Annotated in this window: 49 protein-coding genes and 1 pseudogene (2 of these 50 only partly in view); 35 read left to right on the top strand and 15 right to left on the bottom strand. The window is 60.9% G+C overall.

Annotated features, from left to right (window positions below; translation table 11 throughout):
* Positions 1-713, top strand: the 3' portion of a protein-coding gene (gene dnaB / locus sake_RS13015) for a replicative DNA helicase (RefSeq protein ID WP_129358255.1). 643 nt of this gene lie to the left of the window's left edge; the window shows 713 of its 1,356 coding nt (coding positions 644-1,356); its start codon lies off the left edge, out of view; the stop codon is at positions 711-713.
* A 356-nt stretch (positions 714-1,069) separates the two neighbouring features.
* Positions 1,070-2,188 (top strand): PLP-dependent cysteine synthase family protein, encoded by a 1,119-nt coding sequence (locus tag sake_RS13010; RefSeq protein ID WP_178946229.1) that lies wholly within the window; start codon positions 1,070-1,072, stop codon positions 2,186-2,188.
* Between the two features lie 141 nt (positions 2,189-2,329).
* On the opposite strand, the gene sake_RS13005 is transcribed toward sake_RS13010, so the two are convergent.
* The 3 genes from sake_RS13005 to sake_RS13560 form a co-directional block, all read right to left on the bottom strand.
* The gene (locus sake_RS13005) at positions 2,330-3,292 is read right to left on the bottom strand and encodes an aldo/keto reductase (RefSeq protein WP_178946228.1); all 963 of its coding nucleotides are present in this window, start codon (positions 3,290-3,292) and stop codon (positions 2,330-2,332) included.
* A gap of 83 nt (positions 3,293-3,375) precedes the next feature.
* Complete coding sequence (locus sake_RS13000; RefSeq protein WP_129358252.1) at positions 3,376-4,497, bottom strand: alcohol dehydrogenase catalytic domain-containing protein; 1,122 nt, start codon at positions 4,495-4,497, stop codon at positions 3,376-3,378.
* A gap of 175 nt (positions 4,498-4,672) precedes the next feature.
* Entirely contained in the window at positions 4,673-4,798 is a 126-nt protein-coding gene (locus tag sake_RS13560) for a hypothetical protein (RefSeq protein ID WP_256394872.1), read from the bottom strand.
* Here sake_RS13560 and sake_RS12995 point away from each other — a divergent pair.
* Positions 4,751-5,145 (top strand): annotated as a pseudogene (locus sake_RS12995) (N-acetyltransferase family protein). The gene sake_RS13560 and the pseudogene sake_RS12995 sit on opposite strands and share 48 nt — an antisense overlap.
* 21 nt (positions 5,146-5,166) lie before the next feature.
* Here the strand turns inward: sake_RS12995 and sake_RS12990 are convergent.
* On the bottom strand, positions 5,167-6,525 hold the full coding sequence (locus sake_RS12990) for an aromatic acid/H+ symport family MFS transporter (protein WP_129358250.1): 1,359 nt from the start codon (positions 6,523-6,525) through the stop codon (positions 5,167-5,169).
* Between the two features lie 155 nt (positions 6,526-6,680).
* Positions 6,681-7,355, bottom strand: coding sequence for a GntR family transcriptional regulator (locus sake_RS12985; RefSeq protein WP_243155702.1), 675 nt, complete (start codon positions 7,353-7,355; stop codon positions 6,681-6,683).
* Positions 7,356-7,538: 183 nt separating this feature from the next.
* Between sake_RS12985 and sake_RS12980 the strand changes: the two genes are divergently transcribed.
* The 8 genes from sake_RS12980 to sake_RS12945 all read left to right on the top strand — a co-directional run bounded on the left by sake_RS12980 (position 7,539) and on the right by sake_RS12945 (position 16,534).
* On the top strand, positions 7,539-8,471 hold the full coding sequence (locus sake_RS12980; RefSeq protein ID WP_178946226.1) for an amidohydrolase family protein: 933 nt from the start codon (positions 7,539-7,541) through the stop codon (positions 8,469-8,471).
* The gene (locus sake_RS12975) at positions 8,471-9,832 is read left to right on the top strand and encodes an MFS transporter (protein ID WP_129358247.1); all 1,362 of its coding nucleotides are present in this window, start codon (positions 8,471-8,473) and stop codon (positions 9,830-9,832) included. The genes sake_RS12980 and sake_RS12975 overlap by 1 nt, the downstream gene beginning before the upstream one ends.
* Entirely contained in the window at positions 9,829-11,016 is a 1,188-nt protein-coding gene (locus sake_RS12970; protein ID WP_238147490.1) for a 4-oxalomesaconate tautomerase, read from the top strand. The genes sake_RS12975 and sake_RS12970 overlap by 4 nt, the downstream gene beginning before the upstream one ends.
* A complete protein-coding gene (locus sake_RS12965; protein ID WP_178946225.1) occupies positions 11,013-12,065 on the top strand; it encodes an amidohydrolase family protein in 1,053 nt (350 codons plus the stop codon). Before sake_RS12970 ends, sake_RS12965 begins: the two co-directional genes overlap by 4 nt.
* Positions 12,058-12,741: a 4-carboxy-4-hydroxy-2-oxoadipate aldolase/oxaloacetate decarboxylase gene (gene ligK / locus sake_RS12960; protein ID WP_129358245.1), complete on the top strand. Its 684-nt coding sequence runs from the start codon at positions 12,058-12,060 to the stop codon at positions 12,739-12,741. Before sake_RS12965 ends, ligK begins: the two co-directional genes overlap by 8 nt.
* Before the next feature lie 25 nt (positions 12,742-12,766).
* Positions 12,767-13,792 carry a VOC family protein gene (locus sake_RS12955; protein WP_178946224.1) on the top strand — a complete coding sequence of 342 codons (1,026 nt, stop codon included), beginning with the start codon at positions 12,767-12,769 and terminating at the stop codon, positions 13,790-13,792.
* Positions 13,793-13,973: 181 nt separating this feature from the next.
* A complete protein-coding gene (locus tag sake_RS12950) occupies positions 13,974-15,194 on the top strand; it encodes a M20 family metallopeptidase (RefSeq protein ID WP_129358243.1) in 1,221 nt (406 codons plus the stop codon).
* 41 nt (positions 15,195-15,235) lie between these two features.
* Complete coding sequence (locus sake_RS12945; RefSeq protein ID WP_129358242.1) at positions 15,236-16,534, top strand: MFS transporter; 1,299 nt, start codon at positions 15,236-15,238, stop codon at positions 16,532-16,534.
* A gap of 70 nt (positions 16,535-16,604) precedes the next feature.
* On the opposite strand, the gene sake_RS12940 is transcribed toward sake_RS12945, so the two are convergent.
* Positions 16,605-17,663, bottom strand: a complete 1,059-nt coding sequence (locus tag sake_RS12940; protein WP_178946223.1) for a GTP-binding protein — start codon at positions 17,661-17,663, stop codon at positions 16,605-16,607.
* 102 nt (positions 17,664-17,765) lie between these two features.
* Between sake_RS12940 and ykgO the strand changes: the two genes are divergently transcribed.
* The 5 genes from ykgO to sake_RS12920 all read left to right on the top strand — a co-directional run bounded on the left by ykgO (position 17,766) and on the right by sake_RS12920 (position 21,076).
* Positions 17,766-17,888: a type B 50S ribosomal protein L36 gene (gene ykgO / locus sake_RS12935; RefSeq protein WP_129316372.1), complete on the top strand. Its 123-nt coding sequence runs from the start codon at positions 17,766-17,768 to the stop codon at positions 17,886-17,888.
* 184 nt (positions 17,889-18,072) lie between these two features.
* The gene (locus tag sake_RS12930; RefSeq protein WP_178946222.1) at positions 18,073-18,825 is read left to right on the top strand and encodes an SDR family oxidoreductase; all 753 of its coding nucleotides are present in this window, start codon (positions 18,073-18,075) and stop codon (positions 18,823-18,825) included.
* A gap of 18 nt (positions 18,826-18,843) precedes the next feature.
* Positions 18,844-18,978 (top strand): hypothetical protein, encoded by a 135-nt coding sequence (locus sake_RS13555; RefSeq protein WP_256394843.1) that lies wholly within the window; start codon positions 18,844-18,846, stop codon positions 18,976-18,978.
* Positions 18,975-20,072 carry an amidohydrolase family protein gene (locus sake_RS12925; protein WP_178946221.1) on the top strand — a complete coding sequence of 366 codons (1,098 nt, stop codon included), beginning with the start codon at positions 18,975-18,977 and terminating at the stop codon, positions 20,070-20,072. The genes sake_RS13555 and sake_RS12925 overlap by 4 nt, the downstream gene beginning before the upstream one ends.
* Before the next feature lie 2 nt (positions 20,073-20,074).
* The gene (locus sake_RS12920) at positions 20,075-21,076 is read left to right on the top strand and encodes an amidohydrolase family protein (RefSeq protein WP_178946220.1); all 1,002 of its coding nucleotides are present in this window, start codon (positions 20,075-20,077) and stop codon (positions 21,074-21,076) included.
* Between the two features lie 94 nt (positions 21,077-21,170).
* Here the strand turns inward: sake_RS12920 and sake_RS12915 are convergent, their stop codons facing one another.
* Positions 21,171-23,456, bottom strand: coding sequence for an ABC transporter permease (locus sake_RS12915; protein WP_238147489.1), 2,286 nt, complete (start codon positions 23,454-23,456; stop codon positions 21,171-21,173).
* A gap of 150 nt (positions 23,457-23,606) precedes the next feature.
* On the opposite strand from sake_RS12915, the gene sake_RS12910 reads away from it, so the two are divergent.
* Both sake_RS12910 and sake_RS12905 read left to right on the top strand, forming a co-directional pair.
* Entirely contained in the window at positions 23,607-24,263 is a 657-nt protein-coding gene (locus sake_RS12910; protein WP_129358237.1) for a TetR/AcrR family transcriptional regulator, read from the top strand.
* Positions 24,264-24,401: 138 nt separating this feature from the next.
* Positions 24,402-25,880, top strand: coding sequence for an amino acid permease (locus sake_RS12905; protein ID WP_129358236.1), 1,479 nt, complete (start codon positions 24,402-24,404; stop codon positions 25,878-25,880).
* Positions 25,881-25,923: 43 nt separating this feature from the next.
* Here the strand turns inward: sake_RS12905 and sake_RS12900 are convergent, their stop codons facing one another.
* Entirely contained in the window at positions 25,924-26,562 is a 639-nt protein-coding gene (locus sake_RS12900) for a DinB family protein (RefSeq protein WP_243155701.1), read from the bottom strand.
* A 146-nt stretch (positions 26,563-26,708) separates the two neighbouring features.
* On the opposite strand from sake_RS12900, the gene folP reads away from it, so the two are divergent.
* Positions 26,709-27,587: a dihydropteroate synthase gene (gene folP / locus sake_RS12895; protein ID WP_129358235.1), complete on the top strand. Its 879-nt coding sequence runs from the start codon at positions 26,709-26,711 to the stop codon at positions 27,585-27,587.
* On the top strand, positions 27,584-28,366 hold the full coding sequence (locus sake_RS12890; protein ID WP_129358234.1) for a pyrimidine reductase family protein: 783 nt from the start codon (positions 27,584-27,586) through the stop codon (positions 28,364-28,366). Before folP ends, sake_RS12890 begins: the two co-directional genes overlap by 4 nt.
* A gap of 1 nt (position 28,367) precedes the next feature.
* Here sake_RS12890 and sake_RS12885 read toward each other — a convergent pair whose 3' ends face one another.
* Positions 28,368-30,875, bottom strand: coding sequence for an excinuclease ABC subunit UvrA (locus sake_RS12885; RefSeq protein ID WP_178946219.1), 2,508 nt, complete (start codon positions 30,873-30,875; stop codon positions 28,368-28,370).
* A gap of 181 nt (positions 30,876-31,056) precedes the next feature.
* Between sake_RS12885 and sake_RS12880 the strand changes: the two genes are divergently transcribed.
* On the top strand, positions 31,057-32,088 hold the full coding sequence (locus sake_RS12880; protein ID WP_178946218.1) for a GIY-YIG nuclease family protein: 1,032 nt from the start codon (positions 31,057-31,059) through the stop codon (positions 32,086-32,088).
* Here the strand turns inward: sake_RS12880 and sake_RS12875 are convergent.
* Positions 32,085-33,338, bottom strand: coding sequence for an MFS transporter (locus sake_RS12875; protein WP_178946217.1), 1,254 nt, complete (start codon positions 33,336-33,338; stop codon positions 32,085-32,087). The two genes, sake_RS12880 and sake_RS12875, sit on opposite strands and share 4 nt — an antisense overlap.
* Positions 33,339-33,568: 230 nt before the next feature.
* Here sake_RS12875 and sake_RS12870 point away from each other — a divergent pair, with 230 nt between their 5' ends.
* On the top strand, positions 33,569-34,834 hold the full coding sequence (locus sake_RS12870; protein ID WP_129358230.1) for an MFS transporter: 1,266 nt from the start codon (positions 33,569-33,571) through the stop codon (positions 34,832-34,834).
* Positions 34,835-34,926: 92 nt separating this feature from the next.
* The gene (locus tag sake_RS13660; protein WP_129358229.1) at positions 34,927-36,432 is read left to right on the top strand and encodes a YeeE/YedE thiosulfate transporter family protein; all 1,506 of its coding nucleotides are present in this window, start codon (positions 34,927-34,929) and stop codon (positions 36,430-36,432) included.
* Between the two features lie 273 nt (positions 36,433-36,705).
* Here the strand turns inward: sake_RS13660 and sake_RS12860 are convergent, their stop codons facing one another.
* Positions 36,706-37,125, bottom strand: coding sequence for a hypothetical protein (locus tag sake_RS12860; protein ID WP_129358228.1), 420 nt, complete (start codon positions 37,123-37,125; stop codon positions 36,706-36,708).
* A gap of 414 nt (positions 37,126-37,539) precedes the next feature.
* Here sake_RS12860 and sake_RS12855 point away from each other — a divergent pair, with 414 nt between their 5' ends.
* From sake_RS12855 to sake_RS12840, 4 genes are all read left to right on the top strand, one after another.
* Entirely contained in the window at positions 37,540-38,466 is a 927-nt protein-coding gene (locus sake_RS12855; RefSeq protein WP_129358227.1) for an alpha/beta hydrolase, read from the top strand.
* A gap of 158 nt (positions 38,467-38,624) precedes the next feature.
* On the top strand, positions 38,625-40,187 hold the full coding sequence (locus sake_RS12850) for an alkaline phosphatase (protein WP_129358226.1): 1,563 nt from the start codon (positions 38,625-38,627) through the stop codon (positions 40,185-40,187).
* A 35-nt stretch (positions 40,188-40,222) separates the two neighbouring features.
* The gene (locus sake_RS12845; RefSeq protein WP_129358225.1) at positions 40,223-41,155 is read left to right on the top strand and encodes a LysR family transcriptional regulator; all 933 of its coding nucleotides are present in this window, start codon (positions 40,223-40,225) and stop codon (positions 41,153-41,155) included.
* A gap of 130 nt (positions 41,156-41,285) precedes the next feature.
* Positions 41,286-42,476, top strand: a complete 1,191-nt coding sequence (locus sake_RS12840) for an NAD-dependent formate dehydrogenase (protein WP_178946216.1) — start codon at positions 41,286-41,288, stop codon at positions 42,474-42,476.
* A gap of 15 nt (positions 42,477-42,491) precedes the next feature.
* Here sake_RS12840 and sake_RS12835 read toward each other — a convergent pair whose 3' ends face one another.
* The 4 genes from sake_RS12835 to sake_RS12820 all read right to left on the bottom strand — a co-directional run bounded on the left by sake_RS12835 (position 42,492) and on the right by sake_RS12820 (position 48,492).
* Complete coding sequence (locus sake_RS12835) at positions 42,492-44,840, bottom strand: GNAT family N-acetyltransferase (protein ID WP_178946215.1); 2,349 nt, start codon at positions 44,838-44,840, stop codon at positions 42,492-42,494.
* Entirely contained in the window at positions 44,837-46,156 is a 1,320-nt protein-coding gene (locus tag sake_RS12830; protein ID WP_178946214.1) for a lysine N(6)-hydroxylase/L-ornithine N(5)-oxygenase family protein, read from the bottom strand. Before sake_RS12830 ends, sake_RS12835 begins: the two co-directional genes overlap by 4 nt.
* Positions 46,157-47,653 (bottom strand): pyridoxal-dependent decarboxylase, encoded by a 1,497-nt coding sequence (locus tag sake_RS12825; RefSeq protein WP_243155700.1) that lies wholly within the window; start codon positions 47,651-47,653, stop codon positions 46,157-46,159. It abuts the gene before it with no gap.
* 278 nt (positions 47,654-47,931) lie between these two features.
* Positions 47,932-48,492 carry a cysteine hydrolase family protein gene (locus sake_RS12820; protein ID WP_129358222.1) on the bottom strand — a complete coding sequence of 187 codons (561 nt, stop codon included), beginning with the start codon at positions 48,490-48,492 and terminating at the stop codon, positions 47,932-47,934.
* 155 nt (positions 48,493-48,647) lie between these two features.
* On the opposite strand from sake_RS12820, the gene sake_RS12815 reads away from it, so the two are divergent.
* The 8 genes from sake_RS12815 to sake_RS12780 all read left to right on the top strand — a co-directional run.
* On the top strand, positions 48,648-49,961 hold the full coding sequence (locus tag sake_RS12815; RefSeq protein WP_178946213.1) for an MFS transporter: 1,314 nt from the start codon (positions 48,648-48,650) through the stop codon (positions 49,959-49,961).
* A gap of 261 nt (positions 49,962-50,222) precedes the next feature.
* Positions 50,223-50,723: an FBP domain-containing protein gene (locus sake_RS12810; RefSeq protein ID WP_129358220.1), complete on the top strand. Its 501-nt coding sequence runs from the start codon at positions 50,223-50,225 to the stop codon at positions 50,721-50,723.
* Between the two features lie 52 nt (positions 50,724-50,775).
* Positions 50,776-51,738 carry a beta-ketoacyl-ACP synthase III gene (locus sake_RS12805; protein ID WP_129358219.1) on the top strand — a complete coding sequence of 321 codons (963 nt, stop codon included), beginning with the start codon at positions 50,776-50,778 and terminating at the stop codon, positions 51,736-51,738.
* 358 nt (positions 51,739-52,096) lie between these two features.
* Complete coding sequence (locus sake_RS12800) at positions 52,097-53,380, top strand: acyl-CoA dehydrogenase family protein (RefSeq protein WP_178946212.1); 1,284 nt, start codon at positions 52,097-52,099, stop codon at positions 53,378-53,380.
* Positions 53,377-54,705 (top strand): MFS transporter, encoded by a 1,329-nt coding sequence (locus sake_RS12795; RefSeq protein WP_178946211.1) that lies wholly within the window; start codon positions 53,377-53,379, stop codon positions 54,703-54,705. The genes sake_RS12800 and sake_RS12795 overlap by 4 nt, the downstream gene beginning before the upstream one ends.
* A complete protein-coding gene (locus sake_RS12790) occupies positions 54,702-56,069 on the top strand; it encodes an LLM class flavin-dependent oxidoreductase (RefSeq protein WP_178946210.1) in 1,368 nt (455 codons plus the stop codon). Before sake_RS12795 ends, sake_RS12790 begins: the two co-directional genes overlap by 4 nt.
* A 126-nt stretch (positions 56,070-56,195) precedes the next feature.
* Positions 56,196-57,410 (top strand): AI-2E family transporter, encoded by a 1,215-nt coding sequence (locus tag sake_RS12785; RefSeq protein WP_178946209.1) that lies wholly within the window; start codon positions 56,196-56,198, stop codon positions 57,408-57,410.
* A gap of 220 nt (positions 57,411-57,630) precedes the next feature.
* Positions 57,631-57,671, top strand: partial view of an MFS transporter gene (locus tag sake_RS12780; RefSeq protein WP_178946208.1) — the 5' portion only. Its footprint extends 1,396 nt past the window's final position; 41 of the gene's 1,437 nt are visible here — the first part of the coding sequence; the start codon lies at positions 57,631-57,633; the stop codon falls past the right edge of the window.

Raw genomic sequence — 57,671 nt, 5'->3', positions numbered from 1 at the left:
GACCCGCCGTGGGCAAGTCAACGCTCGCCTTGGACATTGCGCGGTCGGCCTCCATCCACCACAGCATGGCCAGCGTGATTTTCTCTTTGGAGATGTCCCGCAACGAGATCGCAATGCGTCTCTTGTCCGCCGAGGCGTCCTTGAATCTTTCCGACCTGCGCCGAGGTTCTCTGGAAGACAGCCAGTGGTCGAAGATTGCCGAGGTCATGGGGCGAATGGACAAGTCTCCGCTGTTCATTGACGATTCGCCGAATATGTCCATGATGGAGATCCGTGCCAAGTGCCGCCGTCTGAAGCAGAAGAACAATCTTCAGTTGGTGGTCCTGGACTACTTGCAGCTCATGTCCTCGGGCAAACGCGTTGAATCCCGTCAGCAGGAGGTCTCGGAGTTCTCGCGTTCGCTGAAACTCCTTGCGAAAGAACTCGAGGTTCCGGTGATTGCGCTGTCGCAGCTTAACCGTGGTTCGGAACAGCGCAATGACAAGAAACCCATGATTTCGGATCTTCGTGAGTCCGGTTCGATCGAGCAGGACGCCGACATGGTCATCCTCCTGCACCGTGAGGACATCTACGACAAAGAGTCACCGCGTGCCGGCGAGGCCGACGTGATCGTGGCGAAGCACCGTAACGGTCCGACCAAGACCATTACCGTCGCCTTCCAGGGCCACTACTCCAGGTTCGCGAATATGGCCAACGATGGGAGCGGGTTCTAGGTAAATGACCTACACTGTGTGACCCAGCCACACGGTTGCATACGACGACCGCGACGCGTCGAATAGACAGATTTCCCAGACTATTGGTCTGGCTCCCAATCGCAGGCTGGAAGCGAGGTGCAGAACGTCGAAGCAACGAAGTTCCCGGGGAGATCGGCCAACTCAGATCGCACCGCCGCAATCGGCACACTCGTCAAGAGGTGTTCTCACGAGCCCACCGGGCGTCGGCACAGAGGCATGGTTCTTGTGCCCGGTCGGAAGGTGGATGACGGTGGGCCTCCCCAGTATTTCGGTTCGCTGGCCTTACGATGTGTAACTATCTCAACGAGTTTCAGGTCGCACGGAGGGACAACCCCATGACTAGCCAGGATCCCGGTTCAAAGACCGTGGTGGAAGACATCAACCGGTACAGCAATGACACTCGACGCTGGACCGCCGAGGCCATCAAGGCGGTCCAGGCCGATGCTCAGCGTTCGGCCGACACGCACATGATCCGTGTACCGTTGCCCGAAGAGTGGGGCGTTGACCTGTACCTCAAGGACGAATCCAGCCACCCGACGGGGTCCCTCAAACACAGGCTGGCACGGTCCTTATTCCTGCATGCCCTGTGCAACGGCTGGATCCGCCCAAACAAGCCCGTGGTCGAAGCATCCAGCGGATCGACCGCGGTCTCGGAGGCCCACTTTTCCCGCCTGATCGGCGTCCCCTTCATTGCCGTGATGTCGAAGACGACGAGCGTTCGTAAGGTAGAGCTGATCGAGTCCTACGGTGGAAAATGCCACTTTGTGGACAGCCCGGACCAGGTCTATGCCAGGGCCACGGAGCTGGCCCGCGAGACGGACGGGCACTACATGGATCAATTCACCTACGCCGAGAGGGCCACCGACTGGCGGGGGAACAACAACATCGCCGAATCGATTTTCAACCAGCTACGGCTGGAGCCGCATCCCGAGCCCGCATGGATCGTGGCTACTGCGGGTACCGGCGGTACGTCGGCCACACTGGCCAGGTACGTTCGATACACCGGGCGCTCGACGGGTATCTGTGTGGCGGATCCGGACAACTCGGCCTTCTTCGCAGGATGGCGGGACCAGAACCCGGATGCGACCACGGACAAGGGCTCGCGGATCGAGGGAATCGGTCGTCAACGTGTTGAGGCCAGCTTCATGCCCGCGAGTATCGACCGCATGATGCACATCCCGGACGCCGCCAGTGTTGCGGCGATCCTTCTGCTCGAACGGCTCATCGGCCGCAAGGCGGGTGGCTCAACGGGTACCGGGGTCTATGCCGCCCTGAAGATCGTCTCGGACATGGTGGCCGCGGGGGAGCGCGGCAGCGTCGTCTCCCTCATATGCGATTCCGGCGACCGCTACCTCGACAAGTACTACAACCTCGATTGGCTGAGTGACGCGGGATTCGACGTTGAGGTCCATAGTGCGCGGCTCGAGGAATTCATGCGTACGGGCCGGCTCTAACTCTATTTGGCCTTGGGCGCCCGCGGGGTCAGTCCTGATCGGCCACCGCCTCGTGGGGCGCGGGTAATCGCCCCCCATGCAGCCAGTGCGGCTCGAGGCGTGGGAAGTGCGGGCGCCGGTTCGCAGAGCAGTCCCGCAGGATCAGGCGAAGGGTGCCGAGACCTCATCGAGATGCGACACTTCGGCGTCGTCCAGATCGAGAGACGCCGCCGCCATCACGGCCGGAAGTTGGTCGGTATTGCGGGCGGAAGCGATTGGAGCCGTGATTCCCTTTGCGAGCAGGTATGCCAGGGCTACGCTCGTGACCTCGGCGTCGTGATCCGCCGCTACCTCCTCCAGTGCGGATACGACCTCGACTCCGCTGTCGAGGCTCGCGTTCGCAAAATAGTCGTCGATCATGCCTTTGCGGGCTGCGCCTTCGAGGTCGCTCTTGCTGTGATACTTACCGCTGAGGAATCCCGAAGCCAATGCGAAGTACGGGAACACCGCAGTCTCGTACTTGCGAGCGATCGGGGCATACTCCTGTTCGAAGCCCTTGCGCTTGAGCAAGTTGTAGTGAGGCTGAATTGCTACGGGCACGGTCAGTCCCTCAGCCGTCGCGTATTCGAACCAGCGGTTCATTCGTTCAGGGCTGTAATTCGACAGACCGATGTTCTTGGCCTTACCCGACTCCACGATCTCGTGGTATGTCCTGGCCTGGTCCTCGATCGAGACGGATTCGTCGTCGAAGTGCGCGTAGAACAAGTCCACGTAGTCGGTGCGGAGCCGCTTCAACGAGTCATCGATAGCCGCGAAAACTGTTTCACGAGCCTGACCGGAATGCTCAGGGTGGCTGCCTGCCTTGGTCGCGATGACGACGTTGCCCCTGTTGTCCCGAGCCTTCAACCACTCGCCGAGTACCGTCTCTGATTCGCCGCCAGAGTGACCTTCGGCCCATGCGGAGTAGACGTCGGCCGTATCAATGAAATTGCCGCCTGCGGTCACGAAGGCGTCCAGGACATCGAATGACTGCTGCCGGTCCGAAGTCCAGCCGAAGGTGTTGCCACCCAGATTGATGGGGAAGACGGAAATGTCGGTACGGGGGATGCGCTTGAACTCAGCCATGGATACTCCTTTTAACCAGAAACTAGGTCCTTCACGGGAACAACGATGTGGTGCGCGACAAATATTCCGGAGCCTCCCGGAAACTACGCCTCGTCGAAGAGGATGATTTGGCGGACGGCCTGGCCGTTGGCCAGTGTATCCATGGCTTCGTTGATATCCTCCAGCTTGATCCGGTCGGAAATCAGCTCGTTCACGGGCAGCTCGCCTTTTCTCCACAGCTCCTCGTATTTGGGGATATCGCGGGACGGCACCGCGGATCCGAGGTAACTGCCGACTACGGTGCGCGCTTCCGAAGTTAGCAATAGGGGATGGATGACAGATTCTGCCTCAGGGTGAGGCAACCCCACTGTGACCGTGCGCCCGCCCAACGCCGTGGAGTTGAAAGCGGTCTCGAAAGCTTTGGGATGACCGGCCGCTTCGATCACGAGGTCGGCCTTGATCGACTGTTCCATGATTTCCTCGGGGGTATAGGCGGCATCGACCCCCAGCTGGCGGGCTCGGGTCAATTTGTCCGGATTGGCGTCCACCCCGATGACACTGCCCTTCTTGAGGCCGATAGCGGTCAACAGTGCGGCAATCCCGACACCACCGAGTCCTACGACCATGATCGAGTCGCCGTCCCGAGGTTCGCCCGCATTGATGACGGCGCCTCCGCCGGTCAGGACCGCGCACCCGAGAGGAGCGGCCGCTTCCGGCGGAAGGTCCGAACCGACCTTGACTACGCTCGCCTGATTGACGACGGCATGTGTGGCGAAAGCCGAAACGCCGATGTGATGGAAGACATCGCCGCCCTCGGGATCGTGGAGGCGAATCTGTGGGCCGCCTCCGGGAAGATATCCGGCATTATTCGATTCCAGGCCCCGGCTGCACGGCAACTTGCCGTTGGTTTGGCAGTTCTTGCACTCTCCGCATCGAGGCAGGAACACGGTGACGACATGATCGCCGGGCTCCAGTTCGGTGACTCCTTCGCCGATTTCCTCCACGATCCCCGCGCCCTCGTGACCCAGCAGCATCGGTACGGGTCGGGGGCGGTTTCCGTCCACGACGGACAGATCGGAATGGCAGACGCCCGCTGCGGTCATGCGGAGCAGCACTTCGCCTTCTTGGGGCGGATCCAATTCGAGCTCGCGGATGTGCAGAGGGCGGGACTGGGCGAATGGTCCTTGGGCATCCGACGTCGTGAGTACGGCTCCGCGGATTTTCATGCTGATTCCTCCATTGGCTATGTTGTTCCAGATCACACGCTACTCCCGTGAAACCGAGGTGCTCGGCACACATTGACGGGCCGGGCGAATTGGTAGAGCCCCTTATGGCTCCGATATTCTGCAAGCCCAGTACTCATCAATCACAGAGGTTAGTATGTCGAGTCCCGTCATTCGTTCAGCCGTTCCGGAGGACATCGCGGAAATCCGTCAGCTCATCGTGGAGCTTGCGGTGTACGAAAAAGAGCCGGATGCCGTGAAACTTACCGAGGAAAAGCTGGCGAACGATGTTTTTGCTGAACATCCGACCGTTTTGTGTACGTCGCCGAAGCGCCTGCGGGTTCGGGTCATCGAATCGACGGCTTCGCCCTGTGGTTCCTGAACTACTCGACCTGGGAAGGAGTCCACGGAATCTACTTGGAGGATCTCTTCGTTCGTGAAGATTCCCGGGGCTCCGGCGCTGGTAAGGCGCTATTGCGCAGCCTGGCACAGACGGCCATCGATCGAGGATACAAGCGCGTCGAATGGTGTGTCCTGAAGTGGAACGAACCGTCGATTGGCTTCTACAAGAGCTTGGGTGCCTTCCCTCAGGACGAATGGGATACGTACAGGTTGACCGGGGACGCGCTGGAGAAGTTCGCCCAGTCGTGACGATCCCCGCGGGTCGTGCGTCTATCCCGCCTGGATGACGACGTTCTCCGCTTCCGTGGCCTCTTTGGTCTTTCCTCCGTGGGTTCGCAGGACCAGATAGATCAGGAGCATCATGACTCCTGAAGTGACCCCGAAAATACCGAAGGCGACGAAGCCCCACTTTTCCAATCCGAGAGCGAAGAGCTGCCCACCCATCCACGGCCCGAACACTGCACCGAATCGACCCATGCCTGTCGTCAGTCCAAGCGCAGTGGCGCGGGACTCCGTCGGGAACACGTGAGAGACGGCCGCATAGATCATGATCTGCGCGCTGAACAAGAAGATTCCGGTGACGAAGACCAGGACGTAAGTGACCAGCATGCTCGACTTGATACCCATGGCGCAGACACCGACCGCAGTGAGGAAAAACCACAGCATCGAGACTCGAACCGGGCCCCACTTGTCCGATATCTTGCCAGCGACGAGCGTACCCACAATTCCACCCGCGTTAATGAGGCACAACAGCACCAGGGAGTTTCCGAGATCGAACCCCAGGGACTCCATGAGCGAAGGCAGCCACGTGCTCATGCCGTAAACCAGAAGAAGTCCGCCGAAAGATCCGAGCCAGAACAAGAGCGTCACGACGGCGTTGCGGCCACGGAACAACTTGGCGAAGTTCTGGCCGAAAGTCCCCCCGCGTTTCTTGATGGTCGTTTTTTCGAGCGGGACGATCAGATCGAAGCGTTCTGCGAGGGCTCGCGCCTTGTCCATGCGGCCCTTGGCGACGAGAAATGTGGGCGATTCGGGCAACATTGCAAGAACCAGGGGGACCAGCACAATCAAAGGGAGGACGCCAACCCAGTAGATCGACCGCCACCCCAATGTGGGCAACATGTACAGGCACAGCAAGGGTGCGACGATTCCGCCGGCTTGGTGCGCGGTCATCACGAGGCCCACGGAGAAATTTCGTACGCGATCGGGGGCAAATTCGGAGACCATCGCGATGGCCGTCGGAAGCAAGCCGCCGAGCCCGAAACCGGCGATCGTGCGCCATACCCCGAATGTCGTGGCGGTCGCGGCAAGGGCACACCCCGCTGAAGAAACCGAAAAGATCGTCGAGCACAGAATGATGCTCCAGCGGCGCCCGATCGTATCCGCAATGACGCCGATGGCTAGGGCGCCAACTAGCATGCCGAAGGTCGCGAAGGAACCGATATTTCCGGCGTGCGCCGCCGTCATGTGGAATCCATCGTCGGCCGTCATGGTCGGTATGGTCGACCCGTACATGAATGTGTCGATGCCGTCGAAGAAGATGGCTACCCAGCACAGGGACAGAACTATGGTGAAGGCCCTGTTATTGGTAATCCGCTGTGTGCGCGGTGCAAGGTCGTGAGTCGTCATGAGATCCCCTTCAATACATGAGCCTCCTCCTTGAGGCCCTGGGGATACGAGTCCTCTCACGTGGCTCGCCAGAGGTTCGCATCGAGGATCAGTGAATCAGGACACATACATATTGTCAACAATTTAGTTAACTATGCGAACACCCGTGGGCGAGTTCAGATATCGGTGGCCCTGATGGCCTCCGCGACGCTGTCGAGATGACGACTCATCGCCAGTGAGGCGGCGTCGGGGTCATGGCTGCATATGCCCTCGATGATCGCAAGGTGCTGAGGCAAGGATGTGCTCGGGCGGCCCGGGTGGTTCGAGAGTCTGAATTGGTATCTCACAGCTTGGCCGCGTAGCCGTTTGATGGTCTCGGCGGCGGTCCGCTGCCCACTCATGTCCATGATCAGCGCGTGGAGTTCTTTATTGCACTGAGAATATTCGTTGAGATGTCCCGTCTCGACCGCCTGGGTCATCCGTTCCGCAATGGAGCGCAGTTCGCAGATGTTCTCACTGGTCGCCTTTTCGGCGGCCTTCCTGGCGCACATGGCCTCGATCGCGCCGCGAACCTCGGTGATTTCGACGGCTTCGTTGACTGACACGGCTCGTACTCGGGCCCCTCGATTCTGAACACGCTCGATCAAGCCCTCCACGCTCAGCTCGGACAGGGCGATGCGAACATTGCCGCGTGAAGCACCATATTCTTCGGACAAATCGGCTTCGACAAGCCGCTGGTTGGGAACCAGCTGGCCGGAGATGATCGCCTCTCGTAGCAGGCTGACCAGCTGTGGGGCTGAGGTGGAATGGGTGCGTCCTGTGCTTCCTGGGGCATATTTCGTTTTTGTCACAGCTGAGCTGTCCTCCGGCAAGGCGGCTCTCCTTCTGGTCACACAATCTCTCAGATCGTTCCAGTCTACCGCGTGCATCGCGCAATCGTTTGCAGAATTGTAAACAATAAGGTTTACGATGTACGCTCATGTAATCCACATCGCATCTGCGGGGTAATCCCCATGACAAGGAGGTCAGCTCAGATGCCTGAAACCTTTACCAAAACTCCGGGCTGGCTTGACTGGGAACCCAACCCCAGCAATCCGACCTTCGTGATGCCGCCCGGCGCGGTGGACGCTCATTGTCACGTATTCGGCCCAGCGGCAGAGTTCCCCTATGCACCCGAACGGAAGTACACGCCGTGCGATGCGGGGAAGCGGGACCTTCAACGACTGCGGGAGAAACTCGAGCTTTCGCGGAACGTGATCGTCCAAGCGACCTGCCACGGCCGTGACAACTCGGCGTTGCTCGATGCGCTCGAATTCTTCGGAGACACTGCCCGTGGCGTAGCCACGGTGGGGCCCGAAATCACTCAGCAGAACCTCGCAATGATGCATGAACGCGGAATCCGCGGTGTGAGGTTCAATTTCCTCAAGCGACTGGTCGCCAAGGATCCATCCGATGACCTGGTGACTGTCGCCTCGAAGATCAAAGAATTCGGCTGGCATATCGTGGTGTACTTTGAGCCGGATTCGCTGCCGGATATCGAGTCGCTGCTGGAGAAGATCGACGTACCTCTGGTCATCGACCACATGGGAAGGCCCGAGGTCTCCGCAGGAGACAAGTCTTCCGAATTCGAAAAATTCTTGAGTTTCGTCGACAGAACCGGTTCCTGGGTCAAGGTGAGTTGTCCCGAACGCCTATCCGCGGAGGGGCCTTTCGCCCGAGACGGTGCAGAGCAGATCTACACCGACGTCGTGCCCTTCGCGCGACGAGTCATTGACGAGTTCCCACAGAGAGTCCTGTGGGGGACCGATTGGCCCCATCCCAACCTGAAAACGCACATGCCGGACGACGCCGTGCTCCTCAATTACATTCCTCTGATTGCAGGAACGGGTCGATCCCAGCAAGCCTTGTTGGTCGACAACCCGAGAAACCTCTACTGGGCGGACAATGTCCTCGGAAACGAGGACTGATGCAGACAGCAAATTCGATCCACCGGATCAACCGACTACCCGTCTCCCGGTTCCACAAGACCATGATCGCTCTGATCGCGGTTGCATACTTTTTCGAGTTCGCCGACATCAATACCTTCGCTGCCACGGCACCTGAGCTCAGACGGGTTTGGGGGCTGTCGGTGCCCCAGGTCGGCTATATAACCTCAATCGCCTTCGTCGGCATGTTCCTGGGATCGCTGGTCGGCGGTTGGTTGGCTGACAAATGGGGACGCAAGTTTGCGTTGATCAGTACTACGGTGTGGTTCTCGGTGTTTTCCCTGTTGACGGCTGCGGCTTGGGACTTCACTTCAATGGCCGTCCTCAGGTTCCTCACCTCGGCCGGATTGTCAGCCATGACGGTCATCGCCGTCATCTACGTCAACGAGGTATTCCCGGCCAAAGTCCGCGGGCGGTACCTGGCATACGCGATGGTCATCGGAATCTGTGGAACGCCCGTGACCACATTTATTGCGAGCTTCGTGGTTCCGTTGAGCGATTCCAGCTGGCGGTTGGTTTATCTGTGGGGTTCACTCGGTGCCATTCTCATTTTCGGCTTCAAGGCTCTCGTGGAATCCCCGACCTGGCTCGAGAGCAAAGGCAAGCTGACAAAAGCAGAAGACGTCCTGCGGCGCATGGAGGAACAGGTAGCGGCAACCGGCGTATCCATACCTGATCCGGCCCCGCCGCAAGAGGAAGTGAGGCGCTCGGAGAACACCCCTCTTCGAACGCTGTTCCGTAAGCGATACATCGGGCCCCTGCTCGTTTTGTCCATCCTGTGGATCACGCAGACCGTTGGGTTCTTCGGCTATTCCAGTTGGGCCCCGACTTTGCTTGCAGACCAAGGATTCCGGGTCGAAAAGTCAATATTCTACGTCGCGCTGACGACTATCGGCGCGCCCCTCGGCTCCCTGCTGGCGGCACTGATCACCGACAAATTCGAGCGCAAATGGTTGCTTGTGATCTTCGGCGTCGTCATCGGTCTGTGCGGGCTGCTGTACGGCTTGACCTTCAACCCAATCATGATCGTCGTCTTCGGATTCCTGGTGAATATGTTCGAACGCGGATACACATCATTTGCGTACGCCTACTCTCCCGAACTCTTCGATACCCGGACTCGTTCGTTGGGAACTGGCATCTCATACGGGATAGGGCGGCTCTCGAACGCACTCGGGCCTTTGATCATTGCAGCAATCTACGGGTCCTCGGGGTACTCCTCCGTTTTCTTCTTCATCGCCGGAACATGGATTTTCGGAGCGATTGTTTTGGCCCTGTTCGGCCGAAAGACTCGGGTTCGACCTACTGACCAACCGGAAACGACTAGTGAGGAGTTATCACTGTGACCATTGCCAACGTGTCCAAGCCGGTCTCCGGTTCCCAGACGGTCATCCCCACACTGTTCATGCGTGGTGGCACGTCACGCGGACCGTTCTTCTATGCACCCGATCTCCCTACCGAGCGAGAACTTAGGGACCGGGTACTCGCAGCCGTGATGGGCAGCCCCCATCCCCTTCAAGTGGACGGTATCGGCGGGGGACACCCCCTGACGAGCAAGGTCGGGATCGTGAGCGCCTCTCACGAGGATGGGGTGGACCTCGACTTCACCTTCGCGCAGCTCCAACCAGGCAATACGGGGGTTCAGACCACCGCGAACTGCGGAAATATGCTCTCGGCTGTGGTTCCCTATGCGCTGGAAACTGGCCTCATCACACCCGCGGACGAGACGACGACCGCGGTAGTTCGAACCCTCAATACCGGATTGGTCGCCGAGATCACCGTCCATACCCCACGGACCGAGGACGAAAACCGTCAGAACTTCGAGGTCGCGTACGAAGGCGATACCGCGATCGACGGAGTCGGTGGAACTGCCTCCCCGATCGAGATCATGTTCCGCGACACCGAAGGTTCGGTGGCATCGGCGCTCCTGCCCACGGGGAACGAGCGCGACACCGTCGTTTTGGACTCCGGACAGGAACTCGAGACGACCATGATCGACAACGGCCAACCCATGGTCCTCATCCGTGCAGGCGACGTGGCGCGGTCAGGTTACGAGGACCCGACTGAGCTCAATGAGGACGCCGCCTTGAAAGCCCTCCTTGAAGAGCTGCGATTGAAGAGCGCAGAGCGCATGGGCTTGGGAGACGTGCGGGACAAGAGCTACCCCAAGATGACACTCATCGCGGAACCCCGCAATGGAGGTGCGTTGTCCACGAGGTGCTTCATACCTCACGTGGCTCATGAGTCCATAGGCGTTCTGGCAGCGGTGACCGTTGCGACGGCCGCATGCATGGACGGAAGTGTGGTCAGCGGACTGGCGACACCCGGTGATGGGCTTGAACGCGTTTTATCGATCGAGCATCCCAGCGGCGAATTCCTCGTTGACTTGGAGCTTTCCGAAAACGGCCATGTGCAGCGTGCAGGCATTACCCGGACAGCTCGCCTGCTGATGTCCGGGCACGTATACGTACCCCAGGCTGTGTGGAATCCCGCAGACGGACAATCGCAAACGGAAGAGAGAACATCATGATCATCGATTGCCACGGCCACTACACGACAGCCCCCGCGGCTCTGGGGCAGTGGAGAGAACAACAGATCGCCGCGCTCGACGGCGGTCCGGAGCCCGATCCGGGTGGCCCTTCGATCTCTGACGAAGAGATCCGCGAAAGCATCGAGGGCAACCAACTTCGCCTCATGAACGAGCGGGGAATCGATCTGACGGTCTTCTCGCCCAGGGCCTCCTTCATGGCGCATCACATCGGAGACTTCGAGACCTCCTCCGTCTGGGCGCGCATCTGCAACGACCTCTGCGCGCGAGTCGCAAGACTCTACCCCGAGCGTTTCGCTCCTGCTACGATGCTGCCCCAATCGCCCGGAGTCGACCCCACAACATGTGTGGAGGAAATCGATCGATGCGTGGAAGAGCACGACATCGTCGCGGTTAACCTCAGCCCGGACCCGTCGGGTGGACATTGGACCTCACCGCCGCTCACGGACGAATCATGGTTCCCGATCTACGAGAAATTGATCGAACACGAACTGCCCGCAATGATTCACGTCTCGACGTCGATCAATCCTGCGTTCCACACCACGGGCGCCCACTACCTCAACGCTGACACCACGGCCGTGATGCAACTGATCCAGGGCGATCTGTTTTCTCAATTCCCCGAACTGAAACTCGTTATTCCTCACGGCGGTGGAGCGGCCCCTTACCACTGGGGTCGTTTCCGAGGGTTGGCGCAATCACTCGAAAAACCGACTGTGAACGAGCACTTGCTGAACAACGTCTTCTTTGACACCTGTGTCTATCACCAGCCCGGTATCGATGAGCTTCTCTCCGTTATTCCGCGTCAGAATGTCCTGTTCGCCTCGGAAATGATCGGAGCCGTACGAGGCGTGGATCCCGAAACGGGTCATTACTTCGACGATACGGCTCGCTACATTGCAGCGGCACCGTTGAACGATGAGGAACGTGCAGACATCTACGAACGCAATGTTCGGAAGGTCTACAAGAGGTTGGACCGCCGCATCGGTCAGAACACCGCAATGGAAGAGAAAGGGAAAGTGCCCCATGTTTGATCTCGGAGTCGTCCACACCGCTATTGAGCGTCCCGACGCGAAGGATGTCGAAGCGCTCAGCGCGTTCGAAGTACCCACGATCCACGAGGCCATGGGGCGCGTGGGACTCCTGCGCCCTTATATTCGGCCCATTTACCCCTCGGCGAAGTTGTGCGGACCGGCAGTGACGGTCCTGCTTCAGCCGGGCGACAACTGGATGCTGCACGTTGCCGCGGAACAGGTGCAGGAAGGGGATATTGTCGTCGCCGGTTGCACGACCGAGAGCGAAGACGGATTCTTCGGGGAGCTGCTGGCGACGTCGATGCGCGCCCAGGGTGCCAAGGGCCTCGTCATCGACGGCGGCTGCCGGGACACCAGAGAACTCGAAGAGATGGACTTCCCGGTCTTTGCCCGAGCGATCCACTCCAAAGGAACCATCAAGGCGACACTCGGCTCCGTCAACGTTCCCGTCGTGTGCGCGAATGCGCTCATTCATCCGGGCGACGTGGTGGCTGCCGACCACGACGGCGTGGTCGTTGTCCCGAAGGACCGTGTGAAACAGGTGGTCCGTGCAGCCCAAGAGCGAGAAGACCGGGAAGAGGCCAAGCGCCAGAAGTTCCGGGAAGGAACACTGGGACTTGACCTCTATTCCATGCGCGAGCCGCTAGAGGCGGCCGGGCTGACGTACCTGGACTGACTGCCGGCAAGAGGAAGGACATCTCATGGCCGAGATGGAGAACTTCGACCTCTCACACGTGGGAGCCGTCGAACTGTTGACACCCAAATTTGAGGAGAGCCTCTGGTTCTTCCGGGAGCTGCTGGCGATGCGCGTGATCGCCCGCATCGGTGACTCCGCGTATCTGAGATGTTGGGACGAATACGAGAACTACACGATCAAGCTCACCTCGTCCAGCACGAACGGTGTCGGCAGAACCCTCTACAGGGCAACGAGCCCGGAAGCCCTCGAACGCCGCGTCGCGGCGATCGAAGCCACAGGTTTGGGGCACGGATGGAAGGAGCCTGAGGCCGGGGTGGGGCCTTCTTACGAATTCGAGGATCCGGACGGACACCTCATGGCCATCTACTACGAGACCGAGCATTACGTCCCGGACATCGAGGACCAGCCTGCGCTCAAGAACCAGGCTTCCGCCTTCCCAGGTCGAGGAGTCAACGCACGGCGCCTGGACCACATCAACTATCTCGCCAAGGACGTCAACGCCGCCGGGGAATTCTGGCGCGACGTCATGAAGGCCCGCGAATCAGAACGAGTCCGGCTGGATTCCGGCGGATACGGTGCCTGGTGGTTCAGATTCCATCAGAAGTCCTACGACGTGGTCTATTCCGAAGACTGGACGGGCGAGCGCGGTCGATTCCACCACCTTGCCTTCGCTCCGGATACCCGCGAGGACATCCTGAAAGCCGCGGATATCTTCCTGGAGAACGGTATCTTCATCGAATACGGCCCGTACAAGCACGCCATCAACCAGACGTTCTTCCTGTACGTGTGGGAGCCCGGCGGCAACCGCATCGAATTGGCCAACGCCGGAGCGCGTCTGATTCTCGACCCCGACTGGCCGGTTGTCGAGTGGACGGAAACCGAACGGGCCAAGGGTCAAGCATGGGGTATGAAGACCGTGCCTACTTTCCACACCCACGGAACCCCTGATGTCGAGAATCAGGAACAGATCGACCGCGAAGCGATGGACGGCATCAAGCATGAAGAGGTCAAGGAGGTCTATACGGACTGACCACGGTACGGTGCCGAGGAAGAAAAGCCGTGGCGGGCCTGGCTTGCGCCCTGTTAAGCGGTTCGATGACAGTTGGAAACGCGGCGGGAGTAGCCTGGAACACGACCATATGAGTCGCCGATCACAAAAACCGGCGGCTCATATGGTGTTCCTCCACCGACGAAAGGAATTTCGCCACATCATGTCTTCCTTGTCCGAACAGATCGCCGCCATCATCGCGAGTAACGAAGCGGAGATCATCTCTCTGCGCAGGGAACTGCACCAGATCCCCGAGCCCGGTCTCCACTTGCCGCAGACCAACGCCCGGGTTCGCCAGGAATTCGAGTCGCTGGGAATGGAAATCACGGATGCCCGCCAGGTTTCCGGTTTCACGGCGGTTCTGCGGGGAGGCGCGGGAGCGAAAACGCCGCTCGAGAAACGACCGACCGTGTTGCTGCGCGCCGACATGGATGCTCTTCCCGTAACGGAGGAGACGGGTCTGACCTGGGCTTCGACCAATGGAGCCATGCACGGTTGCGGGCACGATATGCATATGGCCGGCATCATCGGTGCTGCCCGGGCATTGCACGCCGTCCGGCAGGAGCTTGCCGGCGACGTCGTCTTCTTCCTTCAACCCGGCGAAGAAGGCTGGGACGGCGCGCAACATCTGATCGACGAAGGGCTCCTCGAATCGGCAGGGCGCCTGCCGGATCACGCATATGGCTTGCACGTGTGGTCCGCGCAATATGCCCAAGGAACCATCACCTCCAAACAGGGAGCCCTGATGGCTTCCTCGGACACGATCATCGTTCGCGTGCACGGAGTGGGCGGTCACGGCTCCGCACCTCACAAAGCATTGGACCCGGTCCCGGTGGCCGCGGAGATGGTGACTCAGTCCCACGTTCTGGTCACCCGGGAGTTCGATGTTTTCAATCCGGTGGTCGTGACCTGCGGAAGCCTGGTCGGAGGTTCGGCGGCCAACGTGATTCCCGATCACGCAACCGCGAAATTCACGTTGCGAGCCTTCGACACCACAACTCGTGAGCGCCTCATCCAGAATCTCGTCCGGCTCTTCGAGGGCATCGCCTCCGCCCACGGAACCACGTGCGAGATCGAGACCAAGAAGCTGTACCCGGTCACAACCAACCACGACGAAGAGACGGACTTTCTCTCGAAGGTCACCGAGGACGCCTTCCCCGGCCGGTGGTCAGAACTGGCGAAACCGGTCGGCGCCGCGGAGGATTTCTCCAAGATCCTCGAACGCATCCCGGGCGCTTTTGCTTTCGTCGCTGCCGTGGATCCGGACAAAGACCCGGAAACCGCCGCGTTCAATCACTCACCCCACGCAACCTATGACGATTCGGTACTGGACGACTGCTCGCGCTTGCTCGCGGAGTTGGCCATCCGGCGTCTGAACTCCTGAGCACGCGAACCCCGCACGTCAGACACCGCGAAAGGACGACCATGAGTTCTCCGAGCACAGCGACTGCACCCCCTCCGAGTCAGCAGTCGCACGCAAAAACCCTGTTGGGCACCGGAATCGGCAATGCCCTGGAATGGTTCGACTGGAATATTTACGCGAGCTTCGCGGTATATTTCTCGACCCAAGTTTTCAACGACGAAAATCCTCAATCCGCTTTCCTCGAAACCATGGCCGTGTTCGCGGTCGGGTTCGTTGCCCGTCCGTTCGGCGGGTTTCTCTTCGGGTTCTTGGGGGATAGATGGGGGCGAAAGCGCTCGCTGACTCTGGCCGTGGTGAGCGCGTCAGTCGGTTCCCTGATCGTGGCCGTCTGTCCCACCTATGATCAGGTGGGTTGGCTCGCTTCCGCTCTGTTGCTCATCGGCCGTCTCATCCAAGGACTCTCACACGGCGGCGAGTTGCCCGCCGCCCAAACTTACCTTTCAGAACATGCACCGCGCGAAAAGCGCGGACTGTTCGCCAGCTCGATATACGTGACTGGAACCCTAGGTCTGATCTGCGGTCTGGTGCTCGGCCTTATCCTTCAGGGTCTCTTGACCGAAGACCAGATGGGGTCATGGGGGTGGCGCGTGCCTTTCCTTGTCGGCGCGTTGCTCGGCGTCGTCGCCATTTGGATCCGCTCCTCGATGGAGGAGTCTGAGCTGTTCACTGAGCATATGGAAGCCGTGAAACAGCACGAGGTCAAGAAGGAGAACATCCTGATTGCGGTGCTGAAGAATTGGCGAACCGGGCTACAGGTGATCCTGATGACCGGTGGGCTGACGATTGCCTACTACGTATGGTCGGTCTCGATGGCTTCCCTGGCCACCACGACCTTCAACTACGACTCGAAAACTGCGTTCACCGCGTCCCTGATCGGAAACGTGGTGTTCATTATTGTTCTGCCGATATGGGGCGCGTTGTCGGACAGGATCGGACGGAAACCGTGCATTCTGATCGCAATGATCGGAAGCATGGTTCTGTGCATTCCGATGATCGCCCTGGCTTCCGGAGGTGAAGCCTGGCAGCTGGTTCTCGCCATCAGTATCCAGCTGATTCTGTTGGCTGGGTTCCTGAGCCATGCGCCTGCGACGTACGCGGAAATGTTCTCCACAGACCAGCGTACGGCCGGGTTCGGCGTACCGTACTCGATTGCGATCGCGGTCTTCGGGGGCACTGCCGGTTACGTGCTCACCTGGTTGGGGGACCCGTACAAGTTCGCGATCTACTCGATGATCTTTCTCCTCATTTCCGCGCTGACGGTGCTGACCCTGCCCGAAACCAAAGGCAAGGACCTGCGGTAAGAGTGTTTGCGGGCGACGTCCTGTCCATACGCCGGTGAGAGCCTGCGGATATTGAAATGTTCTGCGGACCCTATTCGCGCCGGTCGTCGGCGGTGACCCAGACCGGGAACGGATCCGGCATGAACCTCCAGGTCTCTGGGGCGCTCAGCAGCTCGCGGTCATTGAGGGTCGCCTCGTCCAGTGCCCGCGTAAGGGCTGCGGGCCGAAGGTCAATGCCAGTCAGGACGATGTCTTGCCCGAAACTCAGCGGTTCCGTGAGGGTATCGGTGTCACGGGCGAGCGGTTCGATGGACATGACTTCGCCGGTCTGGCTCCAGTGAGCCGTGATTCCTTGGCGCGTTGCGAGACGGCAGAATCCGCATGAGCGGACCACATTCCCGCTCTCCCCTGGCTCGATGTGCTCGTCCAGAACCCGCTTCAGGCGCAGCGGGTGGAACGGACGCGGGTTGCTGTAGCGCATCGACGCGACTCTCGGATCACGATGAGGGGAGGCGTGCTGGCCGTTCAGGTGGGCGACCCAGCCCGGCCGAATATGGATCTCCGATTGCTGATCAGGGAGCGAGTTTTCTCCCTCGGTATCGGTGCCGGCAAGTTCTCGCATCCACTGTTCGTCGCCCTCGAGTACGACGCCGGCGAGCGGGCTCAATTCACCGATGACGGCCTTGATCAGAGAAAGCTCTTCCGGGGGAAGAGTCTGCCAATTCACGATGAGTGCCGTGGAACAATACTCGATGTGCTGCGAAGCGAGGAGTGCTCTGGCGGTCATGGCCGTGAATGCCGTGCCGTGGTGCATCTCGAGATGTTCAACGTGGTCGGAACGATTGAGTTCACTGAAGAAATGAGTCGCGTCGAGAACGCACACCGCGCCTCCCAATCGCGTGGGTTCCTCGGGATCGACGAGTGAACCGATGATGTCCTGAATCGGAGCCTGGATCGGGTATTCCACCACGACTTCGCTCGAAAGCGTCCATGGGATCAAAGAAGTGGCTTCCCGGACGGGGTCCATCGCAACACCCAAGCGTTCGGCATGGATGAGCTCCTGCCCAGTCTCGCGGGCGAGGTTTTGCGCATGGAGACGCCGTTCTGGCTCGCATGCCCCGATAACGGCGATCACGGTGACCGTATCCATGTGTTGCTCCTTCTGTCCGGTGGTGCCGAAACGCAATCTTTGGTCCTCCCAGGTTTTCCTACTGTACTATCTTCATGAGAATCATTTGCACAAAGGAGAAGCATGAAAGTCAGGGCATCGTTACGGTCGTTGAAGAATCAGCCGGGAGCGCAGGTCGTCAAGCGCAAGGGGAGGATCTACGTCATCAACAAGCAGAATCCCCGGATGAAGGGCCGCCAAAAATAGGTCCGGCTCCCGTACCCACACGCCGAAAGGGCTCTGGTTCAAACTCAGAACCGGGGCCCTTTCGGCATACGGAGTATGGAGAGCCTCTCCAGTGGTGGGACTCAGCCGACGTGTGTGCGAAGCTCGCCTAAGGCGGACAGCCCTGAATTGCAGATCGGGGCTGAGGATTCCAGGAGGAGCAGCAATGGCCAACACCTTGATCACCGGGGCCTCATCGGGGATCGGCGCGGAACTTGCCGAACGATTCGCTCACCGGGGCGATGACCTCATCTTGGTTGCCCGACGTCGCGACCGTCTTCGAGCGTTCGCGGATGAGATCCAGCATAAGCACGGGGTCGGCGTCGACGTTCTCGATATGGATCTCTCCGAGCCCTATGCCGCCCATGAGCTCTGGGAAAAACTCGAATCTCGTGAGATCGATACCGTGGTCAACAATGCGGGGTTCGGTCTCAACGGCAACATCGCCGACGTCGACGCCGAGGTCCTGGACCAGATGGTCCGGCTGAACTGCCTCGCCGTAGTGGGTCTCACCTCCCGATTCGTGAAGCCAATGGTTGCCCGGGGGCGTGGCACGATCATCAATATCGCGTCGACCGCCTCATACCAGCCGGTTCCTCACTTGGCGGTTTATGCGGCGTCGAAAGCGCTCGTCCTTTCCCTGACCGAAGCGCTGTGGGCCGAGGTGAAGTCCAGCGGCGTTCGCGTCCTGGCCGCATGCCCTGGGCCAACCGAGACGGAATTCTTCGACCACGCGGGCCGGGCGGCTTCCGTCGGACGGATGAGGACCACTCAGCAACTTGCCGATGGCCTCATGTCCGCCCTGGACCGGGACACCCCGAGCTTCATCGATGGACTGACCAACCGAGTGATAGCCAAAGGAGCCTCGTTCCTGCCGAAAAAGCTGGTCCTCAGAATTGCCGGTGCCGCTATCACATAGCGGGCATGGGGCGGACTGATGGAGAATTCCTGGACAATTCTCGGGCGAGAAGAGCAGTCTGGGGCCATGGACGAAGAACGTGGCGACTGCAGTGCAACGGCCTTGGGCATGTCCGCCGCGGACGCTCAACTCGATCAGGAGAAATCCCCATGAAAACTCTCATCACATCCGTCAGCGTGTTCAATGGCGAAATTCTCCTGGAGGGTCGGCACGACGTTGTTTTCGACCAATCCGGGATTTTGTCCATTGAGCCCGCCGGGTCGATGGACCAGATTTCGGCGGATACCACTGTGGATGGAACCGGGCGTACCCTCGTGCCGGGTTTCATCGACTCCCACGTGCACATCACCGACCCGAATCAGCTCGACGACCTTCTCAAATCCGGAATTACCACGGCAATGGACATGGCCATGTGGCCGTATGAATTCCAGCAGCAGATCCGCCGCGAAGGTCACGGGACCAACATCCTCACCGCGGGTGCGCCTCTCGTGTCTCATCACGGAACGCATGCGCGCATCCCGAATTTCCCCGAAGAATCAATGACGGATGACGCGCACCGGGCACGCGGCCTCGTGAAAGAGCGTGTGGATCAGGGAAGCGACTACATCAAGCTGATTCTCGAGAGTCCGGGAAATGGTGGGTTGGACCTCGACGTCGCTCAGGCAGCCGTCGACGAGGCCCACCGGGCCGGAAAACTCGTGGTCGCCCATGCCATCGCGGTGGGCGCGTATGAGACCGGTGTCAGAATCGGCGTCGATATCCTGACCCATGCGCCTCTCGATCGGGGATTACCCCCGACCCTGATCGTCGAAATGGTGCAGAAGGGCATCGTCTCTTCGCCGACCCTGACCATGATGAAGGGAACCGCAGAATTCTTCGCGGACCAGGGCTCCGATTACAGGCGGGCGGCCGGCGCTGTATCCGATATGCACGAGGCGGGGGCGATCCTTGTGGCGGGGACGGATGCGAACCAAGCGCCAGGTGTGCCCGCGAACGTCGTTCACGGAGTCTCACTTCACGAGGAGTTTCATTTCTTGAACCAGGCCGGGCTCTCTCCCGTGGAAGTACTCCAGAGCGCGACGAGTCTCAACGCCCGCACGTTCCGGCTCGACGACCGAGGCGTCGTCGAACCAGGAAAGCGGGCCGATCTGGTGCTCGTGGCGGGAGATCCGACACACGATGTCATGGCGACCAGAGAAATCCAAGCAGTCTGGCTCGGAGGTCGGAACGTGGAAGGAACGAAGTGACCATGCGGCTTGTAACTGTCGAAGAGCACTACATCGACCCGGACATTGCTCGGGCGACCGGGCCGGAGATCGCCAAAATCAGTCCTGGTTTCCAGGAAGCCTTCGCGAGTGAGGATGGGTTACCCGGTTCCCCTGACCCGGCCGCGCTTGCCGATCTGGGGGACAAACGGCTGGCCGATATGGATGCGTGCGGCGTTGATGTCCAGGTTCTGTCCGGGCTGAACGCACAGCTCCTGCCGCCCGACGTCGCTGCCGAGATGACAAGGACGACGAACGACAACCTGGCCCTCGCCATGAAAGAGCATCCGGACCGTTTCGCCGGGTTCGCATCGATACCGACCTCGACACCTGACCAAGCCGGCGATGAATTGCGCCGAGCGGTCAACGAACTGGGTATGTCGGGGTCACTGGTCTTCGGGCGTACCGAGGGGAGGTTCCTCTCCGATGCCAGATTTCAAGATTTTCTGACGGCTGCGGAACAAACCGGCGCGCCCATATACTTGCACCCCTCACCTGCGCCCGTCGACACGACTCGAGAGAACTACGCTGGCTTCAGCAGTGTTGTCTCGACCCGGCTCCAAACGGCCGCTTGGGGTTGGCATCAGGAAACAGCGGTTCACTTCTTGCACCTCGTTCTCTCGGGAACCCTTGATCGTCATCCTGGGTTGAAGATTGTCCTGGGGCACTGGGGAGAAATGATTCCGTTCTTCCTGGAGCGGCTTGATGAGATGCTTCCCACCCGCGTCACCGGAGTGGAGCGGACCTTTACTCAGTACATGCGCCAGAATGTCTGGATCACGCCGAGCGGAATGTTCACCCAAGCCAACCTCCAGTACTGCGTGGAAATGATCGGGGCAGATCGAATCATGTTCTCCGTCGATTACCCTTTCGTGAGAATGGATGGTGCACAAGATTTCCTCTACGAGGCGCGGCTGACCGATGCCGAGAAAAAGGCGATTGCTCACGGTACGGCGGAGCGGGTACTGCCGAACCTCGCGAGGTGAATCGGGCGTTGAGTTTCCGCGGCAGAGGGGACAAGGCCCCAAGGCGAAATGATCGCCTTGGGGCCTTGTCCTGCCGAGAGGGGCGGATTCAGGGTCAGACTCCGGCACGTACCAGATCATGGTGATCGACGGCGCTGTGGGGCCGCGACCCGTCGGCCGATTCAGTCGATCCTTCGTCGATCTCCTCCGGTAAAACGGTCGATTCAACCGGTGGTTCACCGAGGTTCTCCTTGGCTGCCTCCCTCGCCCGTTCGCGCTCCAAATTGCCGAAGTCGTGTTCGGTGCGCGGTGGTTTGAGGCTGTCGATGAGGAATACCAAGGCCAGGGAGACCAACCCCCAGATGCCCAGTACTTGCAGATGTTGGCCCACGACGTCGCCGTCGAAGTAGAGGATCGACCGGATCATCTCCACCGCCGCGGGCATCGGCAGGAAGTCGTGGAGGGTTGCGAAGAACTTCGGGATCATGAACTCGGAGATCGCGCCGTTGGACGACGGAACGCCGGCAAACATGAGGGTTCCGATCACGGGAATGATGGCAAACATTCCGATGAGCCTCTCGAAGACCATGGCGAACATGGCGATGCAGAATATCGAGATGATTCCCGACCCCCATAGTTGCGCGAAGTGCCCTTGGACTGCGCCCGTGATCGGCCCCGCGATAAGGGAGACCACGAAGCCCATGAAGGCTGCGTAGACGATGGTCAGCGGGATCATCCTCTTGAGCGGTCGACTCCAGGGGTTCGCGTTCGCTCCGACGATGACGACCATGAACCCGGCAAGGATCCAACCCATGGCGATGTACAAGACGGACACACCGTTCTTGTCACGATCTGGCAAGGGGGCGACGTCGTCGACGTTGAGTTTCATGTCTTGGGCCGAAGCGACCCGGCTGAACGTTTGGTTCACGACTTGGAAGGCACTGTTGTTGGCCGATTGATTGCCGATCAGTTTGAATTCCGGATCTTGCTGCGAAGGCAGCACGAGGGCCGCGACCTCGTCGCGATCCTGTACGAGGGCACGCGCGTCGTCGCTGTCGGTCATCGCCGTGAAGTCGAACATGTCCCCCGTGTTCTGTTTGAGGCTGGATGCGGTCTGCTCCGCCTGTTGGGTAGTCGAGCCGACAACGGCGACCGGCATGTCCTTGGGCGTCGGTGAATGCATGGCTCCGAGCATGAAGGTGATCATCATGGTCACCATGGCGAGAGGGAAGATCGCAAGCGAGACGTAGCGGATGAATTTCGAGTCAGGGCGTCGGCCGCCGTGGATCGACGGGATATTCACGCTGAGAGGCTCGGGATTCGGGTTCTTCTTGTGCTGAAGGTAGTCGTATCCCTTGGTCAGGAGCAGGCCGACGACCGCGCCGATCGCCAACACGAGAAGGTGGCCGGCCACTGAATTGCCCTCGAAGTAGAGCACCGAGCGCAAGGATTCGCCGATGGCCGGCATCGGTAAGAACTCGTGTGTAAACCGGAAGAACCTCGGCATCGTATATACCGGCATCGCCATATTCGACGAGGGCATGCCGAGGACCATGAGGAACAGGATTCCGAAGATCACGCCCATGGCCCCGACGATTCTCGTGATGAACAACTGCACGGATGCGATCGCGAAAACGCCCAACCAAGCTATGCCCAGTATCGCGGCCGTATGTTCCGGAGCGATGATGTCGAGGATCGGGCCGGTCACAAGCCAAACCAAGCCGGCGATCACAGCGGCCCAGGCTCCAAGGATCGGGACCACTCGCCTGAATTTCAACAATTCCGGCGAGTTGGACCTCAGTACGCTGAACGGAAGGTATCCGGCCATCACGATCGCGGTCATGAGGAACATAGCCGCGAGACCGGCGGGGTCGTTATTCGGCAGAGGCGCGAGGTCTTCGGTCTTGAGACTCAGGCCCGCGCTGTCAATGGCGGGAGTGACCAGGCTGGTGGTGAGCGTGGCTTGTTGGGCACCCGCGCCACCGGCCGTGTACAAGGTTGCTTGGTTGCCGTCGACGACGACCGCGGCCGAAGCATCGCGTTCGTAAACCTGCTTGCGTGCGTCGTGGGCGCTGTTCGCGGTTTCGACGTCGAGGGCGTCCGACTCCGAAGAGTCCAGGGCGGACTTGAGGTCTTCGGTTTGCGACGAGGAACCCGCCACGACGACGGGCATGTCCTTGGGCGTAGGGGAATGCATGGTGCCGAGATAGCTCGTGATCATCATGCCCACGAAGATGAGCGGCATGACGAAAATTGCAACGGTGCGCCCGATCAGCTCCGCTTTGGTTCGCTTGGCCTCGGCCGCGGCTTGCTCCTCGGCCGATTCGGGTTCTGATTCCGTGTCCTTGGAATTTCTGATCTTCTGTACCTCTCGATGCTTCGGTGGATACGAGGTGCTCACTTTTCTGCCTCCTGATGGTTCGGAAGTCGAGCGATCTCCGTTGACCACTGAATCTCAACTGACTCAATCTAAGACACTTGACTTACTATTGTGAAATCGGCCCCGATTTGCCATGGTGATGAGGTCGGTTGCGAAGGGGAGTTGAGGGGCATGGCAAGGTACAGCGATCGGGCGAGGCAGTCTCTGCTCGATTCCGCGGAAGAGCTCTTTGCGATTCATGGGATCGACGCGGTTTCGAACCGTCGCATCGTCGAGCACGCCGGGGCCGCCAATCACTCGGCAATTTCCTACCACTTCGGCGGCAGAGACGGTCTGTTGCGTGCCCTTTTGGAGCGACATGCCGAAGCCATGGGGCGACGTCGCAAGGAGCTTCTCGCAGCCCTGGAGCCTTCACCGAGCGTTCATGACATTATCCGTGCGCGCCTGGTGCCACTCTTCGAATTGCTGGACAGTCTTCCCCGGCCGAGTTGGCGCGCTCAATTCCTGTCCCAGGTGCAGTCCGTTCCTTCGGCGGTGGACATTGTGACGAAGGTGGCCAGAGACACCGGCGTCCCTGAGGACGTGAAATTTGTGCAACGGAAAGTCGAGGGCATCTCCGACGGCGTGCTGCAGGGGCGGTCGTACCTCATGGCACATCTTGTGATCCGCGTTTGCGCGGAACAAGAGGAACTCATGAACAAAGGTGAGCACCGAGGGAACTGGATGCAGGTCGGCCGATTTCTGATCGATGCTGCGGCCGGAATGCTTGCGGCCCCGGTCTCGGATCCCGAAGGAGAGCTCGGCGCCGGGACCGTGCCGTTTCTCTGACCGAGGAGGTATTTGATGTGATCAGTTGTGCCTGCGGCCGGTTCCCTCTCGGGCTCGTTTCCGGTTCGGTATTCTGCGATGCCGGGTGACGTAATATAGATCACCTGTGATCGAAGCGACCATCCAGAAAGACGGAGCATGAGCGAGAACTCAACGACAGTGTCATCCGCCAACGGTTCGGGCGAAACTCTTGCCCGAGGGCTCAAGAATCGGCACCTCCAGCTCATCGCAATCGGCGGCGCCATCGGAACCGGCCTGTTCTACGGTTCGGGCAAGCTGACCAATCTTGTCGGCCCCGGTTTGCTCGTGGTCTACGCGCTCATCGGCTTCGTTCTGTTTTTCGTCATGCGTGCCCTCGGCGAGTTGCTGCTGTCGAACCTCAACTACAAGACCTTCGGAGACATCGCCAAAGACAACATCGGGCCGTGGGCGGGGTTCATGGTTTCGTGGAATTACTGGTTTTCCTGGGTCGTCGGCTGCGTCGCGGACTTGGTCGCCATCACCGCGTACGTCCAGTACTTCTGGCCCGACGTTCCCGTGTGGTTGCCTGCTCTGATGACGGCCATCGGACTGATCGTCTTGAATCTCCAACCGGTCAAAGCTTTCGGGGAAACCGAGTTCTGGTTCGCCATCATCAAGATCGTTGCGATTCTGGCGCTGATCTTTGTGGGGATCGTCCTGGTTCTGACCGGCTACGAGAACGGCGACGGAACTCGAGCCGCCGTGTCCAACCTGTGGACGCACGGCGGATTCTTCCCGACGGGCCTCACCGGATTCTTCTTGGGTTTCCAACTGGCCATTTTCTCGTTCATCGGCTTGGAGCTGGTGGGCACCACCGCGGCGGAGACCGAGAACCCGCACCGCAATCTTCCCAGAGCCATCAACTCGATCCTCTTGCGCATCCTGATCTTCTACATCGGATCTCTTGCCGTGATCATGATGGTCACGCCGTGGGATCACATCGATCCCGAGCAGAGCCCTTTCACCACGATGTTCGGCAACGCCGGTTTTGCCGGAGCAGCTCTGGTCGTCAACCTGGTCGTGTTGACCTCAGCGGCGTCGAGCGCCAATTCCGGTGTCTATTCCGCAACCCGCATGGCCTTCGGCCTGTCCAAGGACGGCCACGCTCCCCAGGCGCTGAACTACACGACGCGGCGAGGCGTACCCATGAAGGCGGTCTTCTTCACCACGGTCTTCCTGTTCGCCGCCGTCCCGCTCCTGATGGGTGGTGATGCCCTGACGCAGGCCTTCACGGTTGTCAGTTCGATTTGTTCGGCAGACATCCTGTTCACGTGGGGATCCATTGTGGTCAGTTACATTCTGTACTACCGCAGGCACCCCGATCGGCACGATGCGTCGGGTTTCCGAATGCCTCTGCCCAGACTCGCCCCCTGGGTGGTGCTCGCGTTCTTCGTTTTCATCGCCGTGACTTTGACGCTGAGCGAGGATACCCGCATTGCCGCGATTCTCAGCCCATTCTGGTTCCTGTTGCTCGCGCTGTTGTGGCAGGTGGTCAAGCGCCGCCTGCAGAAGCAACATCGGCCGCTGACCTCGGAGATTCCCCTGGTCTCGCCCCGTCAGATCCGCCAACAGTTCGACGATGCAGGCGAGAAATAGGCGCCGGTTCGGAGGCCACGCTCACGCGGTTGCCCATGGGGCGTCAGTATCGCTCGGCATCGGTCCGAAGCCGACTCGCGTAATCCGACCAATCAAGGTCAGGAAGATTGGAGTTGTTTGGGTTCAGCCCCGTTGACCCGTCCAATTGCTCGCGCAGAATGTCTGCGTGTCCCACGTGACGGGACAGGTCGTTGAGCACATGGACAGCGGCTCGATGAAGTGTGAGTTGCGAGCGTTCCTCAGGCCACCACGGAACCGTGCCGATGGTGTCCAACGGAAGCTCCAAAATGACCGAGTCGGCGAAGTCGCCCACGCGTCGATACAGATCGATGATTCCGGCGACACTCTCGCCTTCTGTGAGGTGCCAGTCTTCCTGTGGGTCCTGCTCCAGAGCCTCCGGTGAGACTATTTCGGAACCGTTCGGCCATGGACCACCGAAAACCTCACTGAAATAGCCGACCTCGACGTTGGCCATGTGCTTGACGATCCCGACAAGGCTCGTGCCCGTGGGCGTGCGCGGCATGCGAGCCTCACGTTCAGTGACCCCTTCGAGCTTCCAGAGCAGGGCCTCGCGATCGCTGCGGAGGTAGAGCAGTATTTCCTCTTTGCTGTCTATGCCCACATTATTCAGCCCCGAGGATGGAAAGAACAGGGTCAGGCCCGGCACGTCAGCGAGACTCAAATGCACCCCTGAACGGGGCAGGAGAAGCACGACCGATAACGTTCCATGACGACGGCACGTGAACCGCTTCGAAGACCCGGCCGACATGGCTAAACTGGGGCCTGACCGCCACCTGCCCCAGAATCCGCCCAGGAGCCAAGGACCGCATGACCCTTCACCGCATCGGACGCCGGGTATTCGACTTCGAACGACAGGTCGCGGTGATGGCGGTGGTGAATCGAACTCCGGATTCCTTCTACGATCACGGCGCAACCTACGAGGTCGATGCGGCTGTGTCCTCGGCATTGCAGGCCGCGGAAACGGGTGCCGATTGGGTAGACATCGGTGGCGTCCCGTTCGGGAGGGGGCCGGTGGTCGACGCAGCTGAGGAGCTTGACCGTATTTTGCCGGTGGTCCACAGTGTTGTGGCCGCGAGCGACGTCGTCGTCTCGGTCGACACATATCGCGCCGACGTGGCAAGGGCTGCCGTCGACGCCGGGGCCTCGGTGATCAACGACACCAGCGGATTTGCCGACCCCGGGATGGCGTCGGCCATTGCGGATACCGGTGCGCACGTCGTCGTGACCCACAGCGCCGGGAAGCCTCGTGAAGAAAAGCCTGCGGCGGCCTACTCCGACGTCGTGCGGGAGGTCCGCGAATTCCTCGCCGAACGCGTGGATCGGGCGGTGGACGCTGGGGTGCCGCGTGAGAAGATCATCATCGATCCGGGGCACGACTTGGATAAAAACACTCTTCATACGCTCGAGATCACCCGGAGGCTGGACGAGCTCGCCTCGCTGGGTCTGCCGTTGCTGGCCGCGGTGTCCAATAAGGACTTCATCGGCGAGAGCCTCGATCGGGCGCAGGGCGAGCGAGTGTCCGGTTCGATCGCAGCAATGATGGCTTGTCTCGAACGCGGAGCCCGGATCGTCCGGATGCACGACGTCGCCGCGGCCGTGGACGCGGCCCGCATGTACGAGGCGATTCGCGGTTGGCGGGCACCCGTGCGCGTCGAGCACAACGCCCGGCCAGAAGGAAATGTATGAGTATAGACCCGGTCTTCCCGACCCCGCTCGAGTCCCTGACCGACGAGCAGATCCTTTCCGTCTACTCACCCGGAAACGGGCATGACGGCGGGTGGTTGCGCATGAACTTCGTCGCCAGCTTGGACGGCGCGGTCGCGGTCAACGGGGTTTCGGGAAGCCTCGGAGGCCCTGGTGATTCCCGCGTCTTCGATCTTCTGCGGTACCTCGCGGACGTGGTGCTGGTGGGTGCGGGAACCGTCCGTACCGAAGGTTATGGTGCGATGGTTCTGCCGGAGGAAGCCACAGCCTGGCGCACGGCTCACGGGCTCCCCGCACAACCCGTATTCGCCCTGGTCAGCGGCTCGGCGGCACTATCGCCGGACTCCGCAGTATTCACCGAAGCACCGGTGCGCCCCGTCGTCTACGTTTCTGCGCAAGCTGACGCAGCCCACCGCTACGCGCTGGCGGAAGTGGCGGACGTCGTCATCGCCTCCGCCGACGGTGGATTCTCTGTGGACCCGAATGCAGTACGGGCTGATCTGGTTGCGCGAGGTCTGCGTCGTATTCACAGTGAAGGCGGACCCGAACTGTTCGGATCCTTTCTTCACGCTGGCGCGGTCGACGAATTGTGCCTGACGATGGCCCCGAAGCTCCTCGCCGGAACGGCCAGGCGAATGGCCACGTCCGCGGAATTCGCGCCGACCCAACTTTCACTGGCGTCGATCCTGCGTTCGGGGGATGAACTGCTGCTGAGATATATACGTGCCGACGGCAATCCGCATCGAATCCCCGGAAGCTGACTCAGCCCTCGCCTCTCATCCACCGACCCGTTGCGGACTCGTCGCACGCCGCGACGTCGGCCGGCGGACCCGCGACGAGTAACTGACCACCTCGCTCACCTGCACCGGGGCCAAGGTCAATGACCCAGTCAGCGCCCGCAACAACTCGCAGGTCATGTTCCGCCACGACGACCGTGTTCCCCTGGTCGACGAGGCGGTTGAGCTCGGCAACCAGAAGGTCCACGTCCGAAGGGTGAAGCCCCGTCGTCGGCTCGTCCAAAAGATAAACGGTGTGACCGCGTGGGGCTCTCTGAAGCTCGGTCGCGAGTTTGATTCTCTGAGCCTCACCGCCGGAAAGCTCCGTAGCCGGTTGACCAAGGGTCAGGTAGCCAAGTCCGATGGCGTCGAGCGCTCGCAGGGATCGGCAGACGTGCTCCTCGTCGGCGAAGAAGTCCAGGGCATCCCGCACGGAAAGGCTCAGGACCTCAGAGACATTCTTGCCGTTCCAGGAAACTTCGAGAGTTTCCGGATTGTATCGAGCACCGTGACATTCGGGGCAGGGTGAGTAGCTGCCCGGCAGGAAGACGAGTTCGACCTCGATCTGCCCTTCGCCTTGGCACGTGGGGCAGCGCCCTTCAGTCACGTTGAAGGAGAATCTTCCGATACCCCATCCGCGAGCTTGTGCGTCCAGGGTTGAGGCGAAGAGCTTGCGGACTCTGTCGAAAAGACCGGTATAGGTTGCCAAGCATGACCGTGGGCTCCGACCGATGGGTTTCTGCGTGATCTGTACCAGACGATCCACTGCGTCGGTGCCGGATACTTTTCCGATGGTGAGGTTCTTGCCGGCCTCCTCGTCCTGCTCAAGGACGCTCGAGCGAACGCTTTTGCGGAGAATCGGTGCGAGAACTTCACCCAGGAGAGTAGATTTGCCGGCGCCGGACACCCCGGTCAGGGCCACAAAGGTGCCCAGTGGGAAGGAGACGGACACGTCCCGCACATTCCGTGCTGTCACGCCGTCCATGCTCAGGTGGCTCGTGGCTGTCCGGACCGCATCGGCGGTTCTGGGGTCGGGCAATGGCTGATACAGATAGGGTGCCGTCTTGGACTCCTTGACCTGAGCGAGGTCGGCCACGGGACCCGAGTGCAAGATGTGCCCTCCATCGACGCCGGCCGCAGGGCCGACGTCGACGGCCCAATCCGCGCGTTCGACCAGACGCATATCGTGTTCGACCAGAAGCACCGAATTGCCGTCCTCGATGAACCGTTCGAAGAGATCCAGAAGCACGCCTTTCTCGCTGGGGTGCAGGCCTGCGGACGGCTCGTCCAGAACGTAGGCGACCCCGAACAACCCCGATCTCAGTTGGGCCGAAAGACGAAGTCGTTGCATTTCACCCGTGGACAGGGTGCGGGCGGGACGGTCAAGACTGAGATGCCCCAACCCCAAGCCGACCATCGTCTCGAGAACCGGCACTACGTTTGGAAGAAGCAGACGCTCCGCCTCCGTCTCGGGAGTTTCATCAAGTTCGGAGACTTTCTGCCAACGTTCTTGGAACAGCTCCAAAATCTCTTCGGCCGAGCGAGAGTTGAGCTCGTAGATCTTCTGGTCGAGGTACTCCACACGCAGGGCATCGGGATTGAGCCGGTGGCCGTGGCAGGTCGGGCACTCGAAGGTGTCCAGGTATTTCAGGGCACGAGCGCGGGTCTTCTCCGATTTGGCCTGGTCCACGGTCTGAAGGAGATAGCGATTCACTGACCGCCAACGGCCCTGGTACGTGCGTTGCGTCTGATCCACGCCGCGTTCCGGATGGACCTCGATCACCGGCTGATCTTCCGTGAATAAGATCCAATCCCGGATCTCTTGGGGGATTTCCCGCCACGGCAGATCCATGTCCACGATGTCGAGAGTGAACAAGATGTCGTGGAAATTCTTGCCGAGCCACGCCCCCGGCCATGCTTGTATCGCGCCGTCGTTGATCGAAAGGTTCGGGTCCGGGACCATCGAACGCTCGGTGGGTTCGTGAAGCACGCCCGCACCATGGCACTGCGGGCACATGCCCTCGGGCGTATTGGGGCTGAACGCCTCGGCCAACAGCCTTCCGCCGTGCAGTGCGGAACCTCGCTGAAGCGATTCGGCAGGATGATTGCCGGCGCGCGAGTAGAGGAGACGAATCCCATTGGACAGGGTCGTGATGGTGCCGACGGTCGACCGAGCACCGCCTGCGCTGTTCCTCTGTTCGAGGGCCACCGTGGGCGGCAGGCCCGTCAGGGATTCGACGCGAGGATCCATGGTGCTCCCGATCAGTCGCCGGGCGAAAGGCGCAATGGACTCCAGGTAGCGCCGCTGCGACTCACCGTGAATGGTCCCGAACGCGAGGGATGACTTTCCGGATCCCGAAACCCCGGTGAACGCAACCAGCGCACCCCGCGGGAATTCTGTACTGACGTGTTGGAGATTATGCAGGTGGGCGTCGTGCACGGCGACGACGCCGTCGGGTCGGCGCTGGTCAGGGTGAATTTCGGGAACGGGCATGTACTCGAGGCTAGCAAGGGGAACCGCTGGGATATGCGGGTACAGGACGAGGGCGGTGGGAACCAGCGGCGTGCGGGCTCGTCACAGCGCTACGTGAAAAATCGCTATGAAGTTGAGTCCCGACAAAACACGTTGGCTTGCCTAAGAACTTTTGAGGAAAAGCTGGTTCCATAATGAGCTCATGAATGCGATTGTGCCGATATCACTGAGCTTTACCCGGTTCGATGTCAGGGAGATGGCTTCGGTAGCACCGATATTCAGGGGGTGTTCGGCCTTGACCGGGATATACATCCTCGAATTCGAAAACGGTCAGAGGTATGTGGGGCAGTCGACGAACGTAGTTACCCGGGTCGGGACACACCGTCGTCGTTACCCCGACTTGCAGTTCTTGCATTTCGCGCCTTGTTCGGCGGAAGAACTTGATGAAGCCGAGAGGCAAGTGATCGCTCAACAAGAGATTCAGTTCGGCTTGCGGAATAAGCTCCTCACTAAACTTCCTCACGGTGAGCATGAAGCCAGTTTCACTGTCCGCGAGGAGGAAACTTTTTTCCTCCCGGAGGAACGAGAGCGACGACGCCGGATTGTAGACAGTGCCGAACCGAAGCGTACCAAGTATTGGGAACTCGGCCGACTTGAAGAATTTGGCGTGATCGTCACCCTGATGGCCGAATATGTCGACCAAACCATCCCGGATGCTCTTGCTACGAGCGGTCTCCTGTGGACGGTTTCAGCCTTGCCCTCGACGAACCGAAGGAAGGGGTATCGGCGACTCCTGACCCTCAACTGCGGGAACATGGAGTCGTTGGTCATCGACGAGGAGCGGAACGAAGGTGGCTCCTTCGTGGGTGGGTTCCTTAATTTACCTGAGGAGCAGTTGGCCTCTGAAAAGATCAAAGAGATCGAGGCCATGGACGGAGTCTTGGCTATCCACCGTCCTTCATACCGACAGAGGCGGGACATCATCGCACCGTATTTTGGTGACCTGGACGCCCTGAGCCAATTGTTATCCGATACTGATGTTCTCGACGCCGCGTATCGACTCAATGTCGGGTTGATGAGACAAGGTTCGACCATGTACCGGCGGTTCCATAACTCGTACCTGGCTGAAGCGATCGTCAATACACTGGGGGCCTACGGTGGGCTTGAACCCAGAATCGTCGACGGGGCACAGGACGGGCGAACCGGCGGCCACGGCCTCCGCGATGTGTCCTAACGGGTGGCCCGGCCGGTCTTGCGCTTGTGGACGCCCTTCGGCAGATCCATGGTCCGGGCGAATGTCGCCGTCCAAGCCGCTCCGACAATGGTCACGACGCCTGTAGTGACAAGGGCCAACGGGAGGGTGGCGATGCTCAGAAGGAGTGCCACAATAGCCGGTCCGCCCAACTTGCCCGAGTTGTTGAAGATCGCCCAGATTCCGAGGAACTTTGCGCGACCGACTCTGGGGCTCAGGTCGGCGCCGATCGTCATGTTCACGCCCGCGCCCAGTCCGTTGCCGACGGCCATAACCGCGACGGCCATGATGGTCCACGCCAGAGTGGGCTGAACCGCCATGACGAGGAAACCTGCCCCGAATATGGCGAGGCACAGGATGAGAACCACTGATCGGCCCAAACGATCCTTGATGTAGCCGCCGGGGAACATCAGAATCAGCTCGAGCGCCGCGCCCAAAGCCACCAGCAAGGAAATGCCTGATTCGTGCAGATCAATGTGCACGCCCCAAAGCTGAATCATCGTGGGTTGGGCCGCTCGAGCGATAGCCAGAATCGTGATCGCAACACCGGCGAGCATCACGGCCTTCCACCGGACCTTGAGCTTCTGAGCGGCAGGCTCGTTCGGATCCGCGACTGCGGCGGTCGGCGTCGTCTGAGTGGAGGCTCCCATGGAGTCGAAGCCACGGTTCAGCGCAGGAATACAAAGCACAACGACGGCCAGCACGGCACACGCCGCGCTGAAAATATAGACGGACCACAAGGGAAACCACAGGAGAAGCAGTGCGCTGATCATGGGTCCCACCAAATTCCCGACCCGTTGCGTCCCGCCGAGTGCCGTCATAGCGCGGCCCATGTGCATCGCGGGCATTCGGTCGGCGACGACGGCCTGCCGAGCCAGCCCCCAAATATCCTGGACCGGCGCCAGAAGCATGAGCAACACCACGTACATGACAAGGGCAAAGGGCGTGGGCAGAGAGCCAGCCAAGGACAGAACGAGCAATGCCGTGATCACCACGGCCGCACTGGTCCCCAAGATCATGGCCCTCCGGTCTCCAACCTTGTCGATCAGAATCCCGACCGGGACGGTCAAGAGGAGGCTGGCAGCGCCCATCAAAGAGACGACCGCACTAGCCAAAGCTCCACTAGCCCCCAAACTCAATGCGGAGAGAATGAGGACCGGGACCGTGGAGCCGACTCCGATAGCAAAGAGCAGAGACGGCACGATAACCGGCCAGAAAATAGGGCGGAGCATACAGTCCACCCTACGCGCGGGTTCTCAGGACGTCGCGGAAGCGGGACATGACGGGGGACGACGTAGTCCGCTCGGGCATACGCGAGTGAGTTCGTCAGTGTTACCGAACACAATGGCGGAATTCACATCCATGATTCTTTCGAAACGGAAATAAAAGTCGCGCATACCCAGTTGTTCTCCGGAGTTGCCAAATTTGGGCGACTGCGCAATCTGCTCAGAAAGGAGGGATCATGTCGGCAAGTCGGCTGTTCACTTTAAATCGGAATTCATCCAATACAGGACTCGTCACGCTCTTGCTAGCGGTCGGAACCTTCGCCTTCGGAGCCGGAGAGTTTGCCTCAATGAGCCTCTTGCCCTCGATCTCCTCCGATATGGGGGTCGATGAGGGTTCGGCCGGCCACATCATTACCGCATACGCACTCGGCGTTGTACTCGGTGCCCCGGTGATTTCCGCGGTTGGCGCCAAATGGCCCAGAAAGCCCCTACTCCTTGGACTGCTCCTGCTTCTGACGGTGGGAAATCTGTTCGTCGCGGCTGCGCCGTCCATGGAATGGCTCGTGATCGGCAGGTTCGCTTCCGGTATTCCGCACGGAGCATTCATCGGCCTGGCCATGGTCACGGCGGCCGGTATCAACCTTCCGACCAAGCAGGCCCGCGCGGTAAGCATCGTCCAGATGGGGATCACCGTCGCGACCATCGTCGGTGTCCCGCTGTTCACGCTGGTGGGACAGGTCGGCGGATGGCGACTGAGTTTCGTGCTGATGAGCGTGATCTCCGCGATCGCCCTGGTCATGCTGTGGAACACCGTACCCAACCACGCGGGGAACAAGGCCACGAGCTCGCGGGTCGAGCTGACCGCGCTCACCAACCCCAAGGTATTGCTGACTCTGGTCACCGGTGCGATCGGCTTCGGCGGCATCTTCGCCGTGTACTCCTACTTCAGCTCGGCATTCGAGGGGTCCCACGCCGGACCGGGCTGGGCGATGTCCTTGATCCTGATGCTCTACGGCGTCGGGTCCACGCTCGGCAGTTACGTTGCAGGCTACGTCAACTCCAAGATCCTGTTGCCTGCCGCTATGGGTTTTCAGGTTCTCCTGGGCTTCTCGGCCGTTCTCTACGCCGTGGGTGTGGGCAACGCGTGGGTCACCGGCATCGCGATGGTCCTGATCGGAGCCAGTGGCGGAATGGTCGTCCCACTCCAGACTCGCCTGATGATGGCAGCGGGCGACGCCCAGACCATGGCTGCGGCCATGAACAACGTGGCATTCAACCTGGCCAATGCGCTCGGTCCGCTCCTTGCGGGCTCGGCCATGAAAGCCGGCGGCAGCTGGTCCTCCACGGGCTGGATCGCTGCGGCCCTCGCGCTTGGCGGGCTCGTCCTGCTCGGCGCCAACGTGCTCTCCGACCGCCGCACCCCGGTCACCCGCTACGCCGTTCGCTTCGAACCCACGACCATGACCATTCCTATCACCGGGGTCGTGCCGGTCGCTAAGTGACGTTCGGTTACTGAGCTCTCGACGCCGTAGCCCGAGCGCGAGTAGCTTCAACGTGATCAATCCACGCAGCTTATGAAAGCGGGCACTTCATCATGATCTTCACAGGTCTCATCGTCGGCGCCTTACTCGGCGTCGTCATGCAACGCGGACGCTTCTGCGTGACCGGTATGCTCCGTGACATTTTCCTGCAGCGCTCGTGGCGAACGTTCACGGCGCTCATGGTCGTGATCGCGGTGCACGCGGTGGGCATTGCCGTGCTGACCTCCACAGGCGTGATCTCGCCCGAGTATTCCGGTTTCGCTCCGATCGCCGTGGTCGTCGGGAGTCTTCTGTTCGGTCTGGGGATCATCCTGGCCGGTGGTTGCGCGTCCGGGACGTGGTACCGCTCGGCCGAAGGACTGGTCGGCTCGTGGATCGCGCTCGCGATGTATGCTCTGTCTTCTGCGGCCATGAAAAAGGGTGCACTCGGCGGCTTCGCGGTGTGGATGAAGCAGTGGGATACCGGACTGACCACCATCCCCGAGGCCCTCGGCATCTCTCCGTGGGTTTTCGTGATCTTGGTTTCCGCGGTGACAGTGGTTATGGTGCGCCATTTCCTGCGTAAGGAACGGCGAATTCCCAAGCCCGCAACCCTGGGAAACCGTCCGGCCTGGAAACGTCCACTCCACTTCTACACGGCGGGCGTCCTGGTAGGTCTGATCGGGGTCATCGCGTGGCCGCTGTCCGCGGCTGCGGGCCGCAATGATGGCTTAGGGATTACCACGCCTTCTTCCAACCTGGTCAAGTTCATGGTTACAGGCAATGACTCCAATATTGACTGGGGCGTCATGCTGGTTCTCGGGTTGTTCGTCGGTGCGTTCATCGCGGCCAAAGCGAGCGGAGAATTCCGAATCCGCGTCCCCGACGCCCGGACGGCTACCCGCTCGGTCGCGGGCGGACTGATGATGGGCGTGGGTGCCTCGCTCGCGGGCGGGTGCACCGTGGGCAACGGCATGGTCCAGACCAGCCTGTTCAGCTTCCAAGGGTGGGTATCCTTGGTCTTTATCGCGCTCGGAGTGGGGCTGGGCGCCAAGTTGTGGCTCCGCCCGACGACGTCGCGCCCCACCTCGGGCGGTGGAACCTACACGACCAGCGAAAGCCTCGACAATACTCTGGCGGTGGCCTCGGACGGGCGGACGGTCGAACCCGCACCCGTGGGGACAGGATCGGTGACGTCGGGTGCCGAGGAAGTGACGACCTCCGCTTCGGTGAATACCGCCCCAGCGGCCCCGCCCTCCAGCGTCCAAGGGTTTGGCGGCTTTCCCGCTGCTCTTGGTGCAGTGGGACTCAAAGAAAAAACAGGAGCATCCTCCACATTGCGGGAGCTTGGGGAGGGCTATTACGCCTTGGACTCCCTCGGCGCGGTGTGCCCGTTCCCGCTGATCGACGCCAAGGACGTCATGGCCACTCTGGACCCGGGGGATCACCTGGTCATCGATTTCGATTGCACCCAAGCCACCGAGGCGATTCCGCATTGGGCGGCCGAGGACGGCCACGAAATCACGGACTTCCGGGAGCAGGGGGAAGCCAGCTGGCAGATCACCCTTCGGAAGGGCTGATCCCAACGTGGAACGTGGAGCGGGGAAACGCACCGATTGATGACGCGGAGTGGCTCCGGACCATGGGGACAGGGGCCCGGCCCGTTGTAGAGGAAATAGGCGGGGTGAAGACGACGAGCCACTTCTCAGCCGTGCGCTGACCGATCTCGGAGACCTTGCCCAGCCGGGCGGCTCATCCCAGGCGGTACAGAGCATGAAAGAGGGCCGACGGCAGAACAATGTTCCCCGCCGACCCTCAGTGTGGTTCTAGCTTGTGGGTTCAGACCTCAGAACTCAGCCCATCCAGTCGACGATGACATAAGGCTCGAACTCCGAGGTGTTGAGGATGTGGGAATCCTTCAGGTCGAAGCGACCGTCCTTGGCCTCAACGGTGAAGTGCTCGGTCTGGTCGCCAATCACAATGTCGACGCTGTACATTCCGTCAGGAGCCGGAGCCTCGCCGATGCCGTGGGGGCTGGGGACCTTGAGGTAGTAGACCGTCGGATCGGTCACGGACTTGACCAAAACGGCCTGGTCCAGAGATGCGGGGGCGCTATGCTGCGTTTCCTCGGCCTGCGGCGTGGCTGCGGAGTCCGAGGCGGAGGGCGTTTCCGCTTGGGCCGGACCCATCCCAAGGACTCCCGCGCCGAGAGCTAATGCAACACCAGCGGCGGTCATTGAGGCCTTGCGGGTGATTACCTGAGTGCGGGTCATGGTGATTTCTCCTTTTTCGATGGCGTCCAAAAACCTTGCGGGTTATCAAGACGTTTTCACGCTATCGCAGGTTTTTCGGGGGTACACGAGACCGTTACCAGGGCAGAAAAGCGGTAACGAATTGATAACCCACCTCCCGCAAGGGCAGGGAGGCAGTATTGCGGGCCGGAAGCCGATGGCACGCGTCCGGGCGTAATGGGATCGTTACCGAACCCCGAGGGAATTCACAGCCAGACCTGAGGCGCAAGGTGGGCACGTTGCCCGGCCGCCCCGAATGCCGGAAGCGCACCTCTGTCCGTTGCAAAGAGGCCATAACGCCCTGGTCCAGGGTTGCACCCGATGCGCGTTCAACCTCCCGGTGAAGGCCCGGAGGCGCATAGCATGGTGTTCGAGAGGACGAACGAGAGGATTCACATGACTACTGATCAGCGCCAAGCAATCATGGACGGCCTGAAGAACATGACCACTGCGATCGACCCGGAGCAGGAACCACCGAACATTGACAGGATGCGGGCGGAATTCGCTCGCATGGTGTCGACCATGCAGATACCCGCTGGGATCAAGCAGAGCCCAACAAGACTCGCCGGACGTCCAGCAGTCCTCGTCGAACCCGAAGACCAAGAACCGAAACCGGGCACTATCCTGTATTTCCACGGCGGATCCTTCATGATCGGATCCCCGGCGACGGCGATGTCCTTGACAGCGAGTCTGGTCAAAGAAACGGGCGTTTCTGCGTTGTCACTCGATTACCGCTTGGCGCCCGAGCACCCTTTTCCCGCAGGCATCGAAGATGCACTGGCGGCCTACCGTGAACTTCTGGACCGGGGCTCGGACCCGACGTCCATTGTTTTCGCGGGTGACTCCGCCGGAGGCGGCATAGCAGTCGGAGCCTGTCTTGCGGCCAAACAAGCAGGTTTGCCTATGCCGGCAGGATTGGTCGGGTTCTCGGCGAGTCTCGACGCCAGTAGGACCGGAGCCAGCTTGGAGACCAAGAGCGGACGGGATCCCTTTTTCACGGCAGACAGTTTGCGGTGGAACGCGAGCATCTATCTCGACGGCCAGGATCCGCATCAAGCCTGGGCCTCGCCAGCGACGTGCGGCGACCTGGCCGGGCTCCCACCAGTGCTATTGCAAGTCGGGACCGAGGAATTGCTGCTGGACGATTCGACTCGCTTCGCAGAGCGAGCCAGGGAAGCCGGAGTGGATGTGATCCTGGACGTCACCGGCAACGTTGCTCATGTCTTCCAGACTTTCGCAGGGCAGCTGGATGCCGCCGATGAGGCCCTCGCCAGGGCCGGATTCTTTATTCGTCAGCGTGTTTCCGGAGCCGATATCACATGAGCCGGAAACTGTGGCGTGAAAACGCGTGAGCCTTTCGCACGGAGAGGTGAAAGTGCGGTGAATACATAAGTTCCTATAGTTTCCTTGGCGGAAATCCTCACTGGATAGCGTGATCGGGTTCGTCACCCCAGCAATCACACATCAGTGAGGTACAAGCCGTGCACAATGCATCGCATTCAGAAGCCAAAGGTCTCAGCCGAAGGAGTCTCCTTCACCTCAGTGGCGTCTCCGCCACCGCCATCGCTTTGGGAATCAACATCCCCAGTGCCGAAGCCTCCGCAACAACCGGTACCACGATCAACGAGCCCTTCGGTTTGGGCGTGGCCAGTGGGGCACCGCGGCCGGACGGCGTCGTTCTCTGGACCCGTTTGACCCCGCAACCGCTCGCCGAGGACGGACATGGCGGAATGCCCCAGCGTCCTATCGCCGTGAACTGGCAGGTCTCCAGAAACGCGAACTTCGTCGGAATCGAGAAGGAAGGCGACGCCCTTGCCCAGCCGGAGCTGGCGCACTCCGTCCACCCTCGGGTCGAAGGACTGCGCGCGGGGACGGAATACTTCTACCGGTTCCGCGTGGGTGAACAGTTCAGCCGCGTGGGTCGTTTCCGAACTCTGCCCGCCGCTGGCGCATCTGTCTCCACATTCTCTTTCGGGTTCGTATCCTGCCAGGCCTGGTATCACGGGCATTACACCGCACATAAGCATCTTGCGGCGGAAAAGAACCTTGACCTGGTCCTCTTCCTCGGCGATTACATCTACGAATACGGCATCACGGAAGACAACCTGTGGCGGCAAGGTGCCGAGGTCGGGCCGGCACATGCTGTTGAGTGCAGGACCTTGGAGCAGTACCGGCTGCGGTACTCGCTGTTCAAAACCGACCAGCACCTTCAGGACGTCCACGCCCGCGTGGCAACGGCCGCGATCTGGGACGACCACGAGGTCCAGAACAATTACACCGGAAAGATTCCAGCGGCCACGACCCCGGATCCCTCTTTCCGGGAGCGGATCGCCGTAGCATACCGGGCTTTCTACGAGAACATGCCCCTCGACATCGAGGCTCTGCCTCAAGGGGACACCAGCGACATCACGACGTCGATCGACGTCGGCAACCTGATCCGCTTCTCGTTGTTGGACAGCCGCCAATTCCGCGACCCGGCGCCCAAGGACGAGGCAGACCGTACCGATCCGAACCGTACGATCCTGGGGGGCAACCAGGAAGCTTGGGTCGCCCATCAACTCAGGACCAGTCCGGCGACCTGGAACATCTTGGCCAACGGCGTGGTGCTGACGCCGATCACGGACGACCGCGTGGACATGTGGGACGGTTATCCGGCCGCGCGCAATCGGATGCTCGATGCCATGAGCCGCGCGTCCAACCCAGTTATGTTGGCGGGCGATATTCACAAGCACGCGGCCACGGAGCTCAAGGCAGACTTCAAGGACCCGGCAAGTCGCACGACCGGCGTCGAGCTCGTGTGTACATCGGTCTCTTCGGACGGCGATGGTGCGAAGGCCGACAAGAACACGTCGGACTGGATCCAGCACCCCTACGTCAAGCACTACGACGGCCGCCGGGGTTACGTGCACGTGACGGTCACACCCAACGACATGGTGTCGAACTTCTATTCGGTCGACTGGATCGAGAAGGACGATCAAGCGCCCAAGCAGCTCTCCGCCCGTTTCTACACCCGAGCCGGACAGATGGGACTGACGCCGATGTAGCCAGAACCCCACAGGGAGGCGTGGTGCAATAAAGTATGCAATTTCGTCAGCTCGAATACTTCGTCACTCTGGCCCGCGAAGGGCACTTCGCTCGTGCGGCGAAAGCTTGTTTTGTCTCCCAACCCGCGCTGTCCGAGTCGATTCACAAGCTGGAGAAAGAACTGGGAGTTCCGCTGGTTAAGCGGCGACAGAACTACCAAGGCCTGACTCCAGAGGGGGACCGGGTGCTGGTGTGGGCCCAACGCATCCTCAAGGACCATTCCTCCCTGGGCGAGGAGATCGAGGCCATGCGCTCGGGGCTTTCGGGGACGTTGAAGATCGGCGTCATCCCGGCGGCCTCGAGCACCATCTCGCTTCTGGTGGACCCCTTCCGATCCAAGCACCCGCGAGTCAAGATCAACCTCGAATCGAGTCTGCGTTCCTCGGAGATCATCCAGCGGATAGGGGCTTTTGAACTGGATGCAGGCGTGATCTACCTCGACGAATATGACGACGCCGACCTGTCGGTGCTCCCGCTCTATACCGAAAGACACGTCCTGGTGGCTCACGAAGACCTCCTGGGCCACGTGAGGGATGAGGAGTTCGGCTGGGACGACGTCGTCGATTATCCGCTGTGCCTGATCAACAGGGGTATGCGAGGTCGGCAACTCGTGGACGAGGCCCTGAGCTCACGCGGCCTCGTCGCGGACCCCGGCGTGGAGACAGACTCTCTGGCGTCACTGTTTGCCCTGGTGCGCACTGGACGATGGACCAGCGTGGTCGCACAACAATGGCTCCTCGGATTCGACCTTCCACCGGAGATCCGCGTGATACCGCTCGAACAACTTGTACACCCACGGGTGGGACTCGTGGCCCATGGCGTGACCCCGGGTTCGGTTCTGGTCGAGGCGCTCTTCGCCCAGACCCGGCCGGATCGGATCGAGAAAAGACTGAGACTGGGGTTGGCGGGGGGATCTTTCCCGGGCTGACGTGAACCAATAAGCGTTGCCTATGGGTTGGTCGACATAAAGTCTTGGACACCTTCTTGGGAGGGCGAGAAGACTCAAGGGTGAAGTCGATAACGAAGCGGCGAGCGCTTCGTCTTTCTAAGGAGAGCTCATGGCAACAGTGCTTTGCGTCCTGTACCCCGACCCCGTCACCGGATATCCCCCGAAATACGCGCGGGACTCGATTCCTCAACTGCCCACTCAGTACGACGGTGGGCAGGGTCTTCCCAGCCCCGAGGCCATCGACTTCAAGCCCGGGGCATTGTTGGGATGCGTCTCCGGTGAGCTGGGTCTCCGCGAATACCTCGAGTCCCAGGGGCACAAACTGATCGTCACTTCCGATAAGGACGGAGAGGATTCGGAGTTCGAGAAATACCTTCCGGAATCCGATGTCGTCATTTCTCAGCCCTTCTGGCCTGCGTACCTGTCGGCCGATCGCATCGCCAAGGCTCCGAAGCTCAAGCTGGCACTGACCGCGGGTATCGGTTCGGATCACACGGACCTCGATGCGGCGATGAAGGCTGGGATCACGGTTGCCGAGGTGACCTACTCGAACAGCATCTCCGTTGCCGAACACGCGGTCATGCAGATCCTGAACCTCGTCCGTAACTTCGTTCCTTCCCATGAGTGGGCCGTGAATGGCGGCTGGAACATCGCCGACTGTGTTTCACGGGCTTACGACGTCGAGGGCTTTGACGTGGGCATCATTGCTGCGGGACGTATCGGCCGCGCTTTGGCCAAACGGCTCAAACCCTTTGGCGTGCATCTGCATTATTTCGATACTCATCGACTCCCGGAAGAAGTCGAGAATGAACTGGGTATGACCTTCCACGATTCGGTCGAGAATCTCGCCGAGAACGTGGACATCATCTCCGTGCATTCGCCGCTTGTGCCGGCGACGTACCACCTCTTTGACGAGAAGCTCATCAACTCGATGCGTCGCGGTTCCTACATCGTCAACACCGCGCGAGCAGAGATTATGGTGCGCGACGACGTCGTGAAGGCTCTTGAATCCGGTCAGCTGGCCGGTTACGCAGGCGATGTGTGGTACCCGCAGCCTCCGGCCGTGGACCACCCCTGGCGGACCATGCCGAATAACGCGATGACACCGCACGTATCCGGTACCACGCTTTCGGCGCAGGCCCGTTATGCAGCGGGAACCCGCGAGGTTCTGGAGGACTTCTTCGCGAGCCGTCCGTTGCGCGATGAGTACAAGATCGTCGACGGCGGCAAGCTCGCTGGAACTGGAGCAGCCTCCTATTCCACGGATGGCAACTCCAGTCCCGGGAGCACTGGCAACTAAAACGGCACCAAGGGCCTAACCGATCGGATTCTTCAGGCTCCCTGTGTAGATCAGGGAGCCTGAGGCGTCCTGCAGGTCCACCATCTCCAGGGTGTTGCGGAGTTGGAGCCGGTTGAGGCAAGAGTGCCGGAACTCGGGGACCTCCAGATCCAGGTGTCGTCGCCGCGGCAGCCCTCGAGCCCGGTAGGCATCGACGTTGTCTCTCACCAGCGTCCAGAACTCCACCTGGTCGATCATGCCTTCCTGGTGCAGGATCCCGGCGATATGCCGGAGAACCCCCACGAACACGTCGGTGAAGATGAGCTGCGACGCCTCGGCGTCGTCGATCACGTGACGCATGCGCGATATCTCCTCGGGCAGCGCACGCTCGCCGATGATGGCCGCTTCCTCGCCGATGTCCTTCATGAAAGCCCCAATGACACGGCCCCCCTTCATCCGCAGGATCAGATTTTCTCCGTGCGGCATGAAGGCCAGATCGTGGCCTTCCAAGCAGTGCAGGACCGGGGTCAGATAAGCGGTCAGGTACTCGCGGAGCCAGGCCTTCGCGTCGGTTCCCGAGGCCTTGATCAGCTCGGCGATGACGGACCGCCCGTGGACATCCCGATGAAGCAGCGATGCCATCGTGAGGATGCGCTCGCCCTCGTCCAACTTGGGAAGGGGGCTCTCGCGCCACAGGGCAGCGAGCATCTTCTGCTGATCCGACTTGGTCTGGGTCGCATGGTAAGCGTCCCCGGTGTAGCCGATGGAGGCATGTTCACGGAGGACATCGAAGTTGACCTCTCGCAAGAGCTCATCGCCGCGAACCAGGTCGGCGACCCAATCGTTGATCGCGGGCGTCGCTCGCATGTATGCAGGAGAGAGCCCACGCAGGAAGCCCATGTTTTGGATCGAGAGCGCCGTCTTGATGTAGGACTTCGAAGGAGTGCTCCGGTTGAATGCCGTCCGAATAGACTGCTGTGGCTGGTACTCGTCCGAGGCCTCACCGAGAACCACCAGGCGACGGGAGGCGATATCCGGTGCGAAGCTGATCGAGATGCGGTGCTGGAACTGCCACGGGTGGACTGGGATCCACACGTAGTCCTCCGGGTCGAGCCCCAAGTGGGTGAGCCTGGACGTGAAGGACTGTCGAGTTTCGAGGGACAGCTCCGAGGCCCAGTGCTGATCCTCGGTGCTCGACCTCGAAACCTCGAGGACGGCGTCTTCCCTGTGCGCGGCAACCCACACGTAGCGGAACCGTGAGCCCGCCTCGGGTGCGTAGCGTCGGAATTCTTCCAGCCCGAACCCGATTCGACCGTTGGTCGCCACGAAGCACGGGTGGCCTTCGGTCATCGCGGCCTCGGTCTGCTGGAAGTCACCAGCTACGTCGATATCCGATCTGCCGTGTGCGAGCTGGCCGGCAGTGGGCCCGCCGCGGAAATTCTTGAACGCGGCGCTGGCCAGGGTGGACGCGAGCTCTTCGAGGTAGGTCCCCAAGAGCTTTTCCGGGATGCCCAGGCTCTGGTGCATCTCCGCCACGAACTCCTGCGCGTTGAGAGGCAGACCTTCCGGACTGCCCACCGCGTGGCGGGTGATCGAAGCTTCGTCGATGGACCAGTGGTTGAGGTACAGGACCTCGCCGCAGAAGCGGTATACGGAGCCGCCCGGAACAGAGAGTTCCCAAAGATCCTCTTCAAGATGTTCGGGGTGAATCAGGTGTTCGTGGCTGAACTCGGCGAGCGCCTTGGCGATCACATGACGCTGTGCCGGTTCCATGTACTCGGGGTGTAGATGGGGTGCGGGATCATCCGGGGCCGGGTGTCCAGCCTGTTCTGCTTCGACGATGCTCAGCGCCGCGGTCTTACCGGGGAGATCGATTTCGCGGATGAACCGGAAACCGACTTCCCTGTTCTTGGCTTCGACCGCCCGGTTGCGCACGTCGGGCTCCACCACGAGGCGGCGGGCCCCTAACTCATGGACGCAATGGTCGACGACGGCACGCATCACGCGACTCGTCAGGCCGCTGCGGCGCTGAGCCGGATCCTGCGGAGGGGGAGCGACCAGCAGGTGCATTCCGACGTCTGACTGCCGAGCGTCGAAGACCTCCGCCAGGAGCACGCGCGCCGGATCATAGGTTTCGGCGTAGCCGATCGGTTGCCCGTTATCGCAAATCATCCAGGCGTTCTGCGCATCGTCTGCGGCGATGTCCGCGAGGTACTTCCGCGTCGTTTCTTCGGTGGCATCCTGCATCTGCCAGAAGTACGATGCCGGATGCCTCAGCCACTCAGTGAGGACGAATGAATCGGTTGCGGGGTCGACCGGACGGACGGTCCAGGAGCTGGGGTCCGCGGAGTGTTGGTTCGGGGTCGTTTGGACAGTGGTCGTCACTTGATGTCCTCCTTGGCCTGGGAGGTACCGAAGTCCTGGAACGCGATGTTCCGCTCGATCGGGTAGACCTCTCGGCCGGTGATCTGTTTGAGAATGGTGGCATTGCGCCAGGCGCCCATGCCCAGGTCGGGTGCGGTCAATCCGTGAGTGTGCTCTTCGGCGTTCTGAACGAAGATGCGGCCGCCCAAGGTATCGACGTGGAATTCGAGGTCGACGTCGAACCGGCCCGCCTGGTCCCGCTTGATGAGGCCTTCCACAGGCCTCAGGAAGACGGGATCGCGAGGGGAATAACCGGTTGCGAGAACGAGCTGCTGGGCAGATCTTTCCGTCGTCTCTCCAGTCTCTTCGTGCCGCAGGGACAGAGAGATTACGTCTTCTCCCGGGAGCCATTCGGAGCCGACGACGGCGGTGTTGGTCAGCAACGTCGTCGGAACAGAGCGTTCGAAGGATTCCCTGTAGAGCGCTTCGTAGACATCATCGATCGTGCTCATGCTGATCCCCTTGTACAGGCCGCGTTGCTCCCGGCCCAGGCGGTCCCGCATCCCTTCCGGAAGGCCGTGGAAGTGCCGTACGTATTCCGGAGACGTCAGCTCGAGTGTGAGTTTGGTGTCTTCCATCGGGAAGAACCGCGGCGATCGCGTGATCCAGTCGAGTCGGTAACCGTGGTCCTTCTGCGAATTCAGCAGGTCCAGGTAGATCTCGGCTGCCGATTGCCCGCTGCCGATGATCGCGATGGATTCGGACCCCACGAGTTCCTCACGATCGTTCAAGAAGCGAGAAGAATGCCGCACGTTCCGCTCGAGGCCCTGGAGGGACTGGGGGATTCGAGGCCCGGTCCCGATTCCTGTCACGATGTGCCGTGCGAGGTGCTTTTCGACCCCTTGGGACGAGAGGGAAGTGACGAGAAACAGGTCCTGCTCCTCGAGGTAATCGACCGATTCCACGCGATGTTGCCAGCGCAGATTAGTCAACTGTTCTGCGGCCCAGCGGCAGTAGGCGTCGTATTCGCGGCGAAGCGGATGGAAGTCCTCACGAATGTAGAAAGGGTAGAGACGTCCGGTTTGCTTGAGCCAGTTCAGAAATGAGAACCGGGAGGTCGGATCGGCCATCGAGACCATGTCCGCCAGGAACGGCACCTGGATCGTGGCGTCCTCGAGCATCATTCCGTGATGCCACGCGAAGCCGTCGTTTTCATCGAAGAAGAGGGCGTCGACCTCGTCCAATGGATCGCTCAAGCATGCGAGTCCGAGATTGAACGGGCCGATGCCGATGCCGACGAGGTCGTAAACTTGGTCCGCGGGTGCAGGCTGAGTCATTTAGGAGGTCTCCTCGAGATCGTGAGCGTGCCGAGCGGTCCGTTCATGCACACGAGCGGCCAGATCGGAGATGTCTTCCAGACGCTGTGCGATGCGGTCGAGCTCGGTTCCGGGATTGAGCAGTGTCAGCTTGAGGCAGGGGCGGCCCCCGATCACCGTTTTGGCGACGAGGACTCGGCCGGATTCCTGGAAGTGACGACGGATGGGAGCCACCAATGCATCGGCGTCAAGATCCGAAACGCCCTCAGGCTGCCACCGGAAGACCACGGTAGAAAGGTCCGATCCCGAGACGAGCTGCAATGCCGGGTGATCGTCGATCACCTCGTGAACCTCGTGTGCCAGGTCGATGACGCGATCGACGGCCTGACCGACGGCGCCTGCCCCGGTGCCCCGAAGGGTCGCGAAGAGCTTGAGGGCGTCAAAACGGCGGGTGGTCTGAAGGGATTTGTCCACCTGGTTGGGCTCGTCCGATTCCTCAGGGTTGAGGTATTCGGCGTGCCAGGTCCCCAGTCGGAAGTCTTCCGGGTTCTGAAGGATCAGCGCTGAGGAGGAAACCGGTTGGAAGAAACCCTTGTGAAAGTCCACGGTGACGCTCCGCGCCCGATCGAGGCCGGTGAGCAGGTCGCGCCGAGTAGGGGAGACGAGCAAAGCTCCACCATAGGCGGCGTCGGCATGGAACCAGATGTCGTAGCGTTCCGCAATCTTGGCGATCTGAGGCAACGGATCGATCATTCCGCGGTCGGTGGTTCCGGCGGTCGCGCTGATCGCCATGGGGATCTTTCCGGCGCTCAGTGCATCCCTGAGATGCTGTTCCAGCGATGTCGAGTCCATACGCCCCTCGGCATCCGAGCCGACCGTGACGACGGCGTCGTCGGCCAGTCCCAGGAGCAGGGCCGACTTGTCCACGCTGAAATGGCTTTCTTCGCTGGTCAGGATGATCAGTCGGGACTGACGTTCACTGCGCTGCGTTCCTCGGAACCCCTGCAATGCTGCTTCGCGGGCCAGGAAAAGTGCTTGGAGGTTCGACTGTGTGCCGCCGGAGGTGAAAACCCCGTCGCCTTGAGGAAAGCCGATCTTCTGTGCGGTCCATTCGATGAGTCGGCGTTCGATGAGGGTTCCGATCCGGGATTGGTCGAAGGTGTCCACCGAGGTATTGACCGCAGCCAACGCCGTCTCCGCGGCGACCGCGTTGACGTCCACCGGGCAGTTCAGATGCGCGAGGTAGTCCGGGTGATGGAACCACACGGCCTCTTCCAGGAAGAGTCTGTCGATTTCCTCCACGGCGCGGGTGCCTCCAATGGGCTCTGCATCCAGGTCCATTTCATCGACACGGCGGTGTAATTCCGCGATGGGGGTGTCCGTGGCAGGTGCCTGGGTCGTCTCGAAGCGTCGAGCAACGCGCTCCGACATGTCCGAAACGAGACCCACGTACTCGGCTGCCGAATCTGCGCCCAGGAGGTCCAAACGACCCGCCAGAACTGTATCAAGTGCACTCAATTTTAGGTAAGCCTATCCATAGAGAATTGGTTCACCTGAGAAGCTAACAGAAGCATGGAGGCAGGTTCTACCGATTCAAAGCGCTGGTCACACTCCGGTTGTGGCCGAGGATGTTTGAATCATAGGAAGGTTCGCTAATTATTGCGTGACGCGTAAAGTAATTCCCGGACCTATGCGATATATCACCGGAAGAATTCGCTGGGAATTGTCCGAAGGGGGGCCGGGTGCCGACGGGATTCCGAGCTCCCGGACGAATGTTCGGCGGATCCCGGGAAGGATCAGAGCTGGTTGGCCCAATCGTTGACGGGAAGGACCTCCGCCTGGCTCGGGAAGACCTTCTGGGTCAGAACCCGGTGCACCTCTTCGTCGCGATCCGCGCACGCGTCCTCCAGCACAATGATCCGGTAATCGAGGTCTGCGGCCTGACGGAGGGTCGAGAGTACGACGCCGGAGGTCGCGATTCCGGACAGAACCAGCGTGTCGGCCTCTGTTGCGCGGAGGAGTATGTCGAGATCGCTTCCGCTGAAGGCGCTGATGCGCCGTTTGAGCACAACCGGTTCGTCCTCGCGCGGGAACAGGGCCGGATGAATCTGGGTTTCGGCGTTCTCCTGTGTCATGGCATCGCCCCGGGCCTCGGCAATCCGCGAAAATGCAGGGCTGCTGACGGTTTCGGGATAGCCGGGACGGAATGCGACGCGAACCCAGAGAACCGGGATTCCCGCAGTCCGAGCCGCGTCGACCGCGCGGGCCGCGTTTTCGAGCACACCGGTGCCCTCGAATGCGCCCGCGATGCCGTTCTGGAAGTCCATGGCAAGAAGTACGGGGGTGTTGGTGGTCATGTCGGGCCTCCTGGGGCATAGATAGCTTTGCTAAGCACTATAGTGGGGTTGGCTGAGTGTCCACCCCGCGCTGAGAAGCTGATGCCATTTTGAATTCGCTGACCGACAGGCGAAACCCCCCACCGGACCGCTTCGACCGGCGACTCTACGCACCCATGATGCTGGGTGCCATCCTCAACCCCATCAACTCATCGATCATTGCTGTGGCGCTGGTGCCGATCGGCATCGCACTGGGAGCGCCGGCCTCCGAAACGGCCTGGCTCGTTTCCGCGCTGTACGTTGCGACGGCCATCGGACAACCCCTGATGGGCAGCTTGATCGACCAATTTGGGTCCAAACGCCTGTTCCTCATCGGCGCGTTCCTGACGACGGTTGCTGGAATCCTTGGCGCACTGGCACCGAATATTTGGGTCCTGATGGTCGCCAGAGTGGTGTTGGGCTTCGGTACATGCGCCGGGTATCCCTCAGCGATGCGACTGATCAAATACGAATCTCATCGCACCGGAGTCGAAACCCCGGCAGCCGTGCTCTCGGTGCTGACGATTACGACCCAAGTCATTTCGGTCATCGGCCCGACGCTCGGAGGCGCCTTGATCGGCCTCGGCGGCTGGCGCAGCACCATGACGATCAATGTCGTACTGGGTGCAGCGGCATTCGTTCTCGGCGCCTTGTTCCTCCCGGCCCATGATTCACCGGACGACTCGGATGTCACAACGGACACCGACCTGACCGGTATCCTCTTGTTCTCGGTCACGCTCATCTCGGCACTGCTGTTCTTCATGAATCTTGCCTGGCCGCTGGCTTGGCTGCTGTTGGTCTCCGTGGCCTTCGGTGCGGCCTTCGCCTGGTGGGAGATGAAACGTCGGGCGCCGTTCATCGATGTTCGCGTCTTTGCCGGAAACGTACCGTTGATGGCGACCTATGTGAGGGCCTTCTTGGCGCAATCCGTCTCCTACGCGTTTATCTACGGATACACCCAGTGGCTCGAGCAAGGACGTGGATTGTCCGCCTCGACCGCGGGACTTCTCCTGCTGCCGACCTTTGGTACCGGGATTCTCGTGACCTTGCTGACCGGCCGTTTCGCTGAAGTTCGTCTCAAACTGAAGGTCGGGGCACTTGCCCAAATCGTGGCCTGCGCCCTGATCATGACCCTTGCCGACGACGCGCCCGTATGGCTCCTCGTAGTCGTTGCCCTGATCCTCGGGATACCTCAGGGCCTGGTGAGCTTGGCCAATCAGAATGCCGTTTATTTCCAGGCAAGAGAAGACAAAATCGGGGCTTCGGCGGGCCTGCTCCGAACGTTCATGTATTTCGGCGCGATGGCGGCGTCGTCGGCCTCGGGTTTCTTCTTCGGGCAGAAGGCTACGACCTCCGGACTTCACGAATTGGGTCTGTTCATGGTCGTCCTCGCGACGTTGTTTGCCGTGATGACCTGGGTCGACCGGTCTCTCCGCCGGGCACGGACTTGACCCGGGGTGTATAAAAGGGGACGTGACTTGCTCAGGTATCGATGCCCCAAGGCGTCAGGAGGTTGTCGGCGGATTGACCGCCGACACCAGATAGCCCCGTTCCTGCCGGTTGCTGCCTGGATAACGGCGCAACCTGCGATGACCTGTGCCCGATGAGAAGCCGCCGCGAGTCGGCCGTCGAGGCATTGTGCACAAGCCATTTCCGCGCAGCCCCGTTCTGGGAACACGTCTGCGCGCCACCACGTCAATGGGGTATTGACCATGCAGCAACACACTGAGTCAGAAATCCGCAAGAGCTTCATCAATTGTTCGAAGGGCGCCGCTCAGCGGCTCAACGTTCCGAAGGACCTTGCTATGACGGACTGGGATTCCGAAATATTCCTCGGCTGGATCGACCCGAAGTCGCCGCAGAGCGCATATGTCGTTGCCGAAACCGAGGCCGGCCTCCGAGGTATTGTCCTTCACAGGAACGCACAGAAGAGCGGAGGCGGGGCGCAAATGTGCCAGCTCTGCATGACCCTTCATCCGGGCAGCGGTGTCTCGATGTACTCCATCCAGCGAGCCAAGGGCAAGAAGGACCACTACAACACGGTGGGCACGTACATCTGTTCCGATCTGCGCTGTTCCGATTACACCTGGGGCAAGAAGAAGCCCGATGGGGTGCGTCAGATGGAAGAAACTCTCACCGCCGAAGAGCGTTCCGAACGCACTCGTCGGAACGCCGCCGGTTTGATCGAGCGCGTCGCCGAAAAGATGAGTTAGGCGGTCGGTCAAGGAGCCGTGCACGGGCTATGAAAGCAGTAGGATTCTGAATATGCCCATTGCACACACTTCTGCCCAGCACGGCTCCAAGGTCGTCGGTCTCGGTCATTTCCAGCCTGAGAAGGTCCTCACGAATTTCGACATCGCCAAGATGGTCGACACGAGCGACGAGTGGATTCAGTCCCGCACCGGGATCGTCGAAAGGCATATCGCCTCCGAGGACGAGTCCGTGGCCGATCTCGCCGTGGGTGCCGCCCGGATGGCCCTCGAGGACGCTGGTCTTCATGATGTCGATTTGGTCGTGCTGGCGAGCACGACCGCAACGGACCGAAGCCCCAACACGGCGGGTCGCGTGAGCCAGCGCCTTGGCTTCACCGCCCCGGCCATCATGGACGTCAATACTGCGTGCTCAGGCTTCGAATACGCGATGGGTATAGCCGATCAGGCGATTCGCGCCGGAAGTGCAGAGACCGCGCTGGTCATCGGCTCCGAAAAGCTCAGTGCCGTGACCGACTGGACCGACCGGCGGACATGCATTCTGACGGCCGACGGCGCCGGGGCCGTGGTCCTGCAGAAGTCCGAGGAGCCCCAGGTCAGCCAGACCATTTGGGGATCGGTCCCTTCCATGGCAGACGCAGTGGTCATTCACGGTGACCCCGAGTTCTTCACCCAGGACGGCCGCCAGGTCATGCGATGGGCTTTCACCGACGCAGCCAAGCAGGCACACAAGGTTCTCGACGCCGCGGGGTTGAGCCTGGAGGACATCGACGTCTTCGCTTTCCACCAGGCCAATCTCCGCCTGGTCGAACCCTTAGCCAAGGCGCTCAAGGCGACGGACGAGCAGATCGTCATCAAGGACGTCATCGAGTCCGGAAATACCTCGGCGGCGAGTGTTCCCCTGGGCCTCTCCAAGTACTGGCACCGAGGAGACCTGCCGCGGGGAGGCATGGCTCTTCTCCTCGGCTTCGGCGGCGGCTTCGCCTTCGCCGGTCAGGTCGTCAGACTTCCCGAGTAGGCCGGTCGCTCGGCGTCCTGGTCGGCCGTTCGGTGATGCCTTGTGGCGGATCGGATCCGGGGCAATGAGGCCGAGTACACCACGAATCCCGCACTCGTTGCGGCCTCGTTCGACGCCATCGGGAGTCTCCACGTGGATGGCCGCAAAGCCGCTAGCCGGGCCCCGTTGGTCGACCAGCTGACACGCGGGAGGACGCAACGAAGCGGGCCCTGAAAGCACCCGAGTAACACTGCGGATTCATCACGACATGAAGTCGACATGCGGCGTCACACCCGAAACCGCGAGAAATACCTTCTGCGCATGCGGGTCGTGTCTCCTAGCCTCAATCTAAACGGCTTGTCCCAAGGATCGAGGCCCCATGACCGAAAAACTGTCCGCAAACCTTCCGACCGATTACCCGGCTTTGGCTAAACATTTCGCCCCGCTCTTCGAGAGCATCGCGCAAGGGTCCCTCCAGCGCGATCTTGAGCGGCGCCTTCCGTTCGACGAGATAGAACAGCTCGACGCCGCGGGCTTCAGCATGCTGCGAGTCCCTGCGGAGCACGGAGGTCCCGGTGTCAGCATCGAAACTTTCATCCGGCTCCTCGTCGACCTCGCCGCCGCAGACGCAAACGTCGCACACGTCTACCGATCTCACTACGGCTTCGTCGAAGCCCTGCGTTTTCAGCCGCGAGCAATTCAGGACGCCTGGTATCCCCGCGTTCTCTCGGGGGAGACGGTGGGCAATGCTTCTACCGAGCGGGGAAGCAATCAGCTGGGTTCGCTGAATACCCGCCTCACCAACACCGCAGACGGATGGCGTGTGAACGGAGAAAAGTATTACACCACCGGCACCATCTTCTCGGATTACACGCGCGTCTCGGCTTCCCTCGACGAGGGGGAGGGGCGCCGTTTCGCCGTCGTCCGCGTTGATACCCCAGGGGTGAAAATCGCGGACGACTGGGACGGATTCGGCCAGCGCCTCACCGGTACGGGAACCACCACGCTCGAGAACGTCGCGGTCGAAGAAGCAGGCCTCCTGGACCGCGTTACGGGTTCGCCCGAAGCCGTTCACGAGGCCGCGTTCTTTCAGCTCGTTCTCTTGGCCGTTATGGCGGGGATCGCCCGGGCTGCTCGCGACGACGCCGCCGGCTCGGTTGCGCGACGGGCCCGCACATTCAACACCGGATCGGGACTTCCATTTCGCGAAGACCCCTTGATCCAGGAAGCGACGGGACGGATCGCCGCCAAGGCATTCACCGCCGAATCGGTCGTGACCCAGACAGCCCGAATCCTCGACGAGGGGATTCGTGCCGCGGAAACCGCCGGGGCGACGAGGTTCGAATTCCTGGACGACCCCGACTTTCCCGAGCGCATTCCCGAGGCGTTGTCCTTTTCTGAGGTTGCCGTTGAGCACGCGCAGGTCAGCGTTCCCGAACTCGCTCTCGGCGCGGCGCAGGAACTGTTCCTCACCGGAGGCGCCTCCGCGACGTCACGCTCCAAAGGGCTGGACCGACACTGGCGCAACGCCCAGACCGTCGCAACACACAATCCCATCGCATTCCGTGCCCGTGCGATCGGTGACTACTGGATCAATGGAACCCTTCCCGAGGGTCTCAACGCGATCGGGGATGCAACCAAGAGCCAGACGGTGAAACCGTGAGCCAGCAGACTGTCGAAGCACCTTCCGGGCACCCGCCGACTGCACGCCGCTCTCGTCCCATCCGCGTCCTCGGGAGCGCCTTCGCCGGAACCACTCTCGAGTGGTACGACTTCTACCTTTACGGCATCGCCGCGGCGATCATCTTCAACAATCAGTATTTCCATGGTTCGACGCCGCTCATCAGCTTGCTCGCCTCCTTCGCTACCCTCGCGGTGGGTGTGCTGGCTCGTCCCATCGGCGGAATCATCGCCGGTCACGTCGGTGACAGGGTCGGCCGCAAAGCCTTGTTGGTCGTCTCGCTCCTGACGATGGGGCTGTCCTCTTTTCTGATCGGTCTCCTGCCGAATTTCGACACCATCGGTATCTGGGCGCCCATCGGTCTCGTGACCCTTCGAATCCTCCAAGGGTTGTCCGCCGGCGCGGAGTGGGGAGGCTCGGCGCTGCTGAGCGTCGAGCACGCTCCGGGTCACCTCCGCGGCTTCTTCGGTTCCTTCACGCAGATCGGTTCGGCCGGAGGAATGCTGCTGGCCACCGGGCTCTACGCGATCGTCCAGGGCATCTTCACCGACGAGCAATTTGCCTCCTTCGGCTGGCGCGTGCCGTTCCTCGCCTCGGGAGTATTCGTACTCGTGGCATTGTGGATCCGCCTGGGTGTCTCGGATGCCGCGGAATTCACGGATATCAAGGGCGCGGGACAGGTCGAACAGGCTCCCGTGTGGACCATGATCAAAAAATACCCGCGGGCCCTGGCCGTGACGACGTTCCTGCGCGTTGCTCAGAACGGAATCTATTACCTCGTCACGGTGTATTTGCTGACGTATCTCAAGGACACCCAGGGCGGTTCGGGGCCGGTGCTCACCGCAGTCATGATCGCCTCCGCGATAGGGCTCTTCTCCGGGCCGTTTTGGGGGTGGGTCTCCGACAAAGTCGGTCGCCGCCCCATTTCCCTCGCCGGGTATATAGCTATCGGCGTCTTCGGTTGGGCCATATTCCTCGCGGCCGATGCCGGTAACACCTCGATCCTGCCCTTGATCATCATTGTGGGCCTCGTCTTCGCTCACGACTCGGTGTACGGTCCTCAGGCTGCATGGTTCGCCGAACAGTTCCCCGTCGAGGTGCGCTACTCCGGCGTCAGCATGGGCTATCAACTGGGAACGCTGATCGGTGGCGGTTTGATGCCGTTCACCGCGACCCTCCTCTACGCCTGGGGCGGAGAAACCCCCTGGCTCATTACTACCTATCTGTCCGTACTCGTGGTTCTTTCCGTGATCGCCGCCCTCCTGGCCGTGGACCCGGTTCGAACCACTGTCAAGGAGAACCGATGACCCGCCCTATTCTGATCAACGCTTTCGACATGCTGGTCCCGGTGCACCAGACGCCGGGCTTGTGGCGTCACCCCGAATCCAGAATCTCGGAATTCGACCAGCTTTCCTACTGGACGGATCTGGCCCGGACCCTCGAGGAAGGCGGATTCGCATCCCTCTTCCTCGCCGATATCCCCGGCATTTACGACGTCTACGGCGGCAATGGGGATGCCACCGCCCGCGGAGGGGTGCAATACCCTCTGCTCGACCCCTTGGTCGTGGTGACCGCCATGGCCCAACGAACGGAGAATCTCGGTTTCGGCGTCACGGCATCCGTCAGCTATGAACAGCCCTACCTTTTGGCGCGGACCCTGAGCACGTTGGATCACTTCACCGACGGGCGCGTCGCCTGGAATATCGTGACGAGTTATCAGGACTCCGCGGCCAAGAATTTGGGGATGGCCGGTCAGATCCCGCACGACGAGCGCTACGATCGAGCAGACGAATACATGGAGGTCATGTACAAGCTGTTCGAGGGTTCTTTCGGGCCCGACGCGGTGAAAGCGGACCCCGAGGCGAACGTCTTCGTGGACCCGGAACAGGTGCGTCCGATCGAACACGAAGGCAAGTTCTTCTCGGTCCCCGGTGTAGCCCTGGCTCACCCCGGGCCGCAGGGCACCCCGTTCTTGTTCCAAGCAGGCGCGTCCAAGAGGGGCCAAAGATTCGCCCTGGACCACGCGGAGGCTATCTTCTTCTCCGGAGGCACGCCCGAACTCGTGCGCGGATGGACCAGTGCGGTGCGGGACGAGCTGGAAGCTCGAGGCCGTGCGCGTGATTCCGTCAAGATTTTCAGCCTGGCGACCGTCGTCGTCGCAGAGACGGACGAACTGGCCGAACAACGGCTCGAAGAATACAAGGACCTCGTTGACACTGAGGCCACGCTCGCGCTCTTCGGAGGCTGGACGGGCGTCGACCTCTCGGGAGCCGATCCGGACTCCGAGATCGAACACGTCACCACGGACGCAAATCAATCGGCGCTCGCGAGCTTCACGACGCTGTCCCCGAACAAGACATGGACCGTGAGAGACCTCGCGGAATTCGTCGCCATCGGAGGGCGCGGCCCCGTGATCGTCGGCTCCCCCGAAACAGTGGCCGATGAACTCGAACGGTGGATCGAAGAGGCCGACGTGGACGGATTCAACCTCTCCGCGGCCGTGCGTCCCACGGATCTGGAGCGTTTCTCCCGCTTTGTGTCACCGGAATTGCGGCGCCGCGGTCTCCTGGACGAACCCGAGCCGGGTACGACCCTTCGCGAGCGCATCGGCGGCAACGGGCCCGGGCTGCCGGGTGATCATCGCGGGGCCTCATTTCGAGTCGAGGGTTAGCCGCAGAAGCCTCGAACTTCACACGGTTTCCCCTCGTCGTCTCCCATTACCCGGCTGACCCTCGTAATATGTGATTCGCCGTTGAAGAGCGATGGCGCCGGGAATCGGACTGAGGGACTGAGGTACATGATGGGGAAACCAACCGAGGACCGGGCGAGAACGCCCCAGGAACCCGAGGAGACCCAGCCACACTTTCGGGGCAGTGTTCCTGCGCCGCCTTTGCCCGGTCAGTTGTGGAAGGACTCATTCGGTCGGGCCTCGATCCGCGCCCTGCAGATCCTGCTGATCGCCGGGGCCGTGACGCTTCTGGGGTACCTCGTGGTGACCCTGAAGATTGTGACTTTGCCGCTTCTTCTTGCCCTCATCATCGCCTCGGCGATGCATCCGATCATCCGGATCCTGCGCCGGGCGCACTTCAACAGGATCTGGGCCGCGATCACTGCCCTTCTGGGCATTGTTCTGGTGCTCGCCGCGGTGATCTCCTCGGTGGTCATGACTGTGATCTACGAATGGTCGGATCTGGCAGTCCAAACGCAGGAAGGCTTCGGTAAGCTCGTTGCGATCCTGACCGAATGGGGCGTCCCGCTGGACAACACCCACATCCAGGAGTATCTCCACAAGGGCAGCCAATACTTTGAGTCCAACAGCGCCGGCTCGAGCGCGGTCGAAGGGGTCTCCGTGGTCACCCAGCTGGTCGCGGGCGCGCTCCTGATGATCGTGATGCTGTTCTTTTTCTTGCTGGACGGCCCCCGAATGTGGGCTTTCCTCGTGAGTTTTGTGCCGGCACGGCTCAAGACCAGGATCAACGATGCCGGCCATGCAAGCGTTCACGTTCTGGGCAGATACATCCGCGGAACCGTGATCATTGCGGCGTTCGCGGCGGTCGTGGATCTCATTGCGATGCTGGTCATGGGCGTACCTCTCGCATTTCCCTTGGCAGCGTTGATCTTTCTCAGCGCGTTCATCCCTATCGTCGGGGCCCTCGTCACCGGTACCTGTGCGGCTCTGGTTGCGCTCGTGGCGGCCGGACCGGCGGCCGCTATCGTGCTGATCATCGTCGTGATCCTCGTGAACCAGATCGAGCACCATATTCTCCAACCCAAGGTCATGGGATCGGCACTGAGTCTGCACGGCATCGTGATCATCAGCGCGCTCGCGATCGGAGCACATCAGGGCGGAGTTGCGGGCGCACTGTTGGCCGTGCCCATGTCAGCGGTGGGTTGGGCCAGCTACAAGGCTTTCCGATCCACGCGGTTCGTTTCCTCCAGGGAGTCCGACCTCGCGAAGGGGCAGGACAGTTTGGAAGACGGATCTAATGAGGAGGGCGCGGCGGCGCCGTAACCTGTGAAGTCCGGCGCGGCATCCCGGGGCGGAGCGCAGTACATTCGTTTCCGCAGGGAACGGTTCGTATAGTGAACACTCGTTCGACTTGTGCGCTGGGACACGCTTACGCTGATTCGAGTTCGCCTCACGATTCCCGTGGGAAGCACAGAACGGCTCCGCTGTGACTCACAGAGTCGTGGCCCTGCGGAGAAAATCGACCGGGTACGAAGGTAGGCTCATGTCCACTCCACGCGATGCGGAAACGCCGGCCCTGCCGAC

It is taken from the genome of Kocuria sp. TGY1127_2 (assembly GCF_013394385.1).
GTDB lineage: Bacteria > Actinomycetota > Actinomycetes > Actinomycetales > Micrococcaceae > Rothia.
This window is presented reverse-complemented; position numbering and strand designations above follow the sequence as displayed.

Bases quoted from the DNA above. Each gene is read 5' to 3' on its own strand.
- sake_RS12810 (WP_129358220.1), top strand. From the start codon at position 50,223: ATGCAGCAACACACTGAGTCAGAAATCCGCAAGAGCTTCATCAATTGT.
- ykgO (WP_129316372.1), top strand. From the start codon at position 17,766: ATGAAAGTCAGGGCATCGTTACGGTCGTTGAAGAATCAGCCGGGAGCG.
- sake_RS12790 (WP_178946210.1), top strand. From the start codon at position 54,702: ATGACCCGCCCTATTCTGATCAACGCTTTCGACATGCTGGTCCCGGTG.
- sake_RS13660 (WP_129358229.1), top strand. From the start codon at position 34,927: ATGATCTTCACAGGTCTCATCGTCGGCGCCTTACTCGGCGTCGTCATG.
- sake_RS12800 (WP_178946212.1), top strand. From the start codon at position 52,097: ATGACCGAAAAACTGTCCGCAAACCTTCCGACCGATTACCCGGCTTTG.
- sake_RS12840 (WP_178946216.1), top strand. From the start codon at position 41,286: ATGGCAACAGTGCTTTGCGTCCTGTACCCCGACCCCGTCACCGGATAT.
- sake_RS12940 (WP_178946223.1), bottom strand. From the start codon at position 17,663: ATGGATACGGTCACCGTGATCGCCGTTATCGGGGCATGCGAGCCAGAA.
- sake_RS12975 (WP_129358247.1), top strand. From the start codon at position 8,471: ATGCAGACAGCAAATTCGATCCACCGGATCAACCGACTACCCGTCTCC.
- sake_RS12890 (WP_129358234.1), top strand. From the start codon at position 27,584: ATGAGTATAGACCCGGTCTTCCCGACCCCGCTCGAGTCCCTGACCGAC.
- sake_RS12980 (WP_178946226.1), top strand. From the start codon at position 7,539: ATGCCTGAAACCTTTACCAAAACTCCGGGCTGGCTTGACTGGGAACCC.
- sake_RS12885 (WP_178946219.1), bottom strand. From the start codon at position 30,875: ATGCCCGTTCCCGAAATTCACCCTGACCAGCGCCGACCCGACGGCGTC.
- sake_RS12920 (WP_178946220.1), top strand. From the start codon at position 20,075: ATGCGGCTTGTAACTGTCGAAGAGCACTACATCGACCCGGACATTGCT.
- sake_RS13005 (WP_178946228.1), bottom strand. From the start codon at position 3,292: ATGGCTGAGTTCAAGCGCATCCCCCGTACCGACATTTCCGTCTTCCCC.
- sake_RS12820 (WP_129358222.1), bottom strand. From the start codon at position 48,492: ATGACCACCAACACCCCCGTACTTCTTGCCATGGACTTCCAGAACGGC.
- sake_RS13555 (WP_256394843.1), top strand. From the start codon at position 18,844: ATGGAGAATTCCTGGACAATTCTCGGGCGAGAAGAGCAGTCTGGGGCC.
- ligK (WP_129358245.1), top strand. From the start codon at position 12,058: ATGTTTGATCTCGGAGTCGTCCACACCGCTATTGAGCGTCCCGACGCG.
- sake_RS13010 (WP_178946229.1), top strand. From the start codon at position 1,070: ATGACTAGCCAGGATCCCGGTTCAAAGACCGTGGTGGAAGACATCAAC.
- sake_RS12910 (WP_129358237.1), top strand. From the start codon at position 23,607: ATGGCAAGGTACAGCGATCGGGCGAGGCAGTCTCTGCTCGATTCCGCG.
- sake_RS12785 (WP_178946209.1), top strand. From the start codon at position 56,196: ATGATGGGGAAACCAACCGAGGACCGGGCGAGAACGCCCCAGGAACCC.
- sake_RS12870 (WP_129358230.1), top strand. From the start codon at position 33,569: ATGTCGGCAAGTCGGCTGTTCACTTTAAATCGGAATTCATCCAATACA.
- sake_RS12830 (WP_178946214.1), bottom strand. From the start codon at position 46,156: ATGACTCAGCCTGCACCCGCGGACCAAGTTTACGACCTCGTCGGCATC.
- sake_RS12905 (WP_129358236.1), top strand. From the start codon at position 24,402: ATGAGCGAGAACTCAACGACAGTGTCATCCGCCAACGGTTCGGGCGAA.
- sake_RS12880 (WP_178946218.1), top strand. From the start codon at position 31,057: ATGAATGCGATTGTGCCGATATCACTGAGCTTTACCCGGTTCGATGTC.
- sake_RS12930 (WP_178946222.1), top strand. From the start codon at position 18,073: ATGGCCAACACCTTGATCACCGGGGCCTCATCGGGGATCGGCGCGGAA.
- sake_RS12855 (WP_129358227.1), top strand. From the start codon at position 37,540: ATGACTACTGATCAGCGCCAAGCAATCATGGACGGCCTGAAGAACATG.
- sake_RS12845 (WP_129358225.1), top strand. From the start codon at position 40,223: ATGCAATTTCGTCAGCTCGAATACTTCGTCACTCTGGCCCGCGAAGGG.
- folP (WP_129358235.1), top strand. From the start codon at position 26,709: ATGACCCTTCACCGCATCGGACGCCGGGTATTCGACTTCGAACGACAG.
- sake_RS12805 (WP_129358219.1), top strand. From the start codon at position 50,776: ATGCCCATTGCACACACTTCTGCCCAGCACGGCTCCAAGGTCGTCGGT.
- sake_RS12945 (WP_129358242.1), top strand. From the start codon at position 15,236: ATGAGTTCTCCGAGCACAGCGACTGCACCCCCTCCGAGTCAGCAGTCG.
- sake_RS12875 (WP_178946217.1), bottom strand. From the start codon at position 33,338: ATGCTCCGCCCTATTTTCTGGCCGGTTATCGTGCCGTCTCTGCTCTTT.
- sake_RS12965 (WP_178946225.1), top strand. From the start codon at position 11,013: ATGATCATCGATTGCCACGGCCACTACACGACAGCCCCCGCGGCTCTG.
- sake_RS12815 (WP_178946213.1), top strand. From the start codon at position 48,648: ATGATGCTGGGTGCCATCCTCAACCCCATCAACTCATCGATCATTGCT.
- sake_RS12955 (WP_178946224.1), top strand. From the start codon at position 12,767: ATGGCCGAGATGGAGAACTTCGACCTCTCACACGTGGGAGCCGTCGAA.
- sake_RS12990 (WP_129358250.1), bottom strand. From the start codon at position 6,525: ATGACGACTCACGACCTTGCACCGCGCACACAGCGGATTACCAATAAC.
- sake_RS13560 (WP_256394872.1), bottom strand. From the start codon at position 4,798: ATGTTCAGCAAAAACATCGTTCGCCAGCTTTTCCTCGGTAAGTTTCAC.
- sake_RS13000 (WP_129358252.1), bottom strand. From the start codon at position 4,497: ATGAAAATCCGCGGAGCCGTACTCACGACGTCGGATGCCCAAGGACCA.
- sake_RS12950 (WP_129358243.1), top strand. From the start codon at position 13,974: ATGTCTTCCTTGTCCGAACAGATCGCCGCCATCATCGCGAGTAACGAA.
- sake_RS12860 (WP_129358228.1), bottom strand. From the start codon at position 37,125: ATGACCCGCACTCAGGTAATCACCCGCAAGGCCTCAATGACCGCCGCT.
- sake_RS12925 (WP_178946221.1), top strand. From the start codon at position 18,975: ATGAAAACTCTCATCACATCCGTCAGCGTGTTCAATGGCGAAATTCTC.